Here is a 57,671-nt window from a genome sequence, read left to right as displayed (position 1 = left end):
ACAACGATTGAATGGAAAACGCAAAGCAACAGACGGGAGTGCCGGAAAACGCCTTCCGGGAACTCAAAAAAGGCGAACAGTACGCACCTCTGATGTCACCAGACCACACGTATAAGGAAGTGACGGTATGGTCGGTATTGTGGGGCATGCTCATGGCCGTAATCTTTTCGGCGGCATCAGCCTATTTAGGACTGAAAGTAGGACAAGTGTTCGAAGCGGCCATCCCCATCACGATTATCGCGATAGGCGTGACGGGAGCCACCCACCGGAAAGGGGCGTTGGGAGAGAACGTCATCATCCAGAGCATCGGGGCATGTTCCGGCATGATTGTGGCCGGAGCCATATTCACCTTGCCCGCCCTCTATATCCTGCAAGACAAATATCCGGAAATGACGGTGAACTTCATGGAAGTGTTCGTCGCCTCCGTGTTGGGAGGAGTCTTGGGCATCCTTTTCCTCATCCCTTTCCGCAAGTATTTCGTGAAAGACATGCACGGCAAATATCCTTTTCCCGAAGCCACGGCCTCCACGCAGGTATTGGTTTCCGGGGAAAAAGGTGGCAACCAGGCTTTACCGCTCCTCGTGGCCGGAGTCGTAGGCGGCATTTACGATTTCATCATCGCCACCGTAGGTTGGTGGAACGAGAGCGTCACGTCACGTTGTCTGGAATGGGGGCAAGTGTTGGCGGACAAGACCAAACTCGTCTTTAAAATCAATACGGGGGCGGCCGTGCTAGGCATGGGATACATCGTGGGCTTGAAATACGCCCTCATCATTTGTTGCGGTTCCGTGGCCGTATGGTGGGTCATCGTTCCGGCCATTTCATGGTTGTTCCCCGACCTCGTCGTGAGTGCCGGCAGTTCTTCCGTCACAGCCTCCCAAGCCAGTGCCGAACAAATCTTCCAATATGCCAAAAGCATCGGTATCGGCGGTATCGCCATGGCCGGTATCATCGGCATTTTCAAAAGCCGCAAAATCATCATGGGGGCTGTGGGTCTGGCTGCACAAGAAATGAAGGGCAAGGGGAAGAGCGACACGACCGTTCCCCGGACACAAAAGGATTTGCCTATGAAAATCATAGCTATCGGCTCCCTCCTGACTTTGATAGCCATCCTTTTATTTTTCTATTTCGGGGTCATGGAAGGCAACCTGCTCTTCACGCTCACCGGTGTGATTCTCGTAGCCGTCATTGCCTTCCTCTTCACTACGGTCGCGGCCAACGCCATTGCGATTGTCGGCAGCAACCCCGTGTCCGGCATGACGCTGATGACCCTCATCCTGGCTTCTGTCATCATGGTGGGCGTCGGCCTGAAAGGCCCGGCAGGCATGGTGGCTGCACTGATTATGGGCGGCGTGGTCTGCACTGCGCTCTCTACGGCCGGAAGCTTTATCACCGACTTGAAAATAGGCTACTGGTTGGGTAGCACACCCAAGAAACAAGAGACGTTCAAGTTCTTAGGTACCCTTGTGTCTGCCGCCACAGTGGCCGGAGTCATCATGATATTGAACGACACTTACGGATTCACAAGCGGACAACTTGCCGCACCTCAAGCCAATGCCATGGCTGCCGTCATCGAACCGCTGATGAGCGGTGCGGGTGCCCCCTGGCTGCTTTACGGCATCGGTGCGGCCATCGCCATCCTGCTCACACTTTTCAATGTTTCGGCCCTTGCTTTCGCTTTGGGCATGTTCATTCCGCTCGAACTGAACTTGCCGTTGTTGGTCGGTGGCCTCATCAACTGGTATGTCACCACACGGAGCAACAAAGAGCAAACCAACAAGGAACGGGGCGAGAAAGGCACGCTCATCGCTTCCGGATTCATTGCCGGAGGAGCCTTGATGGGCGTAGTCAGCGCAGCCCTGCGTTTCGGAGGAATCTCATTCGACTATTCCGCTTGGTGGGCCAATCCGGCCAGCGAATGGCTCTCCCTGCTGATGTATGTTCTCCTTATCATATATATGATAAAAGCGAGCATGCGCATCAAGAAATGACGGAGAAGAGAAAAAACGCCTAAAAAACAAGGGGTAACCTTTGGCAAGTCGGAGAAAAAGTGTAACTTTGCGCCGCCGTTACGAGTTAACGGCATATTTCAAACCTATATTAAAAACAAAACATTAATTATGGCAACAAAAATTAGATTGCAGCGTAACGGACGTAAGGGCTACGCCTTCTACAGCATCGTTATTGCAGACGTAAGAGCACCACGTGATGGTAAGTTTACAGAAAAGATTGGTACGTACAACCCGAACACCAATCCCGCCACTGTAGATTTGAAATTCGATCGCGCTCTTTATTGGGTGGAAGTAGGTGCACAGCCTACCGACACGGTTCGCAACATCCTGTCAAAAGAAGGTGTCTACATGATGAAACACCTCCGTGGCGGTGTGAAGAAGGGTGCTTTTGATGAAGCTGCCGCACAAGCAAAATTCGAAGCTTGGAAAAACGACAAGCAGAAGGGCTTAGAAGCTTTCGAGGCCAAGAAAGCCGCTGAAAAGAAGGCTGCCGCTGAAGCACGCCTGCAAGCCGAGAAGAAAGTCAATGAAGAGATCGCTAAGAAAGTAGCAGAGAAGAAAGCTGCCGAGGCTGCCGCAAAGGCTGAAGCTGAAGCTGCACAAGCTCCTGCTGATGCTCCCGCAGAAGGAACCACAGAAACTCCTGCCGAAGCATAAACAACTTCTATTAAATACTTCTTTCAAACAAACAACGGATAAGGCGAACCTGCGGGTTCGCCTTATTCCTTTTATATTCGTTTTTCCATACTGCGCCAAACGGATTTTCATTCTACGCCAAATGATTTTTCATCTGGCTGCAAACGATTTTTCAATCTGCGCCAAACGATTTCACGTAGTCTAAATATTAACAACCGATTCATTGATAGGCTGTTATAAGATTAATATATATTTACACTTTATTTCGTTCATGCAATCAAAAGGACGGCCTCCACGAGGAAAGCCGTCCTTTGCCCGCTTGGACAGGAACAATCACTTCACCAATATCTTCTTGCCGTTTTGGATATATACACCTTTCGTCATCCGGTCCACACGCATGCCTTGCAGGTTATAAACCGGACCATCCGTTTCCGTCGGCCTTATATGGATGGAACCAACTGAAACGCCCTCGGGGGAATAATCGTCATTGTTGGTCAGATAAGCATCAGACACATCTATGACTCCACCGTTTCCCGCATACAAAGCCACAATCATGATATTGGCCGTGTTGACGGGTTCACCGATGGCATCCCCACTGGTATATTCTATCTCCTGAAGCGGTATGACCACCATCGTGGCATCCCCGATAGGTTTGCTATAACAGTTTCCCCAAATGCTGTTCTGCGGATAAATGTTAATGGCTGCATTGACTTTCTGTACTTTGTCCAACTTGAATACCAAATACTTATAACCGCTCATATCAGCACCATTCTCGTATACCCAACCCATTTGTCCGTTCACACCAGGAAAGAAGGCATGAGTCTGCTCCAAGTATGTACCCTCTCCGAAAAGCGTCTTATTGATATATTCATCCGCCCAAGGGAAGAACGTGGAAGAGGCCGTAAACGAAGCCGTCAGCGTATTCCCCATCGGGTCTGTGTAAGTGGCTTTCACCGCTACCCGTCCATCTTTCTTCCCCACGACCATACCGCTCGAAAGCGACAGCACTTCCGGGTCGGAAACCTCATACTTGGCTTTGGCCGCCACATTTTCTGTATGACCGTCCTTAAAGGTAGCCATCAACTCTAATACCTCGCTTTGGCCAATCATTACTTCCATTTCCGGCCTTACGGAAAGTGACTGCATGGTGAGCATATCTTCACTATAGCCCTCAAAATCCGGGTCGAAATAAGTATTTTCCTCAAACTGCTCTTCCGTGGTAAACCAGTCTACGTCCACATAACCGCCCAACGCTTGCGTGGCATAATTGAATATGCCGAAACGGGCACCGACGAATACGGAAAGGTTAAATCGGAATGTCGTCTCACTGCCCAACTGCACATACTCCTTGTTATCTGTGCTATAGAAGAACCGTGCCTTGCCGGTGCCGCAATCGAATTGCGCGCGCAGATAAACCACTGTGTCGATGGACACGGAGGTTTCCGTGACCGCAGCCGGCTCGAAACCGTCTACCGTTCTCAACGTATCCTGTCCCCAGATGAGTTGTTTCTTGCCGTCTTTCACGTGGACTGCGATATAAGCGTACGGGTCTTGTTGTATGGTCAGACCGGCCATGTCACCTTCTTGCATGTGCTTTAAGTTCAGCGCGACCGTACCAATGGAAGGACGCGACGTATCCAACCCATATGGGCTTTTCGTGTTGTGGAAGGCGAAGATGCGTTGCGTCAGGGTATTGCGTGCCTGCATCAGGTCGTCGGTCACCGACGCGGTGTACAGGCGAAGGAATCCCGGACGCTCGAACAGGCTCCACTTGCCATCGTCGGGATTATGGTTCCACTGCCACTGCATGCCAAGGGGATATTGCCGGAAATTGTCATTGGTAGGGAGTATCTTTTCCTGATAAGTCGTCCCGACATCTGGCTTGGTATAAGCCAGTTGGGGAACCCCGTCCTTGGCCACCGTAGGCCAACCGTCGGCCCATGCCACAGGATGCAGGCTCGGCAAGCGCCCGATGGCACCTTTGTCCTCCATCAGCATCGTCCACCATTCTCCAGTCGGTGTCTCTACCAACGCTCCTTGATGTACGGTATTGGGCTGCCCGTTGATGGTCTTCTCTATGAGCATCTTCTCCTCATACGGTCCGGTGATGTCCTTGGAGCGGAATATGGCTTGCCCAGACGGCCATCCGCCATACGTGGCATAGATGTAATAATAATCCCCTATTTTATAAAGGTGGCTGCCTTCCAATCCGGGCTTGTCCCTCAGTACTGTGGTCGACTTCTTGAATTTCAGATTCTTGTCCAATTCACAGATGTCGATGTTACCGATGCCGCAGGCCACATACACCTTATCACCTTCAAAAAGCAGCCCCGGGTCATAATAACTCCGTTCCAATTTCTGCATTTGCCATGCTCCTTCCGGGTCGTCGGTAGAAAGCATGTAACCTCCTGCGTCATTGCCATTGATAAGCAAATAAAGCTTGCCTTCGTGAGCTGTCAGTGCTGCGGCCCACATCCCTTGGGCGTATGAGTCCTTTCCGCCGATAAGGCTGTACTTGTCTGCGGTGGAAAGCTGTTCCAACGGTTGTGCGCAATACTCCCAATTGACCAAATCATATGATTTCAGAATCGTGGCACCGGGGAAGAGATGCATGGTGGTCGATACCATATAATAGGTGTCGCCCAAGCGTGCCACGTCCGGATCCGGGAAATCCGAAGCCAATACGGGATTGATGAACTTCCTGCCGTCCGTAGTCTGGTTGGTAGACACGTTTGTAAAGTCCGGACGCGCGAAATCCACCTTGGCATAATCGGCGTACCAGTCGAAAGTGGCCTTTCCGCAAGCTTCGGGGTTACCTTCAAAGGCCGGGGCCACCGTACCATCTGCCAGATATTTATCGATGTCGATGTAGCACGCCGTTCCGGAAAGTGTCATGCTGATGTTCCCGTAATGGTCGAGCACGGCCTTATAAGCGTTGCCCCATTTGGAAGTAGACCCAGTGGCCCATGTTCCCCAGTTGGCTGGAACCCAGTTACCGTGCTCGTCATAGTGCCCTTCTCCTTCTTTTTCCGGACTCCAATCGACTTCGGTGATAATGACGGGGTTCGTATTTACTACCGGCACCGCCTTTCCGAACTCTTGGATGAACGTTTCCCCATTGGCATTCTCGTCGCTGTTATTATACCATCCCACGTAGGCATGCACAGCGTAGCCTATATTATAGCCTTCGATGGGATTGCTCCTATAACAAGTATAATTGCTCTGCCATCCCGTCCCGGGCACCCAAATGATACCGTCGAAACCGTTGGCACGTATCTTGTCCACGATGGGTTGGAAGAAATCATACGGGGCGCGTGCGCTTTCCAAACTGTCGGCATCGTAAATGTTCACCGGTTCGTTGGCCAATTCAATGGACACCTGCCCGCTATGTTTCTTGATGTTGGTATTGCTCGAAACGATGTCCCACACCTTCAGCAGGTAGTCCTGATAGTACCCGTCTACTTTGATGCCACCGGGGCATACGCCGGGAGGACGCACGACTACATAAAGCCCACGGTCCAATGCCTTTTCTATGATTTTCCAATAGAGCGTGGACAGATACGTGCGAAGCCGTTTCTCACTGAATTGCGAGATATTGGCCTCGCCGGTTTCTTCTCCCGTAACGGGAAGGTTAGGATCATTCGTCCAACAAGGATCCAAATGAAGCCGGAACACATTGCAATAGGCTCCCTGCGTGGAATCCGTAATAGCCGTGAAGAGCTTGTCGAAATACTCGATGCAGTCTTTTTTGGTAGCATCGTTGGCAGCATTCCCCCAACGGTAATTATTAAAATAAGGGCTTGGCGTATCCATCACGCCGTGCAACACCACTTTGTTGCCATGGGTGTCTGTCAAATTCTTCCCGTCTACATGAATGGACGGAGGAACTTCCGCGCTCACCGAAACTGCCGCCAACAGCAGTCCGGAAAACATAAAGTTTTTCATTCTTCGCATAACTAATCTAATTTAAGGATTTTCATTTCTAAATTACATTCCTTTTTCAATTTACACATTTACAAAAAATCTATTGTGCTCTTTTGCAAAGATGAAAAATATCGGTGACACGACCATACGGCTGTGTTACCGATATTTTACGCCATGTATCAAAATATATAAAAAAGGACTATTTCCTCATTTCTTAGCTAAATGTTCCTTCATGTAAACCATAGGAGACATCCCATACAAAGCTTTGAACTTGATGGAGAAAGATGCGGCGTTCTCAAACCCACAGGCATACATAACTTCAGTAATATTACGATGCCCCGAAGCCAATAGGCCTGCAGCCTTCTTAAGGCGTATGTTACGCACAAGGTCTCGTGGCCCTTGATTGGTCAATTCTTTCATTTTACGGTGCAAGTGCGCACGGCTGATGCCCACCTCCCGCGCAATAAGTTCCACACTCAGGTAAGGATTGCTGATATTCCCATTGATAATCTGCAATACACGCTCCAAGAGCTTGTCATCGGCTGATTTGGATACGACCACATCTATGTTTTCTTCCGGCATTTCTTTACCCTCTACTTTGTTACGAAGAATATCATACGAAGCTATCAAGTTGCGTATGGTATATTCCAACACCTTGATATTAAAAGGCTTTTCAATATAAGAATCAGCACCGGTACTCAATCCCTCTATTTTGTCTTTTTCATGGGATTTAGCCGTAAGCAATACCACTGGTATAAAATTCACATTAATGTTGGTCTTTATTTTGGCACAAAGCGTATAACCATCCATTTCCGGCATCATCACATCGCTCAAGACCAAACTCGGAGGAGTCCGTAAAACTTCACTCAATGCTTCCTTCCCATTGTGACAAGGCACGACGTAATAATGTTTTCTCAGCTCCTCCACCAGATAACTTCGTATTTCATCATCATCTTCCGCGATAACAATACGTTTGCGATGCTTGTTTTTGTTCTCCTCCTTATTTCCTTCGGTTACGGCAGAAGCTTCTTCTATTTTCAGAATTGATTCTTCCGTCGTTTCTTCTATGGGCGTCTGCAAAAGCTCTTCGGGTTTGAGATGGGCACTGCCGACAGGCAATGCGACTTTAAACGTACATCCTTTCCCGTCCGCATTGTTGTACACCGAAATCTCACCATGATGCAGAGTGACAAGTTGCTTCGTGAGGTTCAACCCTATCCCGCTTCCTGGAATATTGTAATTGGCCGTATTGTCAGCCTGATAGAAGCGTTGGAAAACCTTATCCATCTTGTCGGGTTCTATCGTCAAGCCATCGTCCCAAACTTCCATCGACACCTCACGTCCACCTTGCTTCAACCGGATACCGATATTCCCTTTGGAAGGCGTGAATTTAAATGCGTTGGACAAAAGATTCATGATTACCTTATCAAAGTTCTTTTTATCCAACCATACTTCTATGTTATCTGCATCGTATTCAAAATGAAAGTGGATTTCTTTTTCGCGTGCTTTACTGTCGAAGAGTTCATAAACATCTCGTGTAAAATCTACCAGATTCACAGGTTGCATCTTCATCATCATCTGTCCTTTATCTATTTTACGCAAATCCAAAATTTGATTGACAAGAGCTAAGATACGTTCTGCATTGCGGTTCATCATACGGTAAGACCTTTGCCTTATTTCATCGAAGTCTGTATTAATAAGATGTTGCAAAGGCCCTACAATCAGAGTCATAGGAGTACGAATTTCATGATTGAGGTTCATAAAGAATTGCAACTTCATTTCGTTCAACTGCTCTGCATGTATATGTTCTTGCAAACGCAAGCGAGCCTGTTCCCGTAAACGACGACCGTGAATGAATCTCATGACAAGGAAAATCACTATTAAAAAGTAAAGGATAAACGCCGGCAAGCTAGCGTACCACGGAGAACGGACAATTACGGTAAAAGCCTTGACATCAGACTCCAGGCCATTAACGATTGCCTTTACTCGGATTTTATAAGTCCCGGATGGCAAATGGTTCAAAGTCAGTATACCTGACGAACCAACCATAGCCACGTAAGGTTCGTTGTCTATGGAATACAAATATTGCACTCCATCCGGCATGTTATACGACATCGTTGAAAAACGTATGGAAAAAGTATTGTCCTCATGGCACACTTCAAACAAGTTGGATTCCATTACGGGGCGACTCGTCACCTTGAAGAATCCCGATTTTGTATCTGTCTTCACTTCCTCATCTCCTATGCGCATTTCTACTATCTGCAGGCAAGGACGCTTACCGGCACGGCACACGGTTTCGGGCGAGAAGAATGTCAGTCCGCAGTTTCCACCGAAAACCATCAGGCTGTCCCATCCGCAGGATGCCCGTTCGCTAAACTCATTTCCTTGTAATCCGTGACTCGCATAATAATTGGTAAAACTACCCCGCTTCAAATCCAACATGGACAAACCGTGGAAGGTACTTATCCATATATTATTTTGGATATCGAACCGCATGGAAGCTATATAATTGTCCGGCAAGCCGTCATCGGTAGTGTAGTGCCGTTTCATGCGCCCATGGCTGTCCAATACAAAAATCCCGTCATGCGTGCCCACCCATAGTTGGCCTTTCGAATCCTCAACTACCGTATGCACAGGCTGCTCCGTCAGGATACAATTACGTCCGAACGTGGAAACAAAGTCATCATGCTTCAAGTCCAAGCAAGCCAATCCACTGCTCATGCAAATATAAAGCCGCCGTCCGTCTTCAGACAGGCACAAATCGTTGACCCACATGTTCGTCAAAGAATTGCCTTTCGGCTCAAACGCCTCCGGCTGTACTTTGTACTCTGTCAGTTCATGTGTCTTCAAATTATATTTCTTCAGCCCGTCACCTAAAGTGGCAATCCATAAATTATCTTCCGCATCAGCCAACAGGCGGAACACATGCACGGCCATTCCCCTACAAGTAAACGGAAGACGGTTGAATTGTCCCGTTTGTCTATCTAACCATCCGGCTCCCCCCCAATAAGAGCCTAACCACAACTTGCCATCCTTATCTTCCACGATACTGGTGATTGTGGCGGGCAGACCTCCGGTGTCAGAGGAATAATGGCTAACCGCATATGATTTCATGTCCAAAGCGTAAAGGCCATCGTTATCCGTACCGACCCATAACGTACAATCCTTTCCAGCATAAACGGACATCACACAGGCTGAGCCTATGATATCATATCGCCCGGACTTATAGCCCACATAGCTGAAGCCGCTATCCTGATGTGGTTGCATGAAAACCCCTTTCTGAAATAGCCCCAACCAAATGTTACCGTCGCGGTCTTCCAATATACTGCTTATCTTGGCGTGTTCCAAATTCACTTGTGCGTGAAAGTAATCACAGGGTTGCGGCGAACGTTCTCCAAACCGATAAACCATAGCCCCTTCTCCGTCCGTACCCAACATAACCCTCCCGTCCGACAACGGACAAAGGACAGAGACATTCAAATGGCCTGTTCCGGCTACGGGCGAGAAAGCGTCAGATGAATTGTCGAAAACAAATAATCCTTCGGAAGCCGATCCCATGAAAAGATGTCCTTCACTGTCGAAAGCCAAGCAACAACGCCCCAAGACAGATGCCTTCTCACAAAGATAACGGCTGACTTTTCCATCTTTCCGGCAGTAGATCCCGTAATTCGTCACGGCCAACCAAACGGAACCATCGGACGCTTCCACCATATCCTCCACATTATTGTCTCCTTCAAACATCAAAGTGTAATGCGCCTCATCCTTACCCGATGGAATCACATACATGCCGAATCCCGAAGTGCTTACCCATACATCCCCATTGCGTACTTGTAATATAGACATGACATGGCATGCCTTTAAGGTGTCTTCCTTATTTATAAAAGGTATAGTCCGAAACCGTCCAGTGTCCTCATCGTAAGCCTGTAACCCTTTGTCCATACCAACCAACAAATGTCCGGCTGCGTCTTCCAACACGCAGGTTACATGCTCGGAAAGCATCGAACCCGGCTTCCGCGTCTTATGAAAGGTTTGAAACTGGGAGCCGTCGTAACGGTCAAAGCCATTCCGGGTAGCTATCCAAATAAAACCATTCTTATCTTGGTATACTTGGTTCACCAAACTACTTGACAACTGTGTATCAGAAGTAAACAAACGCCCTTCTTGTCCCTTTATCTCGGAAGCGACAACCATGTAGCACAACAAAATAAAGTAGAAGGCAAACGAAACGTGCCATGTTTTTCTTGCTCGCATGTGTTCATGATATTTAAAATCGATACGAAATTATATAAAACTTTCTAAAACACTACTCGTCTTATTGGAAATGCAATTGTCTTTTGTATTATATAGTAAGATAGAAAAACGGCATCTGTCTCCTCTATGACAAACCTTGCGACATCAAGCAAAATTCATGCGACATAAATTGAAGGCTTTTGCATTCAAAACTTATACTTTTGCCTTGTCCGGATTGAGAATCAATCACGGCATAGTTTTTATTGTTTCACATATTAAATTATTCAACGACATGAAAAACAAGCATTACGTTACGTTGCTGTTTGCTACGCTGCTCAGCCCGATAGGTGCGGCAGCCGCGTCATGGACTCCGCCGACCATAACCGGCCAGGAGCTGAAAACAGGGGAAACACAGTATGCCTACAATGTCAAGGCTAACGGTTTCCTTAATGCCAACTCTACCCAAACAACCGTTGTCACGGATGCAGGGTTGCCTTTGTACATCACCTCTAGTACAAACAACACCTATCTGTTAGGTACAACAGCTGATGAAGGAGTAACCTACACCTACATCTACTATGAGGACAACCAGACTTCCAAAGCAGGAGGGGAAGCAGGCCGTACCCATCTGAATTGGAACATCGAGCCACAAGGTGATGGTACTTACTACATCCGGCCAGACAAAGCGGACGAGAACTACGGCGAAGATTATTTCCCCGACATGTGGATGGGATGGAAAAACGACGGGACTGATGTCATTTATCCCTTAATCGACGCGTACGAAGACACGTACGGGCTAGCATGGAAATTCGTCGGCGAAACGGAGTACCTTCATTTCTACAACCTAAAGTCCCTCAGCGATGCCATGGCCAAGGCACAGGATTATGGCCTTGACATCACGTCAGCCCTGAATGTCTATAATAACGCTGCCAGCACCAATGAAGATTTGGAAGCTGCCACCACAGACCTGAAAACCAAAATCCGCGAATACGAAATCGAACATGCCACTTACGACAAGCCCGTGGACTTGTCTGACCTGCTTGAAAACTACAAATTCGAGGATAACTTCGTAGCCAGCAGCAGCGATATTCCGGGTTGGACACAGGAACCGGCAAATTCATTCACCTACAGTGCCGACAATTTGAACAACACTACCACAAACTTGGGGCGTTGGGCCTTTGACGATACCGGCTTCACGGATGCCAAGATTTACCAAAGCCTGGTTGATGTGCCGAATGGCAAGTATGAATTGAAGGTGGATTACATCTGCATAGACCAGAATCCGTCTAATCCCGAATCCGACGGGAAAGACCCCGAAGACTATTCCGTGACCGGCAATACCCTGTATGCCATTACTTCTTTGGGCACCAGTTCTGTAAACCTCTCCTCCGGAAGCCGTTGGGGAGCCGCATCGACCTCCATCACATTCTTCGTCACAGACGGAAAGCTGGAAACCGGCGTGGAAATGCAGAACTCCACTGCCAACTGGTTCGTGTTAGGCAACCTCAAACTTTCCTATTATGGCAAAGATGCCATCAAGGACGAACTACAGGTCATTGTAGATAAGGCCAAAGCCGTAAATAACGGCATGAACCAGACCTATCGGGACCGTTTGGACAAAGTAATAGCCGAAGCTGAAAATTATATCGCTAACGGTGGCAACGTGGCAGACATGACCAGCAAGGCCGAAGAATTGAACGAAGCCATCAAAGCAGCCGAAGAAAACGGTATGGCATACGGCACGTTGCAACGTACCTACGAAGTAGCCGACAGCATATTGAACACCTTGGAAGGCGAAGTGAATGACGACATCATGGCCTTGAGTGACTACATGGCCGAAATCGACATCGAAACCATACTGATTGAATATCCTTACACCACAGAGGAGTTGGGAGAGATTATCTCCAAAATGGACTTACTGACCCAATCAGCCCAACACTCGCTCATCGGTGAAGGAACCAACGTGACGGAATTCATCACCAATCCATCGTTTACGGACGGCGTGAACGGATGGACTATCACCGACTTCGATGCCGAAAAACTCGGCCTCAGCAACGACTTGCTTACCATAGGAGGCGGGCAGACGGGTGAAATCAACCAAACGCTGTTGGGCATGCCGAACGGTGTATACGAATTGAGCGTGCAGGCTTTCCAACGTGCGGATTGGAACTTCGAGAAAATGGACTCCTTATGGTCCATCGGCAAAGGAGACAGCCTGATCAGCACCGTGTCTTCATACATCTTCCTGAATGACGGCGAACAAAAAATAAAACATTCGTTCCAAGATGCCTTCACTGGTGATGAATTCACTGCGTCCTGGGATATCCGTCAGGGAACGAAATCCGGTGTCATGATGCCGAATACCGAAAGCGGTGCCCGGCAATACTTCGACAAGGGCTATTTCAAGAACACCGTACAAGCTTTTGTCATCGACGGTAAACTGACATTCGGCATACGAAATTACGGTGACCAATTCGAGAGGTGGGGATGCTATGACAACTTCACGCTGACTTACGTGGGCAAGGACTTGGAAAAAGTCATCGCATTGCTCGAACAATGGTTGGAAAAGGTAGAACCTTATTTGGGCGAGAAGATGAACGGAGCCATCAAAAAGCAAATGACAGAGGCGTACAACCGTGGCACGGAACTCGTAAACGACCCCGAAGCCGACTTCGACGAATACATTGACGTAATCGCCACTCTGACCGAAGCTATCGGCAACGTAGACGAAAGCATCGAATCGTTCAAACTCCTTGCACACGCCAACGAAGTGGCCGCCAAGGACTTGGCCTACGAAGGTGTAGCCGCCACGGAATCAGGGCAACAGCTTCAAGCCCTCTATGACACGTACAGTGCCGGATACCAGAACGAATCCGACGAACTCACCCCTGAGAAAATCGACGAAATCGCCGCCCGATACCTCGAACTGGCCCGGAACGCCAAAATAGAGAAGGGCATCAAGGCAAACGACGACCTCACGCATGTCCTTGTCAACCCGAGCTTTGAAGACCAATATGGATTGGGCGAAGGCGTGAACTCCGTATACAATGCGCCATTCGGTTGGACTTTCATGATAGACAGCATCGTCTGCACGAAGGCTGAGGACATGAACGCTGCCGGGCTGAACAATTTCACAAGCCCCGACAAGAATGTGGATTGCACGGACGGAGAATATGGATTCTGCTTCCAGTCCGGCGACTTCCCCGACGTATATATGTACCAGACCGTAGAAGGCCTGCCTGCCGGTTACTACAAAGTAACAGTAGACATGGTCGTACCTAACGACAATGACGACTACCGCCTGGCCGGACAGCGCCTGTTTGTGAACAACGCAGCCATGTATTACGGTTGGGAAGATGAATACGACCTCGACCAACTTGAGGAAGGGCATCCCTACGAAGTGGAACGCACGTTCGGCGGATATGATGAAGTAGATTGCAAGAACAATGGCGACATGGGGGACAAAGGTCCACTTAACACCCTTGAAGTCGTAGTGCACCTCTCTGCCAACGAACCTTTGAAATTGGGCATACGCACCGACGGACACTGGGAATACACCTACAAGAGGACGGCCGCTCCAGAAGGTTGGAACAACTGCGGTTGGTGTAAGTTCGACAACGTGCGCCTGACCTGCGTGTCGCTCGACAACGGAGAATCTATCGACGAAACCCTCGCCACGGGCAAAGTGAAGTCAGAAGAAATCTACAGCGTGGACGGCATCAAGTTACCGCGCTTGCAGAAGGGCGTGAACATCCTGCGCCAGACGATGGAAGACGGTACGACCGTGACAAAGAAAACCATCGTGAAATGACCCAACGATGAACTCTTATAAATGACAGGAGGAGCAGAACATGGCGTTCTGCTCCTTTTTTCGTTTGCTTGCATCCCCTATCCCACTTTTGTGAGCCAATGAAAACAACATACGACATAAAGATATCCCATATCAAAAACATGTACATCAAAAGAGAATCCACCTGAAACATTGGAAACAAAACACCTCCATCACAAGTACACACAACCAACTTCATATCAGCAAATTATAAAGGCTATAGAGATGTACTATTTTTCTCCGCAGACTGAAAAATCACTTGCAGCCGATTGAAAAATCAATCTCAGGAGATTGATTTTCCGTTCTCCTGAGATTGGAAACACAACCTCTTGAATGAGCTGCCCGAGAGTACTTTTCGGAAAGAAAAATCAAAACAAAATCGCATTAAAGGCAAAAACGAGGCGGAAAAGGCAACACAGTCCTTTTCCGCCTTGCAGGTTACTCTTTGACAATCTTAGTATCCGATTTGTCCCCTCCAACTCAAATACCATGAATGCTTGTCGACCAGTTGCGCTTTGATGAGCGAACGCATCTCCCCTCTCCGGTCTTCTCCCCGCCGGGCATATATCTTTTCTGCTAGATAAGCGGGATCATTGCGCCGCAGGGCCACCCGCATCAGGTCGTAGAAACGTTGCCCTTCGAAGGCCAATTCCAAAGCCCCTTCGTCCACCAACATGTCCTCTACCTTTTCCATCTGGTACTGGAGCGTGTCGGCCACCCCTTCGGGCGCCACGGGGAAGGCGTAATGCTCGTTGAACTCCGTCCAACCGGAACCGCGCGAGTGCAGTCCCATGGTATTGATGTCCGTAGCTTTGGTGTCCAAGCATCTTACGACATAGCGGTTTTCGGGAAAACTGAAACCTTGCACGAAAGCGCTGTCTTCCAACGTGGGACAATAAGGGAGTATACGGGCACGCACGATGGAATCATTCACGCCATCAGCCAAAATCTCGTATGCGAAACGAGGATAACCGGCACGGTTCAAGGCTTCGGCCATCCTCAGGTATACCATGGCACGGCGATAAATGCGCACGTTGGCCGATGAATATTTTAAAACGGTCTGTGAGGGCCGCCAAGCATTGTCATAGTTTACCGAACCTTCCTGCACGATGCTTGGCAACCGCAGGTCGCCACGACCGTCCGGAAGTTCCTCCGGAGCATAGGTCACCTCGTTGGCCGTGGAGTAGTTGCAATAAACCTGCGACTCCGACAAATCGGTCAAAGCCACAGAGGGCGACAGCTCAGGCCGATAGGCATTCTCATTCGTGGAATTGAAGATATTCCTCAACTGGCTATAGTTCAATTCCGCCATACCCGTTGGACAAGCAATCAGCGAAATGAGTTCCGCATCTGCGGCATACCCTTCAGACGTAAGCATGCCACTATAGCTGTCGCTCCAACTTTTATAATCCTTTTCATCCCGGTTCCAAGACGAACCATTCGTGCCCAAAGCGTATGCAGACTGCTCACCGTTGCGCATCGAGATATAACGGTAATACCATTGTGCGGCTTCACGGTAACGTCCCACCCACAAACACAAATCGCCCAACATGATTTTGGTCGGGACGTATGCCAAACGGCTGTCCACGCTCAACCCGTTGAACAAAGGGATGTCCTCGTCGGCCACCGGGACAAGGTCGGAAATCAGCCATTCGCAGATGTCCTTCACTTCCAATTTCGGATAGTCGCGCTCCAAATCGCCCGACAGCAAGATGGGTTCGGTAACGAAAGGCACTTTGCCGTAAGCCAACACCAACTGCAAATAAGTCCATGCACGGAAGGTCTTGGCTGCGGCGTATTCACGCATGAAGACTTTTTCGTTCCGGTTGTCTTTCAAGGCCGTGTCGGCACGTGCGATGTAATAGTTGCAGTTATTGATGACCGCATAATAGTCGCGGGGTTGGTTGTACACGTTGGCACTGTCGTCCAACTCGAACAAGGCGATATCGCGAAGGTCCGCCGAAGTGTATTCGTTGACATCCACCAAGTCGCCACGCACCTCGCCCAACAAGACCGAACGGTCGGCAAGGGCCTGCATCTTCTGCAAGATTCCCACCATGGAATACACCGTATCCGTCGGGTTGTTCAGGTGGCCGCCGTCGGCAAAGATAATGTGGTCTGAATCCTGCTCAAAGAAGTCCTGGCATCCCGTAAGGGAAACGGACGATACGGCTGCGGCCATCACGCCGCAACCCATTAACCTGTATATATTTGTTTTCATCGTCATGATACTTTTAAGATTAGAGACTGATTTTGATACCCACCATGAAATTGTGGCTCTGAGGCACGCTTCCGGCATCTATGCCCTGCCCCAGGACGGCAGACAAAGCCGCACCCTCGGGGTCGGCCCCCAAATAACGGCTCAAGGTAAACACGTTGTTGGCCTGCACCCAGAACTGCAATCCCTGCAAGAACGTGGAAGAGATAGGCAAGTCATAACTCAACGTCACGGTCTTCAGCCGCAAATAACTCCCGTCTTCAATCCAACGGTCGCTGAAACGGCTATTGCCCATCGGATCCTGGAAAGAGAGCCGGGGTATGTCTGTCTGCTGCCCCTCCACCTGCCAACGCCGTGCCAACGCCGTGGTCTGGTTCATGAAACGGCTTCCAGACTCGAGCTGTTGGCGCATATAGTTATAGATGTCGTTCCCTAGAGAATAGTTGAAACGCACGTCCAAACGAAAACGCCGGTATTGCACGGTAGTGAAGATGTTACCGTAAATGTCCGGATTGGGGTCGCCTATCACCGTGCGATCGGCCTCCGTGACGAAATGGTCACCGTCCAGGTCCACAAAGTACACGTCACCTGCCTCGAAAGCCGTCCGGTCCACCCCGTTGGCATCACGGACGTACAAGCCTGCGGCCTGGGCTTCCGCGCTCGTGGCAAACACACCCTTTGTCTTATAGCCATAGAACAGATTGGCCGGGCGGCCTATCTCCGTACGTACCGTAGCCCCGAGTATTTCCGTATCCATATACTGTTGGCCGTCTGGCAAAGCGGTGACCTCGTTCTTGTAATGCCCCACACTGGCACCGACCTGCCATTGCCATGACGGTGAAGCCCATACCACTCCCGTGGCTTCCACGTCGAAACCACGGTTCTCCAACTTGCCACCGTTGCCCCAGGTCTTATCCAGACCGCTCAGGAAGGACATCTCCTGCCACATCAGCAAATGGTCGGTGGCACTGCGGAAATAATTGAAACGCACGCCCAACCTATTATCCAACAGGTTGGCATCCACACCGACATTGACCCGGCGAGTCCGCTCCCACTGGATCTTCTCGTTGCCGATACCGGCAATCGCCAACCCGGAAGCCTGTCCCATATAGTCCGAACTGGCAAAATACGAACGTGTGGCGTAGTAAGGCAAATCGTCATTGCCGCTCACGTCCACTCCGGCCGATAGGCGAAGGTAGTTGAGGAAACCTGATCCGGCCATCCAAGGCTCGTTGGTGACAACCCAAGAAGCTTGGAAACCCGGGAAGATTCCCCACTTCACCCCGCACATCTTCACTCCCTGGTCCGTGTCGCGTCCGAAACGGGAAGAACTTTCGGCTGTCACCGTGGCCTGCAAGTAATAACGGCCCTTAAAGTCATAATCGGCCTGGGCATAGTAGGCCAAAGAGTTCCATTGGTCCTTCGCCCCCCCGGTTGCAGCATCCTGCAAAGAAGAAGAGATGAACGGAGTCTTGTCGTTTCCCGTATTGTAACCCACTTGGGTATTCAACTGGTAGCTGTCCCATTGCATGCGGAAGCCTCCGCGCAAGGCAATGGCATGCGCGGCATACCGTTGGTTCCACTCCAGACGGGTGTCGCTCATGATGGCATTCTGCTTGGAGAACAACGAACGTGCCTCGTTCTGCCTGAAAGCCCCGAGACTCGACACATAGTAGTCGGGTACACCGTTCAAGGGGATATAATACTTCTCGTTCGTGTTCGTCAGCACATAGCTGAAATGCTCGCTGAGCGAAAGATGGTCGTTAAACTTGAACTTAGGCTTGATGGAAAGGCTCAGCATGGAGTTCTCGAAATGGTTTTTGTTCTGCGCCTCGCCATACTCAAGGATAGCCAACGGGTTACCTAACTTCCAGTTATAATTGCTATATCCGGCCAACGCCTCGTCCAAATAAGTTTCATCCGTCACGTCCAAATGGTTCTCATAGATTTCCCCTCTGGAAAACGTATAAGGGCTCAACATCGGAGCCTTGGCATACGCCAGGAAAGACGGCGACGTGGGCGTCCCTTCCTCATAACTCGAGGGCGCGGCATCGTCACGCAAATCACGGGTGATGTTGGTAAATGCCGCATCGAAGCGTACGTCTAGCTTATTACCTAACGCAATATCGGAATTGAACCGGATGTTCAGCCGGTCCATGTCATTCTGTTCCAATGTGGATTGTGCTCCCGTATACCCCAATGACAGGTTGTATTGTGCCACTTCATCTCCGCCTTCCACATTGATGCCGTAATTCTGCAAGAAAGCCGTGCGGTAGACCTTGTCTTTCCAATCGGTGTTCTTGTTATATTTCTCCGCATAATAATTGTTCGGGGAATCATCCAAAAAATTAAAATCGCGAATGGCCGTGTTGGTGGTCTTGAGCAGCTCGCTAGCATACGTCCGGTATTGGGACGCATTCATCATGTCATAATAACGGGGTTCCAAAGTGACACCAACCGACAATGTGGCGGTAATACGGGTAGCCATGCTTTTACTCCGCCGGGTATCTATAAGGATGACCCCGTTGGCACCTTTGGCCCCGTAAAGGGCCGTCCCATTACGCAACACCGTCACGTGGTCGATGTCTGCCGGATTGATGTTGGTCAAGATGTTATTGTAGAACCCATCGTGAAGCATTTCCCTACCATATTGTTGGTCCAAAGGCACTCCGTCTATCACGATAAGCGGCTGTGCATTGGCATTGATGGAATTCAGGCCGCTCATCATCATCACGCCCCCGACACCGGGCGTGCCGTTGCGCATCACCGTGCGCACGCTCGCCCCCAACTCACGCTGTATGTCTTCTTCCACCGACAGGGCCGGGGAATAGTTAGCCCCGTCAGCCACACGCATGTTCAGGATATCGGTTTTCTTGCCGTACAACGGTGCCACGCTCTGAGGGTACAAAAAGATGAGCGGCTGCTCTTCCGTGGAACGCAGTCCCACTTCCACCAAATGGTCGTCCGGAGAAGAGACATCAATGGAGGCCGCAAAAACGGGGAGTTCGAGCTTAAAAGTCCCGTCTTCTTCCGTCAACGTACTGTAGCCGTCCATGCCGTGTGTGCGGACCATGGCTCCGCCTTTGGGCTTCTTATCCGTACCGCTCAACACTTTTCCCCGTATGGTACGTGTCTTTACCTTTTTCCGTACACGGCTGACACTTTCATTCTTCACACTGTCACCAACCCCGACTGTGTCTTTTTCCTGTGCTTCCGAGGCCATGCAACACAACATCATGGCCGAAACGCAATATACTTTATACTTCATGTCCATCATGGTCTTATGTTATTCATTAGAATCGTTGTTTTCATCTTCGTGCGGTTTGAACACGATACAGTCCAAACGCAGGACACGCGTGTATTTGGAAGTCGAACGGTCACTTTCCACTGTGAAGCGGACTTGAGGTTCGCTCAGCCCGTAACTGCATGTAGGAATTTTGTAATCGCTGGCAACCAGGACGGTATCCACGACATTGGGAACCGTCTCATACGAATAGGTACCGCTAATCGGATTTTTCATTTTGATATCGTTCACTTGCCTGCCATCCTGGTCGTTGTATTTCAACGAAAACTTGACTTTCAGCGGCAGCGTGTCCGTAGCCAACGTGTCGGCAGCTATCGCGGGGGCAAAAACGGCATAAATGTCATAACCGATGTTAGACAGCACATTGGGTATCGTATATCGTATCAACGGCGTCACAGCGGTATTGCGCGGTTCCACCTGCACAAAAGCATTGCCTGACACTTGTCCGTACAACGGATTTCCTGCCGGAACTGCACAAGTAGTGACCGGTTCCTTACATTTGGCCACACTGTCCCGGTAATAAGCATTCTCCGCTTCAATCTTTATTTCCTGAAAAAATGTCGTACGTTTGTCTATCGCCCAATTGTCCGCTATGAATACCTTCCCGTTGCTGCACGTGACATCACGGGCCTCAGCGAAGACCCCGCCTTGGTCGAAAGGACGCAAGCATTTATAGTATCTGTAATTGGCCTCATTCCAGTTGGTCGATACGACAGAATCGTTCAGCGAAGGTTGGATGTTCATATTGAATATCGTACCTTGTATGATAGCCTTGTGCGTCATCAAGTTTTCCATGGAGTCACGCTTTGCGGTAGTATTGTCGTAGTTGAAATAAGCCTTGTATTCCTCATAAAGGCTCTTCCATTGCCGGTCCGTAGGCACTACCATCCAATAGGCACTGTCTTCACGGTTGATGTATCCCAATTCGTCGAACATGACGTTCTTCAGGTTCATCACGGAATCCAGATAGACCGTCTTCCCGTCTACAATCTCCCCCGGGACGCTACGGGAGGGGTCGAACTCATACACGTTATACCGGCTGAAGAAAGACGCGATACTGTCCAGTTCGGCATCCGTACTGAAGTATTCGGACACGTTGGCAAAATATGGGAGCCGGCCATCTACGGTAAACAACACACCATTGCGATAAAGTTCGTTGGAAGTCAGGCACTTCACCCCATTCACTGTGCCATCCGCCAAATAACTGTATTTGCCGTTCAACATCATCATCTGCACTGAATCTCCTGACGGGATGGCAGCATAATTATACATCGCCATGTGGTTTTGCAAGAATTGTTTAATGACAGTGTTGTCGTTATTCTTTATCCGGTTGTTCTTTTGGGTATTGTAAACCTCTGTCAGGCTGTCCACAGCTGCCTCCGTGAGATAGTCGTTAGTGGGAGCGAAAAGGGTAAACATCCGGTCACCGCCGAAATAATATTCATATCCCACATTTTCCACCAAACGTGCAAAATTGGACAGCTCTGGGCGTTTTTGTAACGCCTGCCACAAGGACTCTTCACTGGCCATAGGGTTACCCTGCCCGTAATGTTCATCCCATTCATCACTGCACGAAGCCACGAACGGCAGCAATGCCGCCCAAGCATATTTTATAATTGTCTTTTTCATAATTCGTCGTTTATTCATCTTACAAATCATCCTCTTGCTCTCCTTCATCCGTCACGCCATATACGCTCTTGGGCACCAGTTCCAGATAATCGAGCATGAACTCCGTGCTGCCGTTGTCCGAAACGTTGCGGATACGCAAGAAATGATCCTTGTCAGGATTGATATGCACCGTACAAAGCACAATACGGTAAGTGGATTCACCATTTGCAAATATGTCATGCCGGTCTCCCAATAAATGATAGCCTCCGGCTGCACCACGGTAATATCCTTTGTTCTTCAAAGCCTTCCGTTCTTCAAGTTTCTCGGAGGAAGACATGGCAGATGTGTAATCACTGCGGAAGGCTGTACCCAAAATAGTCGGGTCGGCAAGGCTTTTGGTCATATCCAAAGGTATTCCCTGCGGTACATCGTCGAAATAGATTTGGCCGATACCGCGTGTCGGCTCGCTAGTGAACCCTAAACGAATCTGCCAATCACCCTCAAACGGGACAGGGGGTAACTTGAACGTGAAATCATAATCACCGAACAGGTTCATCTCGTCCCCTTCATAACAGTAGAAGCTCGAATGCGGACGGCGGTAAATAAAATACCCCGCACTCTTCACATTCTTCAAATACCCGTTGGGAAAATAGTAATTACGCCCGTACTTGGCTGTCTCGTCAAAAGGCGGATCGTTGTATCTCGGATCACCGTTCTGCCGGATATCATTCGTCATCAACTCTGGAAAAATCGTAGAGAAATCCATCCGGATACGGCAGTTTTGCACGATGTCGCGGGTGTCAGTGCTAAAGGCCACGATGTCGTTGACATAGAAATACCGCCCGTTCAGCCCCTCTTGCTCATATTCCGGTTCTACCGTACGGCTGACCATGGAACCGTGGATGCTGTAATTGTCGTCATAACGCCGGTTCAGGTAAATCTCCAAGCGTTGGTCGCCCGACATGTTCGTATATTTCCATACCGTAAGCTTCTCCACCTTCATCATCGTACGGGGCAACATCGTCTCATACCAGTCTTCCGGATTCATCAAAGTGGTCTCTATGCCGATGTCGTTCAATGGGGTCAGGTAATTCCACCCCTTCACGTCACGGTCGAGGATATGGTAAGCCATAAAACGGTTCAACGGGTTTTTGCGGTGTTCCAACCGCTCAAAGCTATGGTATTCGGCATTTTTATCTTCCGGATAAACCGCATCATATATCTCACACGCCTTATCGTAAAGCCCCTTGATGTCACCGGGCACGATCCCGTATTTCCTCGACAATACCGAGTCCGGAACGACGAACAACGTAAACCCGTAACGTTTCTCATCAGGAACGGTAGCCGTCTCTTGGTTGATATGGGAAGTGTAGTAATAACGTTCATACAAATCCGGATTCCACGAATCGTCACGAAAGATATTGAGCGAGTCCAACAATCCCGTGGCCTTCAAAGCTGCATAGAACGTCGTAATCTTATCGTTTTGCTCCAACACCTTCGGCAACATCCGGTTGGAGTTTTCCAACACTTCCGTTACGGGTTGCATGATTCCGTTCTCTACCGAGTCGTCTTGAAGTTCGAAAATGACATGGGCAGTCTTGTTGACCATAACCACGGCGTTCCCGTTTTCATCATTGCCATGCCCTATCTCTAAATAACGGCGGTTCATGTTGGTCGTCGGCAACACCCCGTCGTTCATCTCAGAAGTGGAATACATGTTTTCCACCAAATGCGTACGGACAATCGTATCGCAATCCGCGTCCGTCAAATCGTCGAGCGACCTCAACCCTTTTCCTTTGATGTAATCTTGCAAGGCTGCATTGGTCGGAGCGAAACACGTATAAGAACCGTAGGAAGAAAGCATGTCCATCATCCCGGCACGGTTGACCAATGTGGCAAAATCGCTGAACTGTTCGGTCTTTAGCAGGTAGTCGCTCATCATCTGCCCTTTAAAGGTATAGTAATTCATCTCATCCGGTTCATCGGAACATCCTATGAAACCGAACAGGGCCAACAAGGCAGCCAAGCCTCCCCAATATTTAAATACTGACCTTTTCATAATCATCATTTTTTTGTGTTTATACTGTCTTTATTCGTACGAACTACTTTCCCCGCTTGCAAAAGCAGGATTCTGTTCTAAATATAGATTGACTTTCAGTTCGTCCTCGTTATAAGGCCAATAAATGGCCTCCATCCTCGAAAGTTTACTTTGCACGGCAGAGCCGTTCGTCGTATACTTGCGCTTCACCTGTTCCACCAAATAGTCCGTATTGCCCTCACGACGTGCACGACGCACCAAGTCGAACCACCTTTTCCCCTCGAACATGAGTTCCCGTTGGCGTTCGGCCATCACGAGGTTATTCATCGTACTTTTCGTCGTATATAATGTGCTGTCCAAAACTGCCACCTTGTTCTTGTCGCAATTGGAACGAAGGTTTACTGCATTGACCAACTTGAAAGCCTCGGAAAGCTTCGGGTCTTTCCCGTTTTCCCTGTCTACGGCAAGTTGTACCAACGCTTCGGCTTTCATCAGCATGATGTCCGTCAGACGGTAAACGATCCAGTTGGCCGAACAATAACTCGCCCTATAAGCCGTACCGTAGGACACGGACAATTCATCGGACGTGGAAGCAGACAAGTCAATCGTGGCACTGTTTGTAACATACTTGTTAATCTTGAAATCCGTAGAAGTGGAACGCTGTAAGCTTTCATAATAACGTGTATCATACATGTTATTATAAATCTGGTAAGAACGGTCCGGAATATCCGTTGCGATGAAATCGGCAGGACGGAAAAAGCCGGGAAAGGTTTCTTCATTGCCATAACCATGACTCACCGCCTCGTTGGAAAGCATATTGTCATTATCCATGTAAGTCAATTCGAAAATGCTCTCACTGCTGTTGCCGTCCACAAACAATTGGGTATAAGCACTGCCATACATGGTATTGGTACTGTTCGCATCACTAATCAAAGGATACCCTTCCACCAATTTGTCTACCACACCGGTCACAAGGCCGCCATACTCCCGGTACTTTTCATTATACTCTTGCAACTTGGCATTGATGACCGTATCGGCATACCAAATGCACTTTTCATAATCCTGCTTCCACAAATACATCTCACAAAGCATGGCGTGGATGGCATCCTGCGTGATTCTTCCTGTCTGGTATAAAGGACTTGTTTCCGGATAGACCTTCACTGCGTCATTTTGAACCGACTCGAGGTCTTTTATCAACGCGTCCAGAATATCATCGAACTTGCTGGCCGGCAAAGCCAACTGTTGGTTGTCGTCCACGTATGCTTCCGTCGTATAGGGAACATCCCTGAAAGCACGAATCAGGTAGAAATAGCACAAGTCACGCAACGCCGAAGCTTCCGCTACCGTGGCCTTCAAGGCACTCGGGGTATAATCCGGGGACTTTTCTGCCACCTGGGGAGCATATTTTATAATCAAGTTACAACTGTTGATTACGCTATAAAACTTCTCCCATTTCGTGTAGGAATTGTTCGCCCGCAAGTTTTCCTCAAAGATATTGGACAAATCGACATTCGTATTCACGTTGTTGCCCGCCACGATATTGTCCGAACGCACTTCGCCCCAAACCATAAGACGGTACACGAAGTCGCCACTTTGCATCGTAGAGTAACAGCCGCTTATCATATTGTCCACATCGCTTTTCTCGTCCCAGAAATTCTCTAGCACGATATCATTCAAAGGCTTGATGTCCAAAAAATCCCCACAACCGGTAAATGAACATGCGGCTAACGCTGCCGACATTAAGATTGAATATGATTTCATTTTTTCTTCGCTTTTGATTATTATTTAGAAATCGACGGTCACGCCCAAGGTAAACGACTTCGCACGCGGTGTCTGCCCACTGTCTTGTGCCACTCCGTAACTTCCATAATTGATTTCAGGATCCACACCCTTGTATTTCGTCAATACGAACAGGTTGTTCACGCTCACGTAACAGCGCAAGCCTTTAAGCCGCAACGCCCTTGCCACCTTGCTACTGAACGAATAAGACAGTTGCAAATAATTGAGCCGCAGGAACGAACCGTCTTCCACAAACCTGTCGCTGACCAACGTGTTGTAATTGGATACGGCACCGTTGCTCAATGTCCCGTACATGGCTCGCGGAATCGGAGTCACATCGCCCTCCTTGCGCCAACGGTAATTCACGGCCTGGCTTTGATTGTTGTTCGTAATCATGGATTCGGCATCCAAACGGGCCAGGTTCAGAATCTTATTGCCTACACGGTAATTGAACTGGGCATTCAGCCTCCAACGGTCGTAATTCAACGTAAAGCCGAATCCTCCCGTGAGCTTGGGTAATGAAGAGCCGAGGTAGACGATATCCAATTCATTGATGTTCCCGTCATGGTTGATGTCTTCGTAAATGGCATCACCGCCCTTGAAATCATAATCCTTCGATTCGTTTTCAGCATTCGAGAAACAGTATTTCACCCGTTTGGGTTCCCCTTTGCTGTCGCGGATGATTTCCCCGTTGGCATTCAAAACGACCGGAGCCGTCTTTCCGTCTGCCAGGAACTGTTCTTGTTCGGCCACCCCCATGTCCGCAAAAGTCTCATAATGATATTGATATACACCTTTATAACGGAAACCGTAAATTGCCCCGAAAGGATTGTTCAATTGCACGCGCTGCAACACGTTACGGTTTTCTTGTGTAAACTTGGTGTTCAACATATTCAGCACGGTAGCGTCCATTTCAAGAATCTCATTCTTGTTGTTTCCGAATGCCACATTGAAATCGGCAGAAAACTTACCGGCCTTGATAATCCTGTTCGTCGTTATATTGAATTCCCAACCCAAATTCCGCATTTTACCAACATTCCTATAAGCCAATTTGGAGAATCCCGTACTCGAAGGTATGGAGACATCCCTCATCAACATGTCGTCCGTGGTCGAATGATACCATTCCAAAGTCAGTTTCAAACGGTCGTCCAAAAATCCCAAATCCATACCCACATCATACGTGGATTTGGTCTCCCAACGAAGGTCCGTAAGACGCATGTTCGACTGGTTCATGGCATTCATGTCGATATAAGCTGAACCGGTACCGAACTTGCTTTCATAAAGATAATCCTCCGTAGGTTGGTTGCCCACCCTGCCCCAACTGGGACGTATGGAAAGCATGGACAGCCATTTACGGCTCCACTCCATCCAAGATTCGTCAATGATGTTCCAACGTGCGGAAACGGCAGGGAAAACACCCCAACGTTGATCCGGACCGAATTTCGTACTTCCGTCGGCTCGCACGGAGAAATCCAACGAATAACGGCTCTTGTACGAATAGTGCATGGAAAACGTGTAGTAAATGGAACGCCATTGTTTATAACTGGTAGACATACCCTTAATCATGCCGCCCGCGTCAGGACTTTCTATTCCTCCGGAAGGAAGCCCGCGAGATTCCGTGTACTGTTGGTTGTTGTTGCCGGATATGAGGTTGAAGCGCGCCATGGCCATCATAGAATGGTCTTTATTCTTGAAAGCCGGAATGAGCGTCAACGTCTGTTTGGTATCAATGGCCACATTCTTCGAGCTTCCGGTATATCCCATGTTGACATCCCCGTTCCAACTGATGGTTTTCAGTTCTTGCGGATAGAACTTGTCAATATACTCATTGAAAACATTCATGTTCACCCGTCCGTTCCATCTTAGCTGCCATTCATCTTCTGTGGTTCCCAACAGGTTGTATTGGATTTCCAGTTCCGGGGTAATGTCGTAAGTCTTGTCACCGAACTTTGCCAAGTGCGCACTGGCCACAGGATTTACCAGGTCTTTCTGATTCCCGTTGAATACGGAAGAGGCAGACTGGAGCATCTCATAATATCTTCCGGTGGAAAGTCCCGTGCGGGGATCTTGCTCGTAAACGGACATGTTGGGCATCTTTTTATAAGCAATGGCCAACAAGTCATCGTAATTCTTCTGGTTGTCCGTGTAAGTCATGGCAAAGTTCGTCGAAATCTTGATACGGTCGCTCACGTAATAGTCCAAAGCCAGACGAGTGGACAGGCGGTCCAATTTCTGTTGGATGACGGAACCAGTCTCATGGTCATACCCTCCCGATATCCGGAAAGTAGCCTTCTCGCCTCCTCCGGTTACAGAAACGTAATGGTTCTGCCTCAATCCCCATTGGGTCACTTCATCCTGCCAATCGGTATTATTATTGTACTGTTCATACTCCGAAAAGGTAGGGTCGTAGTTCAATTCCGGGATGTTGGAAGCCGTAGAGCTTTGCTCCGGATTGAAATAACTTTCTTTCAGCAACATCGTGTACTCATCGCCCGTCAGCATCTTATAGCCTTCCGGTTGGTAAGTCCCCGTAAGACGCAAGGAATAACTTACGGCAGGTGCTCCCCTTTTACCGCGTTTGGTCTTGATTTCGATGACCCCGTTGGCACCTTGCGAGCCGTAAATAGCCGTGGCAGCAGCATCCTTCAACACACTGATTTCCTCTATGTCTTCGGGATTGACGTTCAACAACTGGGCAAAGGTTTCATCGTTGGCACTGTTGATGTCGAACGTGCTCATGTCCACGTTCCATGTGTTACCGTTCACGACAATAAGGGGGGTTTGGTTGGTCAGCGTACTGATGGAGGACGTTCCGCGCAAACGCATCGTGGTCCCGCTTCCCAAATTACCGGAATTGGAAATGATGTCAAGCCCGGCGATACGTCCTTGCAAAGCTTCATCGACAGTCGTAATGCCCAATCCCTCGAATTCTTTTGTGGATATGGTTTGGGTAGCAAAGCTGACTTCCCTTTCCGGAATAGCAAGCCCCCCGCTGTTCAAACGTTTCTTGGATACGACAGACACCTCTTTCATTACACGTTGTGCAGATTCCAACGTAATGTTGTACACCGTACGGTTTATGGGGAGCGTTTGCGTCTTATATCCCATAAAACTGACTTTCAGCTTATTCTTCGTGCTCTTCACCTTCATGGCAAAATGGCCGTTGAAATCCGTAATCGTAGCGTTGATGTTACGCCCCGTGGCATCCACCTCACACACCGTCGCCCCTATCAATGTTTCCATCTCATCCCGTACCGTACCGCTCACGGACGTTATCTGGGCATGAACCGAACCGACCATAAGCCCGAGCCATAGGACGGTCATCAATATTCTATTATTCATAATGTTCATTTATCAATTCGACATTACCTGTTATTCATATTTCTCCATTTGCTCTTCGTCATACATCAATGCCCCGTCAATCAAATGCACCACGGCGTATGACGAGGTGTATATGGTGTTCTTCCCCGTATCGAAAGCATATTCACGGCACATGTTGTTGTAAAGCCCTTCGGTGGTCACCACGCGCCGTGTCCGTCCGAGGTTGTCGGTCACCGTCATGCCGTCATTGCCCTCCTTATCCACTGTCACACTGTAAAAACGCCGGTTGGCCGGATTCAGCTTGGCCGTTTCATATTTGACCCCGCTTTCGCTCCCGTCACCAATGTACACGGAATTATCCTGTATATGGTAACGCAAGAAATTCACAATCCTGTTTTTAATCCTGTAACGGGCATCGGGGTCGGTCGCATTATCAAAGTCTTCCCAATACGGAAGGACACCTTTCTCGTGCAATTCCTCTATGGCCTTGTTGGTCGGCACATAGACCGTGTAATTGTATGTCTCGAACAGGCGTATGTTCTGGTCTACACAGGAATACTTGTCATCTATTTGGGATGTCAGCAAGTTATAATCCGTCGAATCCGGGTCGCCGCCGCTCAACAGTTCCAGGAAGCGGGAATACTCCTCATGTTCTGTCAATGTCTGGTAAACAGACTTACGGCTTGTCATCAAGATCTCATCATCAATCACGTAGGCTTTTCCGTTACCGTTTTCCGTCTGGTCATAAATCGTAGAAACACTGAGAGGAGCATTTTGCTCAATCTGCAAGCCGCCGCTGATTTTGATATCAGTTCCGTGCCCTTCCACCTTGATAGTCCCTCCGCCTTTCGTCTTGTAATAAGTATGCCCGTCCTCAATGTCACCCACGACAATTACATTTTCCATGATGTCGCTCAGGCGGTTCATGACCGCGTCATTGTCCTTGCCGGAAGAACTGTTGGCATAAACGGTTTCTTTATTATCGGGATCCAAAATCGTCCCCGTGGCCATATCATACTGGTATTTGTAAGCTCCCACGTTCTGCCTGTCAGTATCCCAAAAGAACTCATAAAGCGTAGATGTCCCTTTGCCATAGGTGCAGGGATCCACATACTTCAAAAAAGCTTCATTCGTGGGAAGTATCAGGCTGTAACGCGTATCCATTGAATTCAGGTAGGCATCCAACCCTAATTGCTCGATGGCCCAGTACACCACGCCCATGGTGGTGTTGCGACGCACCAAGGCCGGAAAAGAAACGGAACGATAGGCTGCCGGGGCAAAGACCTTATTCGTCAGGTAAACCACCCCGTTACACCCCATAAAACAACTGTCCACATCCTCTTCCTTTACTCCCATGCTCACTTTGGCATCGTTGGTGATACTCTCGAACTTGGACGGCACATGGTCGACGAATGAAGTAATCATGTTGACATTGATTAATTTGTTCAACACATTGATGTCCACGTTGACCAAAGAGTCATACACATCCTGGAGCGCCTTGCCTTCTCCGTCCCACCACTTTTCCAAAGCCGCATTGGTCGGCACCAACATGGCACCGCAATCATAGTTCAGCGTCTTGTTATAGGTGTTAGTGTACATATACTGGTTCCACTCCGGGTCGAATTCCAAATAACCGGGCACTTGGTTCTGTATGTTATCGGGATCCTGCAAATTCGACCCGCCATTGGCTTGCTTCGCGAAATAACGCAACACATAGACAGAATCCGACGTATTATACAGCCGGTTGTATTCCCGTGTGGCAGCAGCGTCATAAATAGGGGCACTGTACAAATCCAACAGTTTGGCCCACTCGCTCATGACGGGATGCTTATGGATGATTTCCGCCATGTTGTCTGCCGGCGTGATTACTTCCTCCACCTTTTGCACGTAGCCGTTCTTGCACGTGATGTCCGTGGGAGCCAACACCTTTATGCCGTTCACCCACGACTCTGCCGCAGACAAGGATTTGCCATTCGTCAACTTGGCCAAGTCGCCATCCGTGATGTTGTTGGTCTTCATGAACCTTGGCAACAAGTGTATCATGGGCGCACTGCTGTTGTCCCGCATCAGGAGAACCCCGTCTTTACGTCCGCGCACCTTATTCCAATATTTGGTTTGGGGCATGTCCTCCGGCATGATCCGTGCCACGGAATCGTAGACGCTCAACGCCACCTCGCGGCGCATGCACATCCCCTCTTGCGGAGGATTGCCCGGGACGTTCGACAGCAGCTCTATCAGGTAAGCATTGTTCACCATGGAACTGTTGAGCAACATCTTTTTCTGGGCCACGGACAACTGCCCATAGTTCTTCACGTTCCAACCGTTCTCTTTGAAAAAAGCTTCAAAAGCCGCATCGTCAGCAGCAAACAAGGTCTTGCTTCCTGTTTGGTTCAAAACGCTTGCCATGTTCAAATCGTTGATGAGACGAAGCGTGTATTCATAATTACCTTGTTCCTGCAACCAGCCATAAATGGAATTATTCAGCCACGTGGGTTGCCCGACCAGGTTTTCGTCCTGACACGATTGCATTCCAAACGCCGCCAACAAGGCAGCCGCCGCAAAGGTCTTTACTTTAAATCGATGACAAAGACTATTTTTCATTTTTGTTTTTATTGGTTAAATTCTATTTCCAAGCGTAAAGGTAGGCTGAAATAGCCATTAGCACTTTATTTTATGTCGCACGTTGTTTGCGGCATGAATCAAAAAGGCTGTCCCACGTATTTTTTTCCACCTTTTATATATATGCCTCTTCCCGGCTGCGCAATACGCCGCCCGGACAAGTCGTACGGTCCGGACACCCCGTCCCGGCTACCGGTTACGGCTTCACGGGATTCCACACCCGACACCGTCTGTGGCAAAAAGTACCAATAGTCGAATTGCATGAGTTCATTCCGCTTCCCAGTATCCGTGGCACGGAAACGGAAATATATGTCGTGCACCCCGGTGACCACCTCGTTCAGGTCGGCGGCCAGTTCCACCCAATCCTGCACACCGGACACGTCTACCGTGGCCACCACATTCGACTGGCTATCGATACACACCTGTATGAACCCGTCATTCTCCCGCTGCCGTACGCACAGCCGTACGCTCCGCGCCCCTTCCTCGCCGAAATCCACGGCTTTCACCTTCACATAATCCCCCATGTCGAGCGAATCCAAATAGACACCCCGGCTTTCATCCTGTGCCGTACGTACCCCTACCGACAAAGCTATCATCTCGGCCTCCTGCCGGGCGTAGGGCGACACATGGGCCACCGGCTCAGATACCCCTTTCTTGGTCATCGGGATATGGGGAATCGTACCATCCGCATTATACTCGAATTGCTCCACGCAGACCGAACGCCGGAAACCGCTTCCTCCCTTAAGTTTGCCATTATGATAGAAAATGTAGCTACGTCCCTTGAAATCCACCACGGATGGGTGGGTCGTAAAACTCCCGTCGGGAGAGTCCATGATGCGTCCTTGATATTTCCATGGGCCAGTAGGCGAATCGCTCATTGAATAAGACAAATGTTCGGGAATCCCGCCTGCGGCATAAACCAGATAGTATTTTTCTCCACGTTTATACGCCCAAGGCCCTTCCTCATACTTGTCAACGCCCACCAGACGGGTTTGTTCCTCACCGTTCTCGTCCTTGTATTTCTCTTCATATCCGCCCACCGTCTCTTCCGTCAAAGGAATTTCCATGATTTCGCCATTGTAGTCTACCATGCTCCGGGTCAGCTTCACATACCACAGCCCGTTATTTCCCCAATACAAGTAAGCCTGCCCGTCGTCATCAATAAAAACGGTCGGGTCGATGTCGCGTATGTCATGGTTGATAAGGGCGCGTTGCAACGGATCCCGCCAAGGCCCGCAAGGAGACTGCCCCACCAACACACCGATACCCCGCATGTGGATCGGGGCATACATGTACCATTTCCCGTCACGCGGAACCACATGGGGCGCCCACGCCCCGTTGTCGCCGGCCCAACTGAAATCAGCCAACGACGCCACCGTGCCGCAGTCGGTCCAATTCACCATGTCCGTGGTTGTGTACAGTTGCCAAATGGTTTTCTGGTAGCCTTCCCCCTCCTCGTTGTCCACACTGGTATAAAGATAGAGGGTATCCCCATAAACGCAGGCTGCCGGGTCGGCCGTGTAACGTGTCTGTATGATAGGATTCTGCGCCCCGGCCTCTCCGGCAGCCAACATGCAGGCGACAGCCCATGCAAAAAGATTCTTTTTCATTCTCTTTGGTTTTTAAACATATAAATGAACGATGGCAAACTTAATCATTATTCCGGCAACGCTTTTCTTTCTATGTAACAGAAGATTTGCTCCATGTCCAATCCTACCACAAACGGATACTTCCAACCATTTAAAATAAAGGAAGCACACCGGTAAAAAAACGAAAGCACACCGCATTGATACATGACATAAAACATCTGCGACATCAAATAAAAACACGAAACGATGTCTTTCCTATATTTGCAGCATTTGCCGAAATTACCCCACATAGGTATTGAAGAGGGGAAAAACGCAAACACTTGAAGTCAACAAATAAAAAAGTATATAGTATAAACAATGAAACATGTATTATCTCTCTCTATCCTGATGATGGCCAATATGGTTGGCACAGCACAAACGGCACATTTCAACTATTTCTCATACAATGGGGATGACAGCCGTTTCAACAAGGAAATCAATCCGCACAACCAGTACTTCAATCCGATTCTGGCCGGGTTCTATCCCGACCCTTCCATCTGCCGCAAGGGGGACACCTATTATTTGGTCAACTCTTCTTTCTCGTTTTTCCCCGGCGTGCCCATCTTCACGAGCAAGGACCTCGTGAACTGGACACAACTGGGACATGTGCTCGACCGCAAGTCGCAGCTCCCGCTTGACCGCCAAAACGTGTCGGGAGGCATCTTCGCGCCGGCCATCACTTACAACGAAAAGAACAAGACCTTCTACATGATTACGACCAACGTGGGAGCCGGGAATTTCTTCGTAAAGACGAAAGACCCGGCCAAAGGGTGGAGCGAACCCATTTACCTGCCCAAAGTGGGAGGCATCGACCCCTCTTTCTTTTTCGACAAGGACGGACGCGGATATATCGTAAATAACGACGAACCGGTAGGCGGACATGTATACGAAGGCGAACGCAGCATCATGCTCCACTATTTCGACGTGGAAGGCGACAGCGTGGTGGGCGACCCAATCGAAATCGTACGTTCGGGCAGCCATGTGCAGGAGAACCCTATCTGGATAGAGGGCCCACACTTGTACCGCATCGGCAAATATTATTACCTGATGTGCGCCGAAGGAGGTACGGGCGCATGGCACTCCGAAGTCATCTTCCGTTCGAAGAAACCGGAAGGCCCTTGGGAAGAGTTCACCGATGGCAACCCCATCCTGACACAACGCACGGGATTGGACCCACAGCGGCCGGACATCGTGACCAGTGCCGGACACGCCGACCTCGTGTCCACGCCGGACGGTGACTGGTATGCCGTGTTCCTGGCTTGCCGCCCGTATGAGGAAGACTTCTACAATACGGGGCGGGACACTTACCTCTTGCCGGTAAGTTGGGAGAACGGATGGCCGACCATCTTGGAAAAGGACAAGGCCATCCCCACGGTCAACGAAAAGGAAGGGTTGCAACCCAAGGAAAACCACCTGACGGGAAACTTCGGATATTGCGACCGCTTCGCCTCGGACACGTTGGACATCCGTTGGATGTTCTTGCGCAACCCGTCGGACTTTTACACCCTCGACGGAAAGGGATTGGCCCTCCATGCCAAACCAGTGAATATCTCGCAAAAGGAATCCCCCTCAGCCCTATTCGCACGGCAGCAGCACCACACGTTCACTGCCGAAACGGAGGTGACATTCACACCCCGTTCTGCCAAGGAATTGGCCGGTTTCACCCTGTTGCAAAACGAGGAATACAATTTCGTGTTCGGAAAGACGTTGGTAGGCGGCAAGCCTGCCCTCACGCTGACCCGGTCGGAAAAGGAAACGGTACGCATAAGCACAGTGTTCTTGGACGAAAAAGAAACCGCCGCTCCCGTCAAACTGAAAATCTGTGGCAAAGGCCGTTATTATGATTTCTACTACTCCACCGGCAGCCATTGGATGCTGATGGCCCGAGGCGTAGATGCCGTCAACCTGAGTACGAACCGTTCCGGCGGTTTTATCGGTGCCTGCATAGGCTTATACGCCACATCGGACAATCCTTCAAGATAAAGATATTTTTCCGTAAAAGCCTCTACAGAGAGAATTTCCAAAAACATGTTTCATCTTTCAGGTTACATTATAACACACTTATAACAAATCACTTATAAGCTGAACTTTCATCCGGCTATCTTTCAGCCCATATTTCAGCCGTGCCTTGCAGAGAGGTGGAAACCGATCTCGTCATGACACACTTTTTTTCTGCGCCAAACGAAAAATCATTCTCAGCCGAATGATTTTTCGTTTGGCGCAGATTGATTTCCGTTCTTCTACATGACAAGAGGCTGAAAGATGGCCTTTTTATCGTTCAGCCCGCCAACACACTTTATACCAAATAGTTACGGTGAATCCTGAAAGATGAAACATGTTTTTGGAAACTCCCTGTGTAAGGGGATGAAAAAAAGATTGGGGGAATGGACCTATCTCTTCACAAGAGATGAACCACGTCGCAAAGATATACAAAAAAAGTCAATAAAGTGCTAAGTAACAACGAAAAAAATTGCATTTGTTTTCCGTTCATTGTTTTGCAAAATCGTGTTTGCTCAACGAAAAACAAATAAAGGCTGATTCTGATAAACCACTAATCAAATGGAATACAGCATCTTACGCATCAAAAGCTCTAATTAGTTCATCTCTTGTGAAGAGATAGACCACATGAACAGCATGCAAGTGCCGAGGGAAAACGGAATGACAAACATACGGTTGAAAAACGTAATGGATTGCGATTCAAAATCCCATATATTTTGGAAACATCCACATAACAACTTGTCTAACAAGAAAATGCAAAGACAAGTTGGAGTAATAAAAGTACCCCTTTGAGAAAGATGGACGAAACGCCTCAATGGTATGTCTTGCGCGACCTAAGCCGTCCCAACTCCAAGCTATCGGCTTTTGATAAATTGACGGGAAAAGGAATAAAATGTTTCACACCGTTAGTCAGAAAAGTTGTGACGCAGGGTGGAAAACAAGAATGGAAAGATGTGCCCTACATGCGTGACTTGCTTTTCGCCCACAGCACACACGACGTGCTCGACCCGTTCATGGCACCCGGCCTCAGATTGCAATACCGTTACGTGCATGGTGGCTTCAAGGAACCCATGACCGTACGCGAAGCCGACATGGACTGTTTCATCCGTGCCGTGTCCTCCTCCATCTCTTCCAAATACTACCGTCCCGAAGAAATCACCCCGGCCATGCGCAACCGCAGAATACGCATCATCGGCGGTCCGCTCCACGGCTACGAAGGCAGCCTCGTCACAGTACGTGGCACTACCGTGAAACGCCTGTTAGTGGAACTGCCTATGTTGTTGGCAGCCGCCGTGGAGGTAGAACCGGAATTCATACAGCTTCTGTAAGCGAAGATTTCCGCAATAAAGTTTTTACGCCACACTTCATTTTTGTACCTTTGCTATTGCACATCCGAACGTTTCGCCTTGTGCGGCCTGCCCGTGGTGAAAATCGGAATCAACTTTGACATGGAACGGCATACGCTGAAAGATTGGGTGATCGGATAAACCGCCGATGACACGTGCTTTCCGAATGGGGAGCAAAAGATTTCACCTTAACCTATTGAATGATAGATCATAGTAACATTTTCGTAAGCTTCAAAAGTGAAAGGCTTGTGAAGGCTTTTTTATGACAGGATTCACCTTAATATGCTGATATACAAAAAGTATGAAGGATGCGAACCCTTTTCCCGACAAAACTCCTTGTAGAGGAAGAAAGAGGCATGTTTGTCCGGAATCCAAAGAATAAGTGAAACATTGTAGCCTTACTTTGCTCGTTCGCAAAGTAAGGTAATAAATCTATACTCATCAAATGAAAAAGGATATGAAAATAGCCGTAGCCGGAACCGGTTACGTAGGGCTTAGTATCGCCACACTCCTAAGCCAACACCATCAAGTAACGGCCGTGGATGTCATCCCCGAAAAGGTGGACCTGATCAACCGACGTAAGTCACCCATTCAGGACGAATACATCGAGAAGTATCTGGCCGAAAAGGAACTGAACCTGACAGCCACGCTCGACGGAGCCAAAGCCTACGCCGGTGCGGACTTCGTGGTCATCGCCGCACCGACCAACTACGACCCGGTGAAGAACTACTTCGATACCAGCCATGTGGAAGAAGTAATAGAGATAGTGAAGGAAGTCAATCCCCATGCAATAATGGTCATTAAAAGTACCATTCCCGTGGGGTATACGGAAAGCGTGCGCAAGAAGTTGGGTACGAAAAACGTCATCTTCTCGCCCGAATTCCTGCGCGAGAGCAAAGCCCTGTATGACAACCTCTACCCTAGCCGCATCATCGTGGGCCGTCCCGAAGGGGATGCCCGGTTGAACGAGGCCGCACATGATTTTGCAGTCCTCCTGCAAGAAGGAGCCATCAAAGAAAACATCGACACGCTGTTCATGGGCCTGACCGAAGCCGAGGCCGTGAAACTCTTTGCCAACACCTACCTGGCCTTGAGGGTCTCCTACTTCAACGAACTGGACACGTATGCCGAGATGAAGGGTCTGGACACGAAAGCCATCATCAACGGCGTAAGCCTTGACCCACGCATCGGAAGCCATTACAACAACCCTTCGTTCGGTTACGGCGGCTACTGCCTGCCCAAGGACACCAAGCAACTGTTGGCCAATTATCAGGATGTTCCGGAAAACCTCATCCAAGCCATCGTGGAAAGCAATAAAACCCGTAAGGATTTCATTGCCGACCGCGTACTGCACACGGCCGGTTACTACGACTACTACAACCGTGGGGACTTCAACCCGTCCGAAGAGCGGAAGTGTGTCATCGGCGTGTACCGCCTGACGATGAAGTCGAACTCGGACAACTTCCGCCAGTCGAGCATCCAGGGCGTGATGAAGCGCATCAAGGCCAAAGGTGCGGAGGTCATCATCTACGAACCCACGTTGGAAGACAGCAGCACGTTCTTCGGCAGCAAGGTGGTGAATGACCTAGATGCTTTCAAGGTACAGAGCCATGCCATTATTGCCAACCGGTATGACGCCTGCTTAGATGATGTGAAAGAGAAAGTGTATACGAGGGATATCTTCAGGAGAGACTAAAAGAGTCATATTTTTATATGTAATCTATGATATTTTATAATAAACAACTGAAAGGGAATTTTCTTTCTCTTTTTATTGAAAAATCATCCGCTCCGCAATCTGCAGCAGAGTTGCAGTCGCAAACCATAATGTGGCTGCGCTTTCCTTTGGTACTGTTAGTCCTATTGATTCATGTGAATCCTCAAAACAAGGAAATATTTACCCCTATCCCAACGATAGATGTTTCACATTTAACAATAGCGAATATCTATAGCATCATAGTACGTTTGGGATTTTATTTTTCACAAGTAACTGTACCGTTTTTCTTCTTCACTTCCGGTTATTTCTTTTTCTACAAAGTAAGAGAATGGAATAAGCAGTGCTATAAAATAAAGATAAAAAAGCGTTTGAAGACCCTTTTGGTTCCTTATCTACTATGGAATCTTCTTGCTCTATGCTTAATAATTTCCAATAAATGCATGGGTATATGGCTTTTACATAAACCAGAGGATGGCTTTGTAGATTATTTAACAAATATTAAACCGGGGGGTACTTTGGGACTTTTCAACTTGGAATGAAAACACCGTTAACCTGTTAGGCTTATCTACTCAAATGTATGGTCCTTTTCTATTACCACTTTGGTTCTTACGTGACTTAATTGTTATTTCATTTGTATTGACCCCTATTATTTATAATGGAATAAAATACTTAAGAGTCTACTGGGTAGTGCTGTTAGGTATCGCATATTTATTGAATATATGCACCTTGCCTGGTATAAACATTACAGGAATATTCTTCTTCTCATGGGGTGCTTATTTAAGCATTAGTCAGAAGAATATGGTAACAGCATTTCTGAAAAAGAAAAACACCTACCTTGTGATCACTATATTTAGTTTGTTCAGTTGTGTTGTTTTCGATTCAACTAAAATAGCTTCAGTAACTCAACAAGTTTATTGTATTGCAACGGTAGCAAGTTTGATTCATATAACAGGCATGCTCTTAAATAAAGGAGTATTGACAGTCCGCCCCAAACTGTCTCAAACGAGTTTTTTTGTTTATGCTTTACATCCAATGGTAATATTGAAGGTTTCATGCTTAGAATTGGCTATAGCGTTAACCGAAAGAATGTTTTTTGCATCTCATTACGATGCTGGTTACATCCTTTCCTATTTGCTATCCCCTTTATTGGGTGCGTTGCTTTGTCTGATTGTATTTGCCGTTCTAAAAACTATTATGCCACGTTTCTTAAATCTGTTGACTGGCGGCAGAGACTAATATAATACTTTTTATGATACAAATTATTGATAAAACTAAGTGTTGCGGATGTAATGCCTGTGGCGACGTATGTGCCCATGATGCCATAACCTTTAAAACGGATGGGGAAGGTTTCTGGTATCCGGTCGTTGACAAGGAGAAATGCGTTGACTGCGGACTGTGCGAGAAAGTATGTCCGATAATCAACAAGGCAAGGCCGGAAAGATATCATACGCCGAGAGTGTTCGCCGCCTACAATAAAGACGAAGCTGTAAGGATTGACAGCACTTCAGGCGGCCTGCACTCGGCACTGGCAAATGTCATGTATGGTGAAGGCGTTTACGTCGGAGGTGCGGTTTACAATGACGACCACACCGTTTCACATATAGTTTCACCCGATAAGGAACTGTTGCCGGCGATACGGAGTTCCAAGTATTTGCAAAGCTCCATGCTCGGGCAATACAGGGAAATCAAGACATTGTTAAGAAAAGGCGAAAAGGTTTTCTATTGCGGTACGCCGTGCCAGGTGCATGCCTTGTACAACTTCCTCGGCAAGGATTATCACGGACTAACCACCTGCGACTTCATCTGCCGCAGTGTCAATTCGCCCAAAGTGTTCCTGAAATACATGGACATGCTTGAGAAACGTTTTGGCTCGAAGGCGACGCGAATAAAGTTCAAAAACAAGAAATGGGGCTGGCACAACTTCTCGATGCGTGTTGACTTCGCGAATGGCAAACAATATTGTGAGGATCGTTGGCATGACCTTTTCTTCATCGGTTACCTGCAATGCGGCAACTTCTCCCGTCCCTCCTGCTACGAGTGCCAGTTCAAGGGCTTCCCGCAGAAATCAGACATTACGCTCGCCGATTTCTGGGGCATAGAGAAGATTGACCCATCAATGGACAAGGACAAAGGCACGTCGTTGGTGATGGTGAACTCCGACAAAGGCATGGAGCTGTTCAATGCGGCAAAAGAGCAGCTCGCATGGAAAGAGTTTACCATGGGGGACGCAAGGAAAGGCAATCCGGCTATGGACTCTTCACTAAAACCTGCGGCAAAGAACAGGGATGCATTTTTCAAGGCTTTGGACGAAATGTCTTTCGACAAGGTTGCCGCGAAGTTCTTTCCGCTCCCTACATTTCAAAATAAGATAAAGAATAAAGTCCGGCGGGTATTACGTGGAATAAAGAAAGCCTGCAAGTTGGTGGTGAGTCTTGGCCTGTCATTTAAAGTATGGAAGAATACTTTATATTATAATTTCTTATGTAGTAAAGTAGAACGATTTAGAAAACTTCCGCTATCATTGACAAAGCATGTGGTGATAGAACTTGACGACAATTCCAGACTTTCGCTTCAAGGCAAGCTTGTTATGGGCACAACACAAGTCAAAGGTTCACGCAAGGAGACAAGGCTTTTGCTTGAGAAAGGCGCAAAGATGGTCATCAACGATACGTTTAGGATGTTTGCAGGTTCGTATATCCGTGTGATAAAAGGCGGGCATTTAATCCTTCATGGAGGCTTCATCAACGAGAACGTACAGATAACCTGCGGTGCGACAATAGAAATAGGCAAAGACTGTGCCATAGGACGTAACGTTGTGATACGCTCATACGACGGGCATACAATAATAAAGGACGGCTATAATATTTCCGAGCCGATAAAGATTGGCAACCACGTCTGGATTGGTCAGGGAGTGCAAATACTTAAAGGCGTGACCATCGGAGATGGAGCAATTATAGCTGCAGGAGCGGTCGTGACAAAGGATGTTGCGCCGCATACCGCAGTCGGAGGAGTTCCGGCAAAGGTCATCAGTCAGGAAATCTATTGGAAGTAAATGGCGGACGTAGCTCAAAACAACAGGTGCATCGCTAGGAACACGGCACTCCTGTACGTCAGGATGTTCATCACGCTTGCCGTGACCCTCTACACTTCGAGGATTGTCCTGGAAAAGCTCGGCGTTGTTGACTTCGGAATAAACAACGTCGTGGCCGGTATGGTGTCGATGTTCACTTTCCTCAACGGCACGCTAGCCTCAGGCACGCAGCGGTTCATTACGTTTGCGCTTGGCGAGGGTGACACGGGGAAACTTGGCGTGACGTTCTCCACCACGCTGATTATCCACTTAGTCCTTTCTGTCATTATCGGACTTACCATTCTCATCGGCGGCCTGTATTTTCTTGACGGCAGGTTGGTAATCCCATCTGAAAGGATGGATGCCGCCTATTGGGTGTTCTATTGCTCCGTGATAACCGTTGTGCTGAACATAACGCAGGTGCCCTATATGGCATCGATCATCGCCCACGAGGACATGGGCGTTTACGCCTACATGAGCATTTTCGACGCCGTGGCGAAGCTCGGCGTGGCCTACGCTCTGGTCGTCACGGACTACGATGGCTTGAAGGTCTACGCCGTGTTGCTGGCTCTGGTGCAGCTCTGCGACATGGTGTTTTACCGGCTGTATTGCATCAGGAAATACAAGGAATGCCGCTTCCGTTTGCACTTCGACAAGCCTTTGGCAAAAAATATCCTGAACTTCTCGGGTTGGAACATCTTCGGATGCCTTGCGGCCATGCTCAACAACCAGGGCTTCAACATGCTGCTCAATGTGTTCTACGGCCCCGTGCTGAATGCTGCCCGTGGAATATCCAATCAAGTCAACAATGTGACCTCCCAGTTCGTCAACAACTTCCAGACAGCCGTCAACCCGCAGATAGTGAAATATTACGCCAACGGCGAGACCTCCGAGATGAACCGCCTGATTTACAACAACGCGAGGTTCTCAGGCCTGATGGTACTTTATATCATTATTCCTCTGATGGTTGAGCTGCCGTTCGTGCTGGGCGTATGGTTGGGAAAATATCCCGACGAGACGGTTTTCCTGACGCGGATTATCCTCTTGCAGACGCTGATTACATCCATGACGAGGTCAGTGGTGATGGGAAATCATGCAACAGGCAAGATGAGGATTCCCAACCTTCTTGCCGGAAGCATATTGCTGCTTTCTCTTCCCGTGTCATACGTTTTGTTCAAATGTGGCATTTCCTTGCATACGGTCATGGCCGTGACATTGTTACCTTGGCTAGTTGAGACATTCATTGATGCGAGCATATTGAAAAAACATACCGGCTTATCATGCCGCATTTTTTACTTGAGGTCTTATGGTGTGATTGTCCCATTGGGCATAATAATGGTTGCGCCGTTGGTCTTTATCAGCTCCGGGATGGAGCAGGGATGGCTGCGCTTCGTTCTGAACATGGCGGTCTCGGCCGTTTGGGGCGGTCTGTTGATTTTCCGTTTCGGACTGACGCAGCACATGAGGGAAGCCGTAATGAAGAAAGTGAGAAACGTAATTAAAAAGAACAAGTCATGATTTATCTCTTAGTTTTCATATTTATTGTTGTCGTTTTAATCCTACTGCTAGTCTTGAATAGTTTGTATAAACGGACTAACGCTTACAAGAATCAGTTTGTAGACCTCGGTAAGTTCGGCAATGCAGCAAACCTAAAGGACGGCTCGCTTGACGTGGTAGTGCTAGGCAGCAACGCCCCCAAGTTCGCGTTCGACTTCTCGGACGTGACAGGTCTCGCCTGCGCGAACTGGGCGATAGGACCCGAGACATTTGAATACGACTTCATCATCCTGAAGAAATTCGCCGGGAAACTGAAGCGCGGAGCCACTGTCGTCTGGCCTGTATCTCCCGGGAATTTTTTTTTAGACAAGTATAAAGGCAAGTCGGCATTCGTCAAGTATTACGGCTTGTTGAGCCGTGCGGAGTTCCCAGATTACAGCAGACGGCAATACATCACGGACTATAAGTACCCGTTGATATTCCATCCGAGAAGGATAAAACGCCTGATTAGAGATGTGAAACCTGATACGAGGCTGTCATTGAACTATAACCCCATGAACGTTGCGGAGATAGAGAAAGACGCCTCATGGTGGATACACGGATGCTGGAATCCGGAGTTCGGTATCGACATCGAACACATGGCATCATTGTCAGAGGCAAACCGAAAAGCCGTAGAATATAATATTAATGTATTGAAAGAGGCAATAAAGTTCTGCCGACAAAATGGACTGCACATGGTTTTCGCATACCTGCCGTTGACAAAACAGCTAGGCGGCTACTTCTCGGCCGACTATGTTGGGACGCAGATGACGCAGTATGTCAAAGAAGCCATTGGCGACAACGACATCCCGCTTGTTGACTACATGCGCGACGAAAGATTCCAAAGCACGGATTATTACATCAACTCGTTCTTCATGAACTGCACCGGGGCGCGCAAGTTCACCAAGACGTTCGTTGAAGAGGCAATAGCCTGAAAATATAATTAACTAAATATCAAACACTTACTTATTCAACAATCAACTGCTTTTCGAAAGGGCATGTTTTGCGTCCCCAAAGGCTGTGAATTGTGGCGTGAAACACCGCCTTTTGCTAGCCGAAGTACGGCATATTGAAAAGGGCCCGGAAATTAACCGAAAAACAAACAATTATATGTTAGGCAGAATTAAGACTTACACAAAGAACCTGTTGAAGTATATGAAGAGCGGCGGCGTTGTCCTGATAAAATTCGACAAAGTGTCGCCCGGCAGACGGTTTGAAGGCCGATGCGTGCTAGTAACCGGCGGCAGCAGCGGCATAGGTTTCGAGACTGCAAGGGAATACCTTGCCGAAGGAGCAGAGGTGATTATCACCGGACGGCATGACGCCGCTCTGCAAGAAGCGAAAGAGAAGCTCTCCTCCGACAGACTCCACACGATGGTATGGGACGTTTCCGACGTAAAGTCAATCCCACAAAAGTTGCAGGAAGCCACAAACCTGCTTGCGGGCAAAAATATTGACATATTTATAAACAATGCGGGAGTGTATGTTCCTGAAAATTTGGATGAATACGATGAACGAACATACGATTCAATAATGGCGACAAATACAAAAGGCCTGTTCTTTACGTGCCAAGCTGAAAAGAAATATTTTATAAATAACGGCATTAAAGGCCGAATCGTCAATGTATGTTCCGCCAGAGGCTTGATACCTGGCTGCGACCCTTATTCAATTTCAAAGTGGGGGGCTGTGTGCATTACCAAAGGTCTGGCACATGATTTGGCCAAACATGGCATAATAGTCAACGGTGTTGCTCCCGGAATCGTCCTGACCAATATTTCAGATTGGAGCAAAAAGTTAAACATCAACGACAACGCCTTTACAGCGGCACATCCTACCGCCCGCTACACCCTCGTTGAGGAAATTGCCGGAATGATACTTTACCTATCCTCCGACTTAGGCTCGAACATCGTCGGCGAGGTCGTACCCGTCGATGGCGGCTGGACACTAAAATGAAATTATCTAACATTTATTATCGATGAAAATTGGAATTCTAACCCTTTCACTTCACACCAATTACGGCGGAATACTCCAAGCCTATGCCTTGCAGACCGTATTGGAGCGCATGGGGCATAAAGTCTGTTTGATTGAGAAACGACGGCCCCCCTTGAGATTACCTTTATGGAAAGCTCCTTTATCATATGGCAAGCGAATTCTGAAAAACTTAACAGGCCATCCGTTCCCCATCTTCTACGAACAGAAAATGAACCGCGAAACACCTATTGTAAGGCAGAATACAGATAAGTTTATAAATAAATACATCAAGCAAAAAATGGTTGATGATTTTTTAGAAATTAAGGAAACCGATTTTGATGCTATAGTAGTAGGTAGTGATCAGGTATGGCGACCTAAATATTTCAAAGATAAAATAGAAAATGCCTTCCTTGACTTTGCAAAAAGCTGGAACATCAAGCGTATCGCTTATGCGGCTTCATTTGGAACAGACGAGTGGGAATACGCTCCAAAACAAACAAAGCGATGCGGTGAATTATTGAAATTATTTGATTTTGTATCAGTTCGTGAAATGTCAGGAATTAATTTATGCGCCACACATTTTGATTTGGGAGCTAAACTTGAGCCTGATCCCACAATGCTATTGACAACAGAAGACTATATGCGGCTATTTGAAGTTGCTAGGACTCCAAAAAGTTCTGGAACATTGTTATATTATATTTTAAATGAAACGACTGAACAAAAAAAATGGATTAAGAAAATTGCTGAAGAAAAAGGGCTTAAGCCTTTTAATGTCAAAGCAAAAAGCAATATAACAGATCCTTTACCAGACCGTATTCAGCCCCCTGTTGAACAGTGGCTACGAGGATTTTACGATGCGGAGTTTGTGGTGACAGACTCTTTTCATGCGTGTGTATTCTCTATTCTTTTCAATAAAAATTTTATTGTTTTTCCAAATAAGATACGAGGTATTACTCGTATCCAATCTTTATTGTCTTCGTTTCATTTAGATAATAGAATAGTCAGTACAAATAATATCTATGAAGAACAAGATACCATTAATTGGCATGAAATTAATGCAAAGCTAAGAAGGAGAAGAGAAGAGTTTTCAACAATTATCAATTTAATCATTTAAAGAAAGAATGAACGCATATTTCTGTACAATCATATATTGTTTACTGCATTTAGTGCTATTTGCCTTTTATAGGCTATACTGCTCAAAAAAGAATAATGCGACTACTTTAATTTTAGTCTATTTTTTATTAACTAGCTTTTTCAGTATTCTATATTTCAGTGCCAGTAATGGTATATATAGAGACTATTCCAATATTACATTATTACCATATTTTTATTTAATACTTTGTTTCCTCATAACAATATATCCCATTTATAACTATGACAAATCATCCCCTACGCTTTCTTTATCGTTTAATGAGAACAAGATTATATACGTAGTCAGTATTTTTATTGGTATCTGTACGCTATTACCATTCTTAGAAACCCTTATACAATTACCAAATGCATTAGCTAATTCCAATCAACTAAATAGAATTTATGAAGAAAGACTGGCAGGAGAAAGCAATGAATATTTGTCTTTTTTCGGTCGTAAGTTCTTCTACTTTATTTGGTTATTGAATAATTTGGTGCCTATCTTTATTTTCATTAATCTTATGTTGCCAAGCAAAAATAAAAAAATTATTTTACTTTTATGTCTTGCACTAATCACAATATGGTTACATGCTATGATTTTAGGTGGCAGGTCAAAGTTGGTTCAGAATGCATTATATATGGTAATCGTCTATTTCATATTTAAACGATTCCTACACCATGATATTATAGTGAAAGTAAATAAATATGGATTTCTTATCTTTTCAGTCGCTATTTTAGGCGTTGTTGCTGTTACTATAAGTAGATTTAACAACATGGATTCTACTAATATGAATAGCATTTGGGAATGGATTGGATTATATGCCGGCGAAGGAAGTCTGAACTTTAATTCCAGTTTATGGTATGTCAGAGACAGGTCGACCGAAGGATATTCAACCTTCCCTCTATTGCTTTCTTGGATTAGTGGAAAAGATTTCGGTGTAGCTGATAGTTGGGCTTTGTCTTCTAAGTTAGGCATTTCTGGGAATATCTTTTATACTTATGTAGGAAGTATATTTCAAGACTTTAATGTTTATGGTACCATCATTTTTATTCTGACATTTTCTTTCCTTGTTCAAAAATTGACAAAATGCATACGTAATGTTTCTTTAGCACAACTCATTGTTCTATGTCTATGGGCAAAAATATTAATTATAGGACCAATATTTTATACATATGGAACAGTTGATGACCAAAAAAACCTTCTTTTTACGATTTTATTCAGTTTGTATCTTCATAGCTGTAATAAAAGAGTTATTTGTTTTTCTTTAAAGACAAAATAACTATGTTAAATCCTGCAATATCAATTATAGTACCTGTTTTTAATGCCGCTCAATATCTTCAAGAATGTTTAGATAGCATTTTATCTCAATCTTTTAATGATTTTGAGTTAATTTTAATAGACGATGGCAGTACGGATAATTCGCTATCAATATGCCAGTCATATGAACGTAGAGACAGTCGAATTAAGACAATAAGTGGACCGAATCAAGGTGTAAGTGCAGCCCGTAACAAAGGTTTGAACGTTGCTTGTGGCGAATGGATAACATTTGTTGATGCAGATGATTGTTTTTTGCATGATGCGTTACAAACTCTTTATAATCGGGCAATGTGTACTGGTGCAGATTTGGTATTAGCAAATGCCTTGCGACTTAAGGATGGTAATTTGAACAAAATTCTTTCGTTGTCCAATGAAGTGTTATCCAATGTTATTTGTTCCATCAAGCATTTTGCGCTTTGGGGCTATCTGTTCAATGGCCAAATTATTCGTCAAAACAGATTAAAATTTATAGAAGGTTTGGCATATTCTGAGGACAGAATTTTCATTTATCAGATATCCATGTTTTGCAAAACAATCGCTTATTGTGTTACTCCTGTTTATGTATATCGAATTAATGATAACTCAGCATGCGCCAGTCCCGATGGTGTGAGGAAGGCTTGTCATCATATAGATGCTGCTTATTATTTGAAACAATTTGCGCTAACATATCAACTTACGAATAAATCTATTTATCGCTGTTTGCGCAAGCAAAGTTGGCACGTTATGGAACTTGGCATGTACTTTTTTGTAGCAATGAAAATGTCTTCACACAATAACAATATTGTGTTGACAAAGTATAAAGAACGTTTTGGCAATGGGCTCTGTCTCATAACTAGATACTATGTAATCTTATTACACAATTTTATTAAGTATCAAAGACGTAAGATTATTAGATTTAAAAGATAATCAGTAAGCAAAAATATTTATTTCATAATTTTATTAGAAGATATGATTCCCAAAATCATTCATTATTGTTGGTTTGGTGAAAAACAGATGCCAACAGAACAAAAAGCATACATTGAGGGTTGGCACCGTTTCATGCCAGAATATGAGTTTAAATGTTGGACAGAAAAAGACATCGACATCAATGCTGTTCCATTCACAAAAGAGGCATACGAATCGGGCAAATTAGCATTTGTTGCTGATTACACACGTGTATATGCTTTAGCTAACATAGGTGGCATTTATATGGATACCGATGTAAAGTTACTTTATTCGCTCGAACCATTCAGACAGAAACATCGTGTATTTACAGCCTATGAATTCAATACTTCACGAAAAGAAATGGATCTATACCGCCAACTACTGGACGAAAACTGGTGTCGTAGAGATAGAAATAAACTAAAAGTACCGGGCAATGGGATGTTGTCAGCCATTATAGGAGCAGAACCCAATCATCCTTTTATCACAGATTTACTCTCTTTCTACAACTCTATTCATTTTGATTATGCAATAAGCAATCGCTTAACAATTCCAACGACCTTGGCTTTGATAGGTGAAAAATATGGTTTTGTATATCATAATGTGGAGCAAGAGTTACAAGAAGGAATCCACATCTATGACACGTCAGTATTCTCCGATTTTCATAATGCCACCAAACATTCTGTTGCCATCCATTATTGTGAAGGTAGTTGGGTAAATAAGAGTTCAAAAACCAAATTAAAAAGTAGACTTTATAGAATCGCTTGGTTAAGGAAACTGGTTAATACTATATGGAAAAAGTAACACCTAATATCACCCACACTCTCCGCCACGACCTCTGCCTTGGCTGCGGCATCTGCCAATCCGCCTGCCCCTCCAATGCCATCAATATAATTGTTAAGGATGGGCGTTTCATCCCTCAGATAGATGATACGAAATGCAAGAATGACAAAGGTTGCCACCGTTGCCATGATGCCTGCCCCGGACTGGGAGTAAATTTAGCCCATATCGCTAAAGAAAAGTTCACGGATGAACAGACGAAAGCAGACAAATGGGTTGGTCGTTACCTGAAATGCTTCACTGGGCACAGCAATGACAAAGACATCCGTTACCATTGCGCAAGCGGCGGCATGGCTAGCCAGTTCTTAATCTTCCTGATTGAAAAAGGATATATTGACGGAGCTGTTGTGACTGCATTTGACCCGAAGAATGAATTGTTGGTACGTTCATACATAGCACACAACCGCGAGGAGGTGTTGCAGGCAAAGAGCAGCAAGTATGCACCTGTTTCTCTTCACGGTATGGCACAGGCCATCAAACAAGAGGATGGTACAAGATATGTCATTGTGGGACTTCCTTGCCACATACAGGGATTCCGTAAACTGGAAGCAATCGACCGCAAATTCAGGGAAAAGATAGCCGGCTATTTTGCCATCTACTGTTCTTCAGGACGAACCTTCTATTTAACTGAGCATGTTTTTAAAGAACGTGGCATCCGTAAAGAGGATTTGACTTGTTTCGCTTACCGTGACGAGGGCTGCCTCGGTTCTCTCGTTGCGAAGCAACGACGCGGTATCAGAGTTACTATCACCCTCTTAGGAGCTTTTTCATCCCTCGGCGGTGCCTCTTTTGCATTGACCATTACGGGGAATTGGGGGACGTATGTTTCGGCGACATTCACATCAAACCTTACATGGATGATAAGATTGGAGTCAATTCATTGGTGGTGAGAAAGCAGCAATGGCTTGACTGGCTGGTAGAAGCGAAATCGGAGGGGGTCATCACATTGGATGAGATTCCGGTGGAAACCCTGAATGCCTCTCAACAGATGGCAGGGAAGAAGAAAGGTCGCAACGAACGGTTTATCGCATTGAACAAACGTCTCGGTCGTGTCATATCGGAATATGATGTGCAACTGCCGAATAAAATCGGACTAAAAACGGTTCTGGATTATTTGCAGAACCGTGTCCAGCAATTCCTAGGACGGCACAAAAGTCTTTGGTGGCTAGTAAGCAAGCTGAAAAAGGACACTTCGCATTATGAATAAAAAGGATATATGGATGGGAATGGCAGTATGGGTCTTCCTACTCTTTTGTCCGATGATGTTAATGGGTCAACCTCACTGTACACGTGAACTGACCAAAGAGACACAATACACACGGACACACAATGTGCTTTATGCTTATGGTCCAGACCGCTATTGGAAAGAAGAGCGTGATTTCATGCTCCGTTATCCGGGAGACAACTATGTGGAACTGATAGGATTTGATGATTATTCCATAGGGAGCGATGAAGTAGCTTTACGAGCTACCATAAGCCGTGCAAAAATAGTGAGCAAACTGGCGGAACAGCATCAGAAAGTTGCAGCCCTGTTTGAAACGGCAAACTCCAAGGAAACGACAAGCGACAGGTTTTTCCGTGATTTCCTTCAACCAATTATCCAGGCTGATAGTGTAAAGCTCGGATTGGTTCAGCTTTGATCAACGGGAAAATTAAACATTGCGAAAGAGATAGTAGACAGGATTCAATTCTTGAAAAGCGGGATTGTTAAAGTGTGCAACGAGTAAATGTAGCATGATGAAAGAAAATAGTCAAAAATAGACAGATTAAACATTTCAATAGATTTAGACGATACGAAAATTTTTATGGATACCTTATTACTTGCATCAAAGTTATCAAAGAGGTTGCATGCTGAAAGTCTCGCATACAACATTTTAAATAAATTACCCGTTTTACCCCCCCCACACCACCCTAAAGGAGAGTTCAGAGAAATTATTAAAGAAATTTCAGCGGATAATGGTGAGACGTGTATATGTGACCGCATTTTGCTGAGAAAGAAATACCTTTATGATGTTGGTATCATTGTACCGGTCTACAATGCAGAACAACACATCGCAGAATGTTTGGATTCTATATTGGGGCAGAATACGGACTTTACGTTTCATGTAATCATCATCAATGATGGTTCCACAGACGGTAGCCGTAAAATTTTGCGGAAATATGAAGAACGCCCGAATGTAACAGTCATAGACCAAGAAAACAAAGGTCATTCCGGTGCAAGGAATACAGGTCTTGAAAACTGTTTCGGCAAATATGTCACATTTGTTGATGCCGATGACAGGTTACCAGTGAACGCCATTGAAATATTGATGCAAAAAGCCGTAAAGGGTGATTTTGATATCGTAGGTGGTGGCTATTCATTGTTTGCCGATGATAAGGTCATCCAAAATACGCTGCCAGCGCAAGGTCGGCTGTTCGGCTTCCCATGGGGCAAAGTATATAAGGCAGAAATTTGGAGCAACATTCAGTTTCCACCGGGATATTGGTTTGAAGATACTGTTTGTTCATTCATAATCCACAGGAGATCATCAAAGATATCAACTGTAAGCGATATTGTATACGAATGGAGAAAAAACACAAGTAGCATTTCATTTCTCAGTAAAGGGAAACCAAAGATACTTGATACTCTCTATGTTACAAATCAGCTATTGAGAGATTGCAAGGATTTATTATTACCGTTTGATATGCAATTTTATGACATACTCCTGCATCAGTTCAAAGTCAATGCGGTTAGAATCTATTCTTTGGCAAACAGACAGGTCAATTATGCTAATTTCATTTGGTCAAAGGATGCTTTAAAAATTTATTTCAAGGATACACAATATGGTTCCATTAGTTATAAGAATGTAGAGTTGGCTATCAAAAACGAAAGCTATAAACAGTTTTTGCTATCCTGCTTATTCCTGTAAACATGTACGCAGTCATGAGAAAAAAGAAAACAATGGATGAAACAAACAAAAAGTCTACAAAGGAGATTGGATGTGTCATCGCCTATTCCGTGGGACATAACAATTATGGTACTTCTTTGCAAGGGTATGCCATGCTGAAGAAAATCCAGCAGCTTGGATATGAGGTGGAAGTGATACAATACACCAAAAGGCTTTCGGTATGGCAAAAAATGATGTTTGTGGTGAATGCGCTTCGTGCCGGAGAATGGAAAAATATCAAGCACAGGCTGACAAGCAAACAGATGCTAAAAAAATATCCGGCTTATGCAGCCGGTATCGCAGAGCGCACCAAGGCTGTGGACGCTTATAAACAAAAAAAACTAATACCTCTTTTCCATGAGTATATAGGCTATGATGCCCTGTGCAGAGGTTCGCTCAATTATGATGCTGTTGTAGTAGGCAGCGACCAAGTATGGACTCCTATGAGCTTGCCAAATAAGTTCTTCAACCTGCTGTTTGTCGATGACCGTGTACGCAAGGTGGCTTACGCAAGCAGTTTTGGTGTATCAGAGATACCGTCTTTCCAACGCAAAGCTACAGGAGCATATCTTAATCGTTTTTATAAAATCGGCGTACGCGAACAACGGGGTAAAGAGATTGTTGAAGAATTATCGCATCAGAAAGCAACCGTGGTGGTAGACCCTACCATGCTGCTGAGCCGTAAAGAATGGGAAGTGGAGATAACTAATATCAGTCTTAATGAAAATGAGCCTTACATTTTCTGTTATTTCTTAGGAACCAACCAAGAAGCCCGCAGAGCTGCCAATGAACTAAAACAAAAAACAGGATACAAAATTGTCACTATACGACACATGGACGAATATGTACCAGAAGATGAAAATTTCGGGGATGAAGCACCATACAATGTTAACCCAAATGATTTTGTCAAATACATCAGTGAAGCTGCATATGTATGCACTGATTCATTTCATTGCACCGTGTTTTCCATCCTGTTCCATCGGCAATTTATGACGTTTTACCGCTTCGCCGAGGGAAGCAAGACCGAACGGAACTCACGAATCAACAGCCTGTTCGGATTGTTCGGACTGCAAGAACGGCTTTACCAAATGAATATTGACAGGATAACGAACCTGATTGACTACAACGCGGTCGACGAGAAGCTAGCTGCGCTCCGCAAAGACTCCATCGCCTTTCTGGACGGGTGCCTGAGACCTTGATTCACATAATTATTCCTTTGCGCTGACGACTGATTAAAACAACAATGGAAAGCATGTATGACAATATGAAAGCAAGCATGAATACAATATTGATAACTAAGGATATTAGCAAACATATTCTTATGGCCGGAAACTATTATAAGCATCACCATCCCGGTGGCATCTCAGCTGTAGTGCAATATTGGAGTGAATATATAGACGGTTTGCAATACTATCCTACGTACAAACTCTCTAATATATTTGTCCGTTCTTGGTATTTTTTGTCCGCTTATGTAAATTTGACTTTTCGGATGCTGACCGATAAAAATATCAAAGTACTGCATTTACATACAGCCGCTGACGGTTCTTTTTGGCGAAAAGCACAATTGGTTAAGTTAGGACATTTTTTTCATAAAAAAGTAATTCTACATATACATGCCAGTCGATTCAAGGACTTTTATAACGATTCGTCAGCTAAAAAACGTATATGGATAAAGAATGTATTAACAGAAGTAGATGTATTGATTGTCTTATCTGAATCATGGAAACAAAGGTTCATTGATTTAGGAATGCCAGAAAATAAAATTGTCATCCTTCATAACATTACACCATATCCGACTATCATGTCCGCAGCAAGAAAGAAAAACGATGAGAAGACCCATTTTTTGTTCCTTGGAGAAATTGGACAGCGTAAAGGCGTCTTTGATATAATTCGAGGTATAGCCATGAAAAAAGAGCAATTTCTTGGTCATATGGAATTGAAGATAGGAGGTAATAAAAATGAGGAAAAACTCAAAAAACAAATAAAGGATTTTAATATTCAGGAGATAGTTACATTTGAAGGCTGGGTAAGCGGTAATAAGAAGTTGGAATTGCTCAATTGGGCTGATGTTTTTATTCTGCCTTCTTTTAATGAGGGACTACCGATTTCTATCCTGGAAGCAATGAGTTATGGAATGCCTATAATTTCAACTCCTGTAGGAGGCATCCCTGAAGTCGTCAAGAATAACCTCAATGGCACAATCATCTCTCCTGGCAATGCAGAAGAAATTTCTATTGCTATGATGAAATATATTGCCTCTCCGGAAATTATAAAAGCCGAAGGAGAAGATAGCAAAAACATAGTAAAGTTCTATTTACCTGAATATGTCCTCAATCATTTAAAAAACATATACGAGAAACTCATTAATTCATAGATAACAAATGAAGAAAATCCTCGCCGTCGCTTCCATCGGAGGCCATTGGGTACAACTCCTCCGCATTGCCCGTCCTTTAGAAGAACGCTATGAAGTGGTGTACATGTCAACCCACCCTAAATGTAAATCCATGGTCGGCACTTGCCGGTTTCATACCATGATGGATTTCAGCCGTTGGAATGCTTGGAAAATGTTACCGGCTTCCTTCAATATTTTGGGGATTTTGCTCAAAGAACGCCCCACTGCCATCGTCACAACAGGTGCGGCTCCGGGACTGCTTACCATTATTTTAGGCAGAATGACCAGAACTAAGACCATCTGGATTGACTCTGTAGCCAATGTACAAACCATGAGTGCTTGTGGAAAATTAGCACGTAAATTCGCAACCCACGTGTACACCCAATGGCCGGGTCTTGCTTCTGCACAGGTGCATTATGCCGGAAACATCTTTGGTGATTAAAGGCAAAACCGCCCGTTGCTCCCCCGTTCTTTGACTTATTGTTACTTTAATATTTCCCGATTATGATATTTTGCACTATCGGTACTCAGGCCCCATTCGACCGTTTCGTGAAAATCATTGATGAAGTGGCCGCGCATTTGGATGAGGAAATCATCGCGCAAGTGTACAAAAGTGAATATGTGGCTCAAAACATCCGTACCATAGAATTTTTACCGCCCGATGAGTTTAACAAACTATTCAGCAAGGCACGCCTCATTGTGGCCCATGCCGGTATGGGTACTATTATTTCCGCCATGCGCCAACACAAGCCTATTATAATCTTTCCACGCATAGCCGCATGGGGTGAACATCGCAACGAGCATCAGTTGGCCACAGCCCAGAAGATGAAAGAACTCGGCTATGTGTACGTGGCAACCGACGCAAAAGAACTAAAAGAGTTGTTGACAACCCGGAATCTAAGACCCTTGCATGATTTGGGAGATATTGCAAGCAAAAGTCTGATAGATGAATTATGCAAGGTCATAGGATAGTATGACTCGCCCCCACAGTCATCTTCGCGATTATCAAAAGTACATCAAAACGCATGTACTTGAAGCTTGGAAATCGCACAAAAGCATCATGCTCCAGATGCCAACAGGTACGGGAAAAACCCATCTGTTGGCATCCATCATTTATGACAGCCTGAAAGAGGATGGGAAACGGTGTGTCTGGATTGTGGCACACCGCCGCGAACTGGTGGAGCAGATTGAGGAAACCATGGAACGATACGGCATCCCAAGCATCCCGAAGGAAGACGGAAGGGTAAGGGCCATGTCCATCCAATGGCTGTCGCGTCATCTCGCTGACTTTCACGAATCCCCAAACCTTATCGTCATTGACGAGGCTCACCATGCACTGGCTAAAACGTATAAGGAGTTGTGGCTACGTCATCCTGAGGCAAAAAAATTGGGCTTGACGGCTACCCCTTGCCGGATGAGCCGCAGGGGATTCACGGACTTGTTTGACGAACTGGTTACTTCGGACAGCATTGCCGATTTTATCCGACAAGGATGGCTGTCAGCTTTCGACTACGTATCCATCCGTCCGGGCAGCAAATCCCAACGATTGATAGAAAACTTGTCAAAACGTGGGGCGGATGGTGATTTCCAAACGAAAGAAATGAACGAGGTGCTGAACCGCAAACCCTGTATCGAACAGCTGTACGAAAGCGTACGGCAATATGCCGATGGAAAGAAAGGCATCGTGTATGCTATCTGCATCAGCCATGCACGGAGTATTGCCGGTTTCTACCGGCAGCGTGGAATAAACAGCGTGGCGATTGACAGTAAGACTCCTACACGGCAACGTAAACAACTTATAGAAAATTTCAAACGGGGCAAGATACAAGTATTGGTGAATGTGGATGTATTCAGCGAGGGTTTCGACTGCCCGGACGTGGAGTTCATACAGATGGCCCGCCCTACCCTTTCGTTGGCCAAATACTTACAACAAGTAGGGCGCGGACTGCGGAAAGCAACGAGTAAAGACACTTGCATGCTGATAGATAACGTGGGTCTGTACCGCCTGTTCGGACTGCCCACGGCCTACCGGGACTGGAAGGCCATGTTTGAAGGACGGTTGGCCGGAAAAGGCTACCGTACAACTTGTAAGAAAACGGAATACTTGGCTGCAAAGCAAGAAAAAGCCCCAACGGGATGCTCCAATGAGCCGCTCGAAATGGTCATGTCGCATGAAATATTATGGGATTACCTGAACAAAAGCAAGTCTCCCACGGACAATAATACTCCACTACAGGAAAAACTAAAACCGTTCAAAGACCGCCAAAACGGTCTCTGGGGATTAAAATGCGGGCAGACCATCACCGCAAAGGCACAATATTCCACTTTGTTCGACGTAAAAGATAATCTTGCTGCCGTACAGTTCGAGGACTGCCGCACAGCTATCGTAGACAAGAACGGAAGAATACGGATGAAAACCGACAGGTACAAGCGTATGAAATTCTTGCCGGACGACATCGTGGCCGTAACAGACCGGAATGACAAAACGTCCTACATAGATTTAAGGTGCAACCAATACTACCCGGACAAGCCGATTGTAATGAAATTCGGCCAAATAGAAATACTCCAAGTAGGCCGCATGTTCTACAGCCGTACGAAGCATGCCTATGTGAACCGTTCGGGCATCGACCGGCACGATTTTTTTTCAAGGGGCTTCTATCTGCTCATTTACGATCCTTTCATCACTCCCGAATTTAAATATGTAGAAAGCACGGAGGACTCCTTGAACAAGGACTATGTTTGCATATTGGAAAATGACGAGGATAGCTATTATCGGTTTTGTGGAAAACTGCCAGACGGAAGCATCGTGATTGCCGACGGAGAAGGAAGATACTACCATGCAGAAGCCGGTAAAGAAAAACGGTATATCGCCTGCATGACTCCCGAGACGCAAACGGAGAACTTCAAGGCTGCTGTATCAAAGCTGATGTCCGAAGCAAGGGAATGTGCCGCCCAAAAGCAAGCGGACAAACAACGTACGCAAGAAAAGAAACAGAAAGAACGGTTGGCCACCTTACAAAACGCTGTGCCGTTCAAGTCCGGACTGAAATGGGGACTGAAATCGGGCGAGCGTATCATCGTACCACCCATCTACCGCCGTATCCAAAAGCCGATAGGCAACTATTGCGCAATGGAAGAAAACCCGAACCAGTGGGGTATCATCATGTTGGACGGGAAAGTCGTGGTAGAGGCCCGATATATAAACGTGGAAATAAAAGACAACGGAACGGCCAACCTGACAATCATACCGGGAAAGACAAAAACCATAAAATTATAGTATTTTCCTTTGGTATTACTTTGATTTCTTACGATAAATCCGTTCCTTTGTATTGGCATAAACCCTAAAACAAGATTCTTATGGGCA

General features: G+C 46.7%; 34 protein-coding genes and 3 pseudogenes. 27 read left to right on the top strand and 10 right to left on the bottom strand.

The window, feature by feature from the left end; translation table 11 throughout:
- Positions 1-11 precede the first annotated feature (11 nt).
- Positions 12-1,991, top strand: a complete 1,980-nt coding sequence (locus AC5RDV_RS09985) for an OPT family oligopeptide transporter (protein WP_276788618.1) — start codon at positions 12-14, stop codon at positions 1,989-1,991.
- 129 nt (positions 1,992-2,120) lie between these two features.
- Complete coding sequence (locus tag AC5RDV_RS09980) at positions 2,121-2,669, top strand: 30S ribosomal protein S16 (RefSeq protein ID WP_008630351.1); 549 nt, start codon at positions 2,121-2,123, stop codon at positions 2,667-2,669.
- A 312-nt stretch (positions 2,670-2,981) separates the two neighbouring features.
- Here AC5RDV_RS09980 and AC5RDV_RS09975 read toward each other — a convergent pair whose 3' ends face one another.
- Both AC5RDV_RS09975 and AC5RDV_RS09970 read right to left on the bottom strand, forming a co-directional pair.
- Positions 2,982-6,602 (bottom strand): family 43 glycosylhydrolase, encoded by a 3,621-nt coding sequence (locus AC5RDV_RS09975; protein ID WP_282747795.1) that lies wholly within the window; start codon positions 6,600-6,602, stop codon positions 2,982-2,984.
- Positions 6,603-6,779: 177 nt separating this feature from the next.
- Entirely contained in the window at positions 6,780-10,823 is a 4,044-nt protein-coding gene (locus AC5RDV_RS09970) for a hybrid sensor histidine kinase/response regulator transcription factor (protein WP_282747796.1), read from the bottom strand.
- A gap of 271 nt (positions 10,824-11,094) precedes the next feature.
- On the opposite strand from AC5RDV_RS09970, the gene AC5RDV_RS09965 reads away from it, so the two are divergent.
- Entirely contained in the window at positions 11,095-14,613 is a 3,519-nt protein-coding gene (locus tag AC5RDV_RS09965) for a hypothetical protein (RefSeq protein ID WP_282747797.1), read from the top strand.
- 472 nt (positions 14,614-15,085) lie between these two features.
- On the opposite strand, the gene AC5RDV_RS09960 is transcribed toward AC5RDV_RS09965, so the two are convergent.
- The 8 genes from AC5RDV_RS09960 to AC5RDV_RS09925 form a co-directional block, all read right to left on the bottom strand.
- The gene (locus AC5RDV_RS09960) at positions 15,086-16,852 is read right to left on the bottom strand and encodes a RagB/SusD family nutrient uptake outer membrane protein (protein ID WP_282747798.1); all 1,767 of its coding nucleotides are present in this window, start codon (positions 16,850-16,852) and stop codon (positions 15,086-15,088) included.
- Positions 16,853-16,871: 19 nt separating this feature from the next.
- Positions 16,872-20,126 (bottom strand): SusC/RagA family TonB-linked outer membrane protein, encoded by a 3,255-nt coding sequence (locus tag AC5RDV_RS09955; protein WP_282747799.1) that lies wholly within the window; start codon positions 20,124-20,126, stop codon positions 16,872-16,874.
- Positions 20,127-20,135: 9 nt separating this feature from the next.
- Positions 20,136-21,782 (bottom strand): fasciclin domain-containing protein, encoded by a 1,647-nt coding sequence (locus AC5RDV_RS09950; RefSeq protein ID WP_282747800.1) that lies wholly within the window; start codon positions 21,780-21,782, stop codon positions 20,136-20,138.
- Between the two features lie 19 nt (positions 21,783-21,801).
- Positions 21,802-23,820: a fasciclin domain-containing protein gene (locus tag AC5RDV_RS09945; RefSeq protein WP_282747801.1), complete on the bottom strand. Its 2,019-nt coding sequence runs from the start codon at positions 23,818-23,820 to the stop codon at positions 21,802-21,804.
- Positions 23,821-23,850: 30 nt separating this feature from the next.
- On the bottom strand, positions 23,851-25,560 hold the full coding sequence (locus tag AC5RDV_RS09940) for a RagB/SusD family nutrient uptake outer membrane protein (protein ID WP_021980186.1): 1,710 nt from the start codon (positions 25,558-25,560) through the stop codon (positions 23,851-23,853).
- Positions 25,561-25,584: 24 nt separating this feature from the next.
- The gene (locus tag AC5RDV_RS09935) at positions 25,585-28,929 is read right to left on the bottom strand and encodes a SusC/RagA family TonB-linked outer membrane protein (protein WP_282747802.1); all 3,345 of its coding nucleotides are present in this window, start codon (positions 28,927-28,929) and stop codon (positions 25,585-25,587) included.
- A gap of 21 nt (positions 28,930-28,950) precedes the next feature.
- Positions 28,951-31,500 (bottom strand): fasciclin domain-containing protein, encoded by a 2,550-nt coding sequence (locus AC5RDV_RS09930; protein ID WP_008630332.1) that lies wholly within the window; start codon positions 31,498-31,500, stop codon positions 28,951-28,953.
- 98 nt (positions 31,501-31,598) lie between these two features.
- Positions 31,599-33,128, bottom strand: coding sequence for a glycoside hydrolase family 43 protein (locus tag AC5RDV_RS09925; RefSeq protein WP_282747803.1), 1,530 nt, complete (start codon positions 33,126-33,128; stop codon positions 31,599-31,601).
- A gap of 336 nt (positions 33,129-33,464) precedes the next feature.
- Between AC5RDV_RS09925 and AC5RDV_RS09920 the strand changes: the two genes are divergently transcribed.
- The 24 genes and pseudogenes from AC5RDV_RS09920 to AC5RDV_RS09805 all read left to right on the top strand — a co-directional run bounded on the left by AC5RDV_RS09920 (position 33,465) and on the right by AC5RDV_RS09805 (position 57,584).
- A complete protein-coding gene (locus AC5RDV_RS09920) occupies positions 33,465-35,129 on the top strand; it encodes a glycoside hydrolase family 43 protein (protein WP_282747804.1) in 1,665 nt (554 codons plus the stop codon).
- A gap of 812 nt (positions 35,130-35,941) precedes the next feature.
- The gene (locus AC5RDV_RS09915) at positions 35,942-36,472 is read left to right on the top strand and encodes a UpxY family transcription antiterminator (protein WP_008630318.1); all 531 of its coding nucleotides are present in this window, start codon (positions 35,942-35,944) and stop codon (positions 36,470-36,472) included.
- A gap of 66 nt (positions 36,473-36,538) precedes the next feature.
- Positions 36,539-36,631, top strand: a pseudogene (locus AC5RDV_RS09910) (PD-(D/E)XK nuclease domain-containing protein); the annotation flags it as partial.
- A gap of 304 nt (positions 36,632-36,935) precedes the next feature.
- The gene (locus AC5RDV_RS09905; protein WP_282747805.1) at positions 36,936-38,186 is read left to right on the top strand and encodes a nucleotide sugar dehydrogenase; all 1,251 of its coding nucleotides are present in this window, start codon (positions 36,936-36,938) and stop codon (positions 38,184-38,186) included.
- A 26-nt stretch (positions 38,187-38,212) separates the two neighbouring features.
- Positions 38,213-38,743, top strand: a complete 531-nt coding sequence (locus AC5RDV_RS09900; protein ID WP_282747806.1) for an acyltransferase family protein — start codon at positions 38,213-38,215, stop codon at positions 38,741-38,743.
- A gap of 259 nt (positions 38,744-39,002) precedes the next feature.
- On the top strand, positions 39,003-39,440 hold the full coding sequence (locus tag AC5RDV_RS09895; protein WP_282747807.1) for a hypothetical protein: 438 nt from the start codon (positions 39,003-39,005) through the stop codon (positions 39,438-39,440).
- A gap of 13 nt (positions 39,441-39,453) precedes the next feature.
- A pseudogene (locus AC5RDV_RS09890) lies at positions 39,454-40,389 on the top strand (Coenzyme F420 hydrogenase/dehydrogenase, beta subunit C-terminal domain); the annotation flags it as partial.
- Positions 40,390-41,079: 690 nt separating this feature from the next.
- Positions 41,080-41,232: pseudogene (locus tag AC5RDV_RS09885) on the top strand (DapH/DapD/GlmU-related protein); the annotation flags it as partial.
- A 24-nt stretch (positions 41,233-41,256) separates the two neighbouring features.
- Complete coding sequence (locus AC5RDV_RS09880; protein ID WP_282747809.1) at positions 41,257-42,792, top strand: lipopolysaccharide biosynthesis protein; 1,536 nt, start codon at positions 41,257-41,259, stop codon at positions 42,790-42,792.
- A 62-nt stretch (positions 42,793-42,854) separates the two neighbouring features.
- Positions 42,855-43,745: a hypothetical protein gene (locus AC5RDV_RS09875; protein WP_494222158.1), complete on the top strand. Its 891-nt coding sequence runs from the start codon at positions 42,855-42,857 to the stop codon at positions 43,743-43,745.
- Between the two features lie 175 nt (positions 43,746-43,920).
- The gene (locus tag AC5RDV_RS09870) at positions 43,921-44,763 is read left to right on the top strand and encodes an SDR family NAD(P)-dependent oxidoreductase (RefSeq protein ID WP_282747811.1); all 843 of its coding nucleotides are present in this window, start codon (positions 43,921-43,923) and stop codon (positions 44,761-44,763) included.
- Positions 44,764-44,785: 22 nt separating this feature from the next.
- A complete protein-coding gene (locus AC5RDV_RS09865) occupies positions 44,786-45,895 on the top strand; it encodes a polysaccharide pyruvyl transferase family protein (protein WP_282747812.1) in 1,110 nt (369 codons plus the stop codon).
- A gap of 7 nt (positions 45,896-45,902) precedes the next feature.
- Positions 45,903-47,189 (top strand): O-antigen polymerase, encoded by a 1,287-nt coding sequence (locus tag AC5RDV_RS09860; RefSeq protein WP_282747813.1) that lies wholly within the window; start codon positions 45,903-45,905, stop codon positions 47,187-47,189.
- Between the two features lie 2 nt (positions 47,190-47,191).
- The gene (locus tag AC5RDV_RS09855) at positions 47,192-48,133 is read left to right on the top strand and encodes a glycosyltransferase family 2 protein (RefSeq protein WP_282747814.1); all 942 of its coding nucleotides are present in this window, start codon (positions 47,192-47,194) and stop codon (positions 48,131-48,133) included.
- 42 nt (positions 48,134-48,175) lie between these two features.
- Positions 48,176-48,952 (top strand): glycosyltransferase family 32 protein, encoded by a 777-nt coding sequence (locus tag AC5RDV_RS09850; RefSeq protein ID WP_282747815.1) that lies wholly within the window; start codon positions 48,176-48,178, stop codon positions 48,950-48,952.
- A complete protein-coding gene (locus tag AC5RDV_RS09845; protein ID WP_282747816.1) occupies positions 48,940-49,878 on the top strand; it encodes a coenzyme F420 hydrogenase/dehydrogenase beta subunit N-terminal domain-containing protein in 939 nt (312 codons plus the stop codon). Before AC5RDV_RS09850 ends, AC5RDV_RS09845 begins: the two co-directional genes overlap by 13 nt.
- Positions 49,800-50,195: a hypothetical protein gene (locus AC5RDV_RS09840; RefSeq protein WP_282747817.1), complete on the top strand. Its 396-nt coding sequence runs from the start codon at positions 49,800-49,802 to the stop codon at positions 50,193-50,195. The genes AC5RDV_RS09845 and AC5RDV_RS09840 overlap by 79 nt, the downstream gene beginning before the upstream one ends.
- Positions 50,196-50,208: 13 nt before the next feature.
- Positions 50,209-50,628 (top strand): glycosyl hydrolase, encoded by a 420-nt coding sequence (locus AC5RDV_RS09835; protein ID WP_494222157.1) that lies wholly within the window; start codon positions 50,209-50,211, stop codon positions 50,626-50,628.
- 165 nt (positions 50,629-50,793) lie between these two features.
- Positions 50,794-51,897 (top strand): glycosyltransferase family 2 protein, encoded by a 1,104-nt coding sequence (locus AC5RDV_RS09830; protein WP_282747819.1) that lies wholly within the window; start codon positions 50,794-50,796, stop codon positions 51,895-51,897.
- Between the two features lie 32 nt (positions 51,898-51,929).
- A complete protein-coding gene (locus AC5RDV_RS09825; RefSeq protein ID WP_282747820.1) occupies positions 51,930-53,114 on the top strand; it encodes a polysaccharide pyruvyl transferase family protein in 1,185 nt (394 codons plus the stop codon).
- A 44-nt stretch (positions 53,115-53,158) separates the two neighbouring features.
- A complete protein-coding gene (locus tag AC5RDV_RS09820) occupies positions 53,159-54,289 on the top strand; it encodes a glycosyltransferase family 4 protein (RefSeq protein WP_282747821.1) in 1,131 nt (376 codons plus the stop codon).
- A 7-nt stretch (positions 54,290-54,296) separates the two neighbouring features.
- Positions 54,297-54,749: an oligosaccharide biosynthesis protein Alg14 gene (locus AC5RDV_RS09815; protein WP_040602754.1), complete on the top strand. Its 453-nt coding sequence runs from the start codon at positions 54,297-54,299 to the stop codon at positions 54,747-54,749.
- Between the two features lie 62 nt (positions 54,750-54,811).
- A complete protein-coding gene (locus AC5RDV_RS09810; protein WP_008626737.1) occupies positions 54,812-55,279 on the top strand; it encodes a glycosyltransferase in 468 nt (155 codons plus the stop codon).
- A 1-nt stretch (position 55,280) separates the two neighbouring features.
- Positions 55,281-57,584: a DEAD/DEAH box helicase gene (locus tag AC5RDV_RS09805; RefSeq protein ID WP_282747822.1), complete on the top strand. Its 2,304-nt coding sequence runs from the start codon at positions 55,281-55,283 to the stop codon at positions 57,582-57,584.
- The last annotated feature ends 87 nt before the right edge of the window (positions 57,585-57,671 follow it).

The organism is Paraprevotella sp., assembly GCF_986071375.1.
This window is presented reverse-complemented; position numbering and strand designations above follow the sequence as displayed.

Coding starts and splice junctions, on each gene's coding strand:
- AC5RDV_RS09935 (WP_282747802.1), bottom strand. CDS start 28,929: ATGAACATTATGAATAATAGAATATTGATGACCGTCCTATGGCTCGGG.
- AC5RDV_RS09965 (WP_282747797.1), top strand. CDS start 11,095: ATGAAAAACAAGCATTACGTTACGTTGCTGTTTGCTACGCTGCTCAGC.
- AC5RDV_RS09865 (WP_282747812.1), top strand. CDS start 44,786: ATGAAAATTGGAATTCTAACCCTTTCACTTCACACCAATTACGGCGGA.
- AC5RDV_RS09930 (WP_008630332.1), bottom strand. CDS start 31,500: ATGAAAAATAGTCTTTGTCATCGATTTAAAGTAAAGACCTTTGCGGCG.
- AC5RDV_RS09945 (WP_282747801.1), bottom strand. CDS start 23,820: ATGAAAAGGTCAGTATTTAAATATTGGGGAGGCTTGGCTGCCTTGTTG.
- AC5RDV_RS09895 (WP_282747807.1), top strand. CDS start 39,003: ATGGTAACAGCATTTCTGAAAAAGAAAAACACCTACCTTGTGATCACT.
- AC5RDV_RS09985 (WP_276788618.1), top strand. CDS start 12: ATGGAAAACGCAAAGCAACAGACGGGAGTGCCGGAAAACGCCTTCCGG.
- AC5RDV_RS09880 (WP_282747809.1), top strand. CDS start 41,257: ATGGCGGACGTAGCTCAAAACAACAGGTGCATCGCTAGGAACACGGCA.
- AC5RDV_RS09870 (WP_282747811.1), top strand. CDS start 43,921: ATGTTAGGCAGAATTAAGACTTACACAAAGAACCTGTTGAAGTATATG.
- AC5RDV_RS09920 (WP_282747804.1), top strand. CDS start 33,465: ATGAAACATGTATTATCTCTCTCTATCCTGATGATGGCCAATATGGTT.
- AC5RDV_RS09820 (WP_282747821.1), top strand. CDS start 53,159: ATGGAAAGCATGTATGACAATATGAAAGCAAGCATGAATACAATATTG.
- AC5RDV_RS09830 (WP_282747819.1), top strand. CDS start 50,794: ATGGATACCTTATTACTTGCATCAAAGTTATCAAAGAGGTTGCATGCT.
- AC5RDV_RS09950 (WP_282747800.1), bottom strand. CDS start 21,782: ATGAAAAAGACAATTATAAAATATGCTTGGGCGGCATTGCTGCCGTTC.
- AC5RDV_RS09815 (WP_040602754.1), top strand. CDS start 54,297: ATGAAGAAAATCCTCGCCGTCGCTTCCATCGGAGGCCATTGGGTACAA.
- AC5RDV_RS09970 (WP_282747796.1), bottom strand. CDS start 10,823: ATGCGAGCAAGAAAAACATGGCACGTTTCGTTTGCCTTCTACTTTATT.
- AC5RDV_RS09915 (WP_008630318.1), top strand. CDS start 35,942: ATGGACGAAACGCCTCAATGGTATGTCTTGCGCGACCTAAGCCGTCCC.
- AC5RDV_RS09855 (WP_282747814.1), top strand. CDS start 47,192: ATGTTAAATCCTGCAATATCAATTATAGTACCTGTTTTTAATGCCGCT.
- AC5RDV_RS09810 (WP_008626737.1), top strand. CDS start 54,812: ATGATATTTTGCACTATCGGTACTCAGGCCCCATTCGACCGTTTCGTG.
- AC5RDV_RS09960 (WP_282747798.1), bottom strand. CDS start 16,852: ATGAAAACAAATATATACAGGTTAATGGGTTGCGGCGTGATGGCCGCA.
- AC5RDV_RS09835 (WP_494222157.1), top strand. CDS start 50,209: ATGGGAATGGCAGTATGGGTCTTCCTACTCTTTTGTCCGATGATGTTA.
- AC5RDV_RS09845 (WP_282747816.1), top strand. CDS start 48,940: ATGGAAAAAGTAACACCTAATATCACCCACACTCTCCGCCACGACCTC.
- AC5RDV_RS09925 (WP_282747803.1), bottom strand. CDS start 33,128: ATGAAAAAGAATCTTTTTGCATGGGCTGTCGCCTGCATGTTGGCTGCC.
- AC5RDV_RS09955 (WP_282747799.1), bottom strand. CDS start 20,126: ATGATGGACATGAAGTATAAAGTATATTGCGTTTCGGCCATGATGTTG.
- AC5RDV_RS09905 (WP_282747805.1), top strand. CDS start 36,936: ATGAAAAAGGATATGAAAATAGCCGTAGCCGGAACCGGTTACGTAGGG.
- AC5RDV_RS09825 (WP_282747820.1), top strand. CDS start 51,930: ATGGATGAAACAAACAAAAAGTCTACAAAGGAGATTGGATGTGTCATC.
- AC5RDV_RS09975 (WP_282747795.1), bottom strand. CDS start 6,602: ATGCGAAGAATGAAAAACTTTATGTTTTCCGGACTGCTGTTGGCGGCA.
- AC5RDV_RS09850 (WP_282747815.1), top strand. CDS start 48,176: ATGATTCCCAAAATCATTCATTATTGTTGGTTTGGTGAAAAACAGATG.
- AC5RDV_RS09940 (WP_021980186.1), bottom strand. CDS start 25,560: ATGAAATCATATTCAATCTTAATGTCGGCAGCGTTAGCCGCATGTTCA.
- AC5RDV_RS09860 (WP_282747813.1), top strand. CDS start 45,903: ATGAACGCATATTTCTGTACAATCATATATTGTTTACTGCATTTAGTG.
- AC5RDV_RS09805 (WP_282747822.1), top strand. CDS start 55,281: ATGACTCGCCCCCACAGTCATCTTCGCGATTATCAAAAGTACATCAAA.
- AC5RDV_RS09980 (WP_008630351.1), top strand. CDS start 2,121: ATGGCAACAAAAATTAGATTGCAGCGTAACGGACGTAAGGGCTACGCC.
- AC5RDV_RS09900 (WP_282747806.1), top strand. CDS start 38,213: ATGATATTTTATAATAAACAACTGAAAGGGAATTTTCTTTCTCTTTTT.